Source organism: Streptomyces sp. NBC_00820, from assembly GCF_036347055.1.
Lineage (GTDB): Bacteria > Actinomycetota > Actinomycetes > Streptomycetales > Streptomycetaceae > Streptomyces.
In genome coordinates, this window is the sequence record NZ_CP108882.1 from 3251633 (window position 1) to 3306142 (window position 54510).

Consider the following 54510-nt stretch of genomic DNA (forward strand, 5'->3'; position numbering starts at 1 on the left):
CGGGGAAGTGGTACGCAAGCGATGCGGGGGTGGGTGACAAGGCTTCCAGAACAGGGGTCCAGAGGTTGGTGTTGAACCGCACGTCGGTAGCCTTGGCCGGATAGGCCGTGGGCTCTTGCCACTCGCCCGGAGAGCGCAGCTCGACCAGTCGTGCGTTGTACATCTTGTTCGGGCTGGTCGGCTTGAGCCACGGCAGGTGCTGAGAGACCAGCGGTGGCACCTGATCGGGAGTGACCTGGGGCTTGCCATCGATCATCGTCGCGTACTGCTTCAGTTCCGTGCGGAACGTCTCTTCATCCAGACAGATCGCCTCGAAACCGGCATACAGGTCGATCTCCTTGGCTCCCATCGTCTCGGCACGGCCGAGAAACAGGCGTACGAGGTCCCGGTAGCCCTCCCGGAAGCCGAACCAACGGCCCATCTGCATGAGCGTGGAGGCATTGCCCGCTCGACGACGGAAATACGAGACGGTCAGCCCTTCGACGGTGAAACCACGTGCAAGTTTCTGCCCGCCTATGAGGATCTTCCAGATGGAGCGCTTGTCGAAATCGGCTTCGCCCGTCTCGATGTCCTTGTCGCCGTTGACGACGATGATGGGGTTGTCGTCACCGCCGATACGGGTGACGGCAGGCCCCACGTATGGAGCGAGTTCGTCGTACGAAGGCGGCACGGCGTGGCCGTCGGCGCGGACGGCCGACACGGGGGCGAGGTCCTTTTCGAAGAGCTCGCGCAGGCGCTGATGCCCCGTCGGCCCCATGTATCCCGCGTTCCACCACATCCCGGTCACCTTGCTCAGGAGTTCCCGGTGCACCTCGGTGCGTACCGACTCGTGAATGAGCATGGTGTGATGCTGGAAATACCGATCCCCCAGACCTCCGCGGTCCTCTCGGTACAGCTTCATCGCCGCCGTGAGGACGAACATGTCCATGGCCTGCTGGAGGCAGAAGTCGTCGTCCCCGTTTTCGTCGTGCACGGTGATGTTGCGAACGTGAGCGAGTTCGTTGGAGTTGGCGACGGTACGCTCCTCCTCCGGGACGGCCGAGTCGAGGTCGTGGAAGTCGCGGGCTCCCATGTAGCCGTCGGGGCGGGGCAACGAGACGATGAAGTCTTTGGGGAAGATGTCCTCGGCGTTGCTGGGATCGACGAATACGTTGGCGTACGGAGTGGCCGTGTAACCGACGTACTGGGCACGCGGCAAGAGCTGGAGCAGCTCCGAGATCTTCAGGTTGATGGCGCTGCGCTCGGCGTCGGGCTTGGTGAGGTTGGACGTGTTGACCGATGCCTCGTCGGACTCGTCATCGATGATCAGGACGGGAATCTCGGAGAGCGGCGTCTTGATCTTCTTGAGATCCTTCACCAGCTTTCCCAGCACGGTCTTGTGCTTCTTGACCACCATGAGACGCGCCGACGAACGGTGCAGGTTGCGCATGTCGTAGAGCGGGAGTGCCGGCTCCTGCTTCTCGAATTCGAGCGCGGTGATGCCCTGGAGAAGGCTCTTGTAGTCGTCGTCACGGGTGGTGAGGCGCACGATGTCGAACGCGCCGCGGGCGGAGGGAAGGTCGCCGAAACTCGTGAACTTACCTTGGATCCAGGCCGGGTCGTTGGCGTAGTCGGATTCGTATTCGGGGGCACCACGCAGGATGTTCTCCCGGCCGACCAGCTCCATGTCGAGGCGTCGTTGGGTTTGCGCGCGCAGCATGTTGAGGGTGCCGCCAAGGACGATGACCAGTCGGTAACCGGCGTCGACCGCCTTGGCGATGACACCCGCGAAGTTGGCGGTCTTACCCGACTGCACGTAGCCGACGACCAGTCCCTTGGATTGATAGGCCGACGACTGGGTCGGATCCGCCAAGCGCTCGACGACCGCGTCGGTTGCGACGTCGACGCTGGCCACGGCTTCCGGTACCCACCCCTTTCCCTCCAGGTAGGAACGGTACGCGGGCCAGTACCAGGGGCGTCCCTGGAGAGACTGCGGGGTGTACCAGGGAACGAACTCGTCGCTGATGACCACGGGGGCCTCGACGTGCGAGACGGGCACGAGACTGTCCAGCAGCTTGCGCGTCTCCTCGGAGAGGCCGAGCAGGCCGTAGACGTCGTCACGACGCTCCTGGGTCCGCTCGGTGGTGTCCGACCAACCCGGCCCCGGCAGGAAGTCCCAATCCGTCAGCTTCCGGCGCCACACCTCGACCAGAGGATCGGTCGGATGAGAGCGCTCGAGCGCGGCTCGCAGAACGTCTTCACTCGCCAGTTCCTCGGCTTCCGGGGACAGGCTCTCCGCCTGGTACTCCAGCGCGCGCACCAACTTCTTGGGACGGCTGGTGTGCATGTCCGCCAGAGCCGCGTTGAGCAGTTGCAGAAGGATCTCGTCGTTGGGGCTGTTGGTCATGGTCTTCCTCGGGGTACCGGGGGGGGAATCGTCGATGAGTGGAAAGGCGAAATCCGGTCAGGGCAGCGGCAGGTCGGACAGGTCGACAGAAGCTGGTGGTTCGGTGACGGACGGAAGGTCGGTGACGTCAACGACGTAGGTGACCCTGTCTATCCTCCCGGCCGCGCCGGCGGGCAGATCGTCGGCGGTGAGACGTGGCACGTCGGTCGCTCGGAGCACCAGGGGGCTGTCACGTGGCGTCCAACGCTCGTCGTCCGGCTGGTCGGGGTCCCAACCCGCGGCGGTGAGGAGCCCGTCCAGACGCCTGCGCAGGGAAATACCCTCGGCGGCAGCCGCGTCGCGGGCAGCCGACACCGAGTCCGTCAGCGTTCGGCCCCCGGCGCCGCCACGGGTCAACCGGAACGAAGCGAGCCAAAGCGACCGCCCAGGCGTTTCCGTCAACTGTCCGAGACCGTGGATAGTGTGCCTGCGCCGCTCCGACGCGGTGGTCTTGACCTCCAGGTCGGCCGATTCGAAGGCGAAATCGTGCTCTTCGCCGTTCGGCCCCACCCAGGCATCGAGTGCGGACTGCCACCCGATGGCATCGGCCACTCTCACCAGTACGGCGAGTTCGCCGTGGAGGCCCAGGCGCTTGTCGGGCGACAGACCACGAGGTCGGCCGAGGAGCGCGCTCCAGCCGTGCACCGTGTCGTCGAAGGCACGCTTGAAGTCCTTGCCGTCGACGACGATGCGATCAGCCACGGCCAGCAGGAGGTCGTGGAAGTCCCGGAGCAATTCCGGGTCCCGAGTCGTGATACGAGCCATGCGTCGGCCCCCGTGGAGTATCCGGTCGACACGGACGGCTGCCGGCGGCGAGTGCGGCACACGGTGCTTGCCCGCCAGTTCGACATGCAGGGCTATGCCCTGGCCACCGTCCGATATCTCGTAGGACACCAGGGGTTGGTCGCGCGTCGAAAGCCGGTAACTCGCACCGAGTCCGCGTCCGAGGTAGTGCTCCACCGTGGTCCACGGCAATTCGATCGCCTGCGGTTCCGGCGAGGTGAGGTTCTCGTCCGAGGATCCCGTCGCCCCGTCCAGCGGTACGCCCATCAGTCGGCCATCCGATCGAGCTCGGAGCGTGCGGCGGCGACCAGGACGGACTGCCACAGCTCGATGTTGTCCTTGAGACGGCTTCCCATGCGTTCGCGCTGGAACGCATCCTGCATCAGCAGATACATCAGGGACTTCACCATCGGGGCGTCGTTCGGCCCGTCGTTACGGCCGCCGAGCAGGGCGGCACGATAGTGCTGATTGAGCAGGAGCACATGAGCTTCCTGGTCGACTTCGAAGAACCGGTCGTTGGGCAGTTTCTGCCACCGGAACTGCAACGGCTCCTCGTGGTCCAGCAACGGCAGTTCCTCCTCTACCACCTGGCGGACCTGCGGGTCCATGCCTCGCCCCGGAGGAACGACAGCCCTTCGCGTGACACCGGCGCGCTTCCTCGCCTCTCGATACACGCGCTCGGCGTCCGAGAGGTAACCGGCGAACGTGCGTCCCAGGTCGTCCTCGGCACCGTCGAGGACGGAGACGAACTCCGGGGAGGCCTGGACTCCCTCCTTCTTCACGGTGAGCCGGAATACGTTGCCTTCGGGATCATCCGGCAGATCGACGGCCACACGCGCCAGGGCAAGGTGCTGCTCCGGCTGACGGAAGTTGTTCCAGCCGCCTGCCTGCACCAGTCGATCATTGCGGTAGAAGTAGAACCCCTCCTTCTCGACGACCGCTCCGAAGGCTTTGTACTCGTCGAGCGACGAACGCGGAGGCCAGATGTGGGCGCGGAGGGACACCGGCCCCAACGCGGGGACGTCCGCGGTGAACGTGCTCGGATAGGTGGAGTCTCCCGGAACCGGGTATCCGAAGGGATCGAGCGCCTCCACACCGTAATTCGCGTACTCGACGCCGGTCCGGACGTCCTGGACCGAGATGGTGATGTGGAAGTCGTCTCGCGCTAGGAAACGGTGCAGGCACAGCCCCAGGTGAAGGCCCAACTTGTTGACGGTGCGGTGCAGATAGCGGTCGGTCTGGCCGCCGCCACCGTGCTTGGGGAAGTCCTTGACGCCGTCCCAGCGGACGACGGTGCCCTGAAACCCGATCGGACGCCCCTGATAGAAGTCGACGAAATCCTGGGCGAAATCGGGGTCGATGATGTCGCACTGGAAGCCCTGCTTGGCGTGTTCCATAAGCCAGCGCCGCCCGACGGGACGGGTCCGCTTGGTGCGGCTCACCACGGTCACGGAGTCGGCGTGACTGAGCGACGCGGACTTCAGACCGGTACCGAACATGCCCAGGGATCTCTTGTCGTAGCCGCGGCGGCCACCCACGGTCATCGCGATGTCGAGCTCCTCCTCGTCCATGCCTTTGCCGTCGTCGACGATCACCAGGCTGACGAGACGGTCGCCGTCCCGCAGGAAATGAATGACGACGTTCTCGGCGCCGGCATCGATGGAGTTGTCCACCAAGTCGGCTATGGCCGCGTCGAACCCGTACCCCTGGCTGCTGAGCGCTTCCATGTAGCGCCCGTCAGGAGGCAGGCGCTTGCTGCCGGCCGTGGGGACCTCGAACTGCCACTCGCTGACCATGAACTGCCTTTTCGGTTGAACGCCCACTCACAGGGAACTTCCGGACGTCGTCATCATGCGTCGAGGCAACGACCGTAGTCGACCGTGTGAACCAAGACGCCTCGGTTGGGTAACGTCCTACGTGGGCTTAGCTCGCCGTCGTCCTGGAGTCTCAGAACCAGACTTCGGAGACCTCTCCCACTGGGCTGCGCTATCAGCATCACGTTGCGGAAGGCAGCCATATGCTGCTCTGGTTCGCCGGTACAAGAGCACGGACACCGGCGGCGCGCAGCCTTGGATGCTGCTCGGGCCGGCCGAGTACGTGGATCACACCGGAAGCAAGCCGATGGCGATCAAATGGGAGCTGAAGCACGAGATCCCGGCGGACATCTGGACGTACTCGGCGGTCGTAGCTGGGTGACGCGTCACGGCGACTCGCCCACGTCATCTGCCTAGCTGGACAGCCTGGGAGTAGACGAAGCCGAGCGACGTGAGCCCTTCGGACCGGCACAGGCGGTCTGAAGGGCCGCCCACCTCAGTCTGAAGGAGCTGGTACGTCGCCCCGCTGGACTGCCCCCAGTGCATCGCGGCTCGCCAGAGCAGGCGCCCAAGGCCCAAGCCGCGGTGAGTGGGCAGAACACCGAAGTATTGCGGCATGAGCTGCGCCGCCCCGATGGCGTCGGGTCGGATCTCCATGGGGCCGATGGCGCCAGCCACCCTGTCACCCACCACTGCGGTCAGGACAGGCCCGACCTTCCCCGCCCGCATCTGCTCGTAGAGGAACGCGAAGCCGTCAGCGGCCATCTCGCGGGCAAAGTCGGCGAAAGTGTCCCGCACTCCTCGCGGCCACTCGCCGAAGGGGTGCACCGGCCCCTCAAGCGCCGGGCAGGGGGCCGCCCGGAAGTCCTTGAGCTGCACGCGGGCGCCTCGCCCGGCGGGCACCTCCGGGCCGAGGAAGCGGACGACGCGCCCCTTCCTCGCGTCCTGGACGGCGCAGAGCTTCTGCGCCAACTCGGAGGCTGCAAGGGCGGTTTCGTCAGTCACGCCGTAGGCGTGGACCTTGACCGTTCCGCCACCCCGTCGGGACAGGGTGGGGATCAGCGTCATGCGGGGCCGATGAACAATGTCCTCGACGAGGACCGCCTCGTCTTTGCTATCGGACCAGCGGATGTCCTTGTCATACCGGAGGAAGAGCCGGTCGGTCGAGGCGGCGGTGAGAGTGTCGGCGAATACGTCCTCCGTGAGCACGGAGGGGTGTACGGGTCCGATAGTTGGCACGAACGGCACCGGCACCACTGGACGAAGCCAGTCCCAGCGGAATCGCATGTCCGCACCCTACCCGCGACGGGCACACGGAACGGGCCCCGGCGCGAAGTGCACCAGGGCCCGACCGAAACTGATCAGTGCAGGTCAGTGGGGGTTGTCGTCGCTCCCGTTGCACGAGCAGGCGACGCCTTCGAGCAGGTCATCGACATCGTCGACCGGCACGACGGTCGCGGTCTCGACGATCGCGGCCGGAAGCTCAGGACGGATGGCCGGCGGCTTGCGGCCGATGGTCACAGGTACGGGGCTCATACGCTCGCCTTCTTCTTCGATTCGGCGTGCTGGCAGTAGTTACCGAGTGGTGCCTTCGCCTCCTGGAACTGCTTCGCGAGCGGGCGGCACACCCGGCAGGTGCCGGACAGCGCACACCCCTCACAGCCCCCGGTGCGAAGCATGAGCTTGTCCGAGATGCCGGGCAAGCGGCGCAGGCCCTCGACGCCCTCGGACATGAGGTCGATCTGATCGTCGCGACCGACCTTGCAGATGCTGACCCGGCCGTGCGGGTCAGCATGGAAGAACGTGACCCCGGCATTGCAGCCGGCGAACGGCCTGCGCTCGCGCAGGTGCTCGGTGGACTGGGCAAGAAGGCTCTCGGGGCCGCCATAGATGGTGGGCGTCATGTTCGTGTAGGCGTGGTGCGGGATGCCCCACTCCTCGGCCAGCGCCGCCATGCGGTCGGCCTCGTGAGCCGTCTCGTTCGTGACGATCAGGTTCAGGCGGAGGGGGAGCCCGGCGGCGCGGCCCGCGTCGATACCGCGCTTGAACGACTTCCACGCTCCCCGGCGCCGCGTGAACTGGTCGAAGGTCTCCTCGGTGGCGCCGTACATGCTGACGACGAGCCGGTACGGCGGGCAGTCGCGGAACAGGGCCAAGATGTCGCGATGCCACAGCCGGGACGCGTTCGTGGAGACGGTGAGCATCATGCCTTGGCTGTAGGCGTACCGGTAGGCGCCGGGGAAGTCGCGGTCGATGGTCGGCTCGCCGCCCGTGATCTGGAGCCACAGGACGCCCGCGTCCCGCATGATGTCGAGGAGCTGAACCTTCTGCTCCCACGACAGGCCGTCGAACTCCTTCGCCGCGAGGTAGCAGTGCGGGCAGTCGAAGTTGCAGCCGAGGTTGATCTCCCAACTAGCCCTGCTGAAGCCGTAGTCCGACGCCGCGCGGATGATGGCGGCCCCGGCGAGCGGGCCAGTCGGCATCTCCAGGCCCCAACGCTCACGGACGGCGGCCCGCAGCCAGGCCGGCGCCGGCTCCTGTGTCTCGGCGGCCGTGGCGAGCGCGGCATAGTGGTCGGTCGGGATGCGAAGCGCAACCTGGCTACCCGGCCGAACGACGACATAGCCGTCGAGGAAGGGGCTAACCACGAGGCTGCGCCAGTGTTGCGCACGCTCGACGGAGGCCGCCAGACGCGCGGCAGTATCGGCTTCTTCGGGCTGTAAGTAGCCCATTGCTGCTCTCCCTTGAGATGCTTCGAGTTGTTGGCCCCGTCCCCGCCGCAACCTGCCGAGTGGCTGGGGGAACCTGACGCGCGAAGGGCAAGGACGGGGGGCTAGTGGCCATGACAGCGGACGTCAGCAGAGCCCCACGAACCGGCCGTATGCGACGCCCACCGCCGAGGCGGCGCGGATCACGGGGCCGGCAAGGCCCACTGACGCCACCCGAGAAGGCAGCAGTGCTGGGGCGTCGGATCGTCGAGGATGCAGGCCGCCAGCGTGGCCATCAGGGAGGGAAACACCAAGACGTAAACAAGCTGCTGTGTTCTGGGGCGTATGGGGCATCGAGCCCGCTCCTTCGGGCGTAGAGCCACAGGAACCGGCGGGTGAGGCTGGCCACGTCGCGCATGTAGATGAACGCACCGAAGGTGGGCGTGCTCGCGGTGGGGCGGTTCTGCATGTCGAGGAGCTTGTATGCCTCCCTGAACTCGGCCCGGACGCAGTCGTCTTCGTCGGCCCCAAGTTCTCCTGCGAGCAGGCCATTCAGATGGTCGACCAGACGCGGAAGCAAGTCGTCGATCTGCTGGCGTGTGGTGGTCGACATCTGGTGACAGAGCGCCGCGTCTGTGGTCGCGGAGATCGTTTCTACGTCCAGAGGCACGTCGTCCAGGGGGTGCACAGTGCCCGTTCCCGCTCTCGCCAGTTGCGTCATCATGGACCCCTCTTGGCCGTGCCGGTAGCGGTCGGTGATACGCCAACAACGCTACGAAGGCGGGTCGTTCAGAGGCCACGATGTTGCACGCTTTTGCAGAATCTCACTCTGCGTGAGGAGCTGCGGAGAGGATCAGTTGCCGTGCGTTGGCGCCGTATACGGCCATGCTCGCGAGGCGCTCGAAGGCACGGAGGTAAGTCTTGATCTCGCTCGGGCGGGAGATAGCGATGTCCGCAGAGAGGGTCTCGACCTGCACCTCTTCGACGCCAAAGATCAGGAACCCTTCGAGCGTCCACATCCGGCGAGGGGTTCCGCGAGGGATGATCCCGATCGAGACGTTGGGCAGGGACATCGCGGCCAGGATCGCGCCGAGCTGTCCGGCCATGGTCTCGGCCCCGCCGAAGGGGAAGTGCAACACGTCCTCTTCGAGGATGAAGGCGAACCGCCGGCTTCCGTCGTACAGCACTTGGGAGCGCTGAACTCGGGCCGTCGCCGCCTCGGTGGCGTCGTTGTGCACCTCTTCGAAGTCCGCAATGGCCGACATCAGGGCCTCGGCGTACGGCTGCGTCTGGAGCAGGCCGGGGACGACGTTCGACACGTACACACGCGTGTGCCGGGTGCGCTGATAGAGCGGTACGTCGTCTGCCTGCCGGCGCTTGAGGCCGTCCTGGTGAACGCGCTTCCATTCCCGGTACATCGAATCCGCGGTGCGCGACGCGGCGATCAGGTCGACGGCCTGGTCGCTCGCGTTGCACGCTTGAGTCCAGGCTCGGAGATCCGCATCGGACGGGCGGGTGCGGTTGGCTTCGATCCGGGACACCTTGGATGGGCTCCAGCCACAGCGCCGCGCAAGGGCCGAACCCGTCAAGTTGGCGTCTCGGCGCAGCTCCCCGAGTCGGTCAGCTATGGCTTTGCGGGCATCCTGCTCGCTGGACAGCTGGGGCCTGGGCATGGATCTGCGTTCGCGAGGCGCTCAGTCAGACCTTGAACTCGTGGTGTTCGAGTGCTCGCTTCCACACGTCACCGAAGGCCGAAGCACACAGGGCCGCGATGGCGGGGTCTTCGCTCATCTCGGGTTCGGCCGCCTCGCCCTCGCCCGTGAAGTGGTTGAAACGCACGGTCCGACCGTCGATGAGCCAGAAGTCGTTCGCCGGCACCGCGATACCGAGGGCCTGGCGTCGAGGGAGCCAGCGCACGTCCTCACCGGCTTCGAGATTCAAGGGGGTGAGGGCGTGCTCGTACCGGATGTACTCGGTAACAGGTTCGGACACGATGCGTGCGCGGCGCACCACCACACCTCGGGCCACAGTGCGCTCGACGAGAGCGAGCCAGTCGGCGAGGGTGCGGCGGCCGTCCTCCAGGACCCATGCCCCAGACCGCCAGAGGGCCACATCCTCTGCCTCTTCAGTTACGGCGTAGGTGTCGCGCATCTCCAGGTGGAGAGCTGACACGCTGGCGGAGTCAAGTAGTTCCTCGAAGCTAGGAACCTTCAGCGGCGTCATCGAGTGCCTTCCTGATGATCTCGGCCATGCGGTACGGGAGCCGGACGATACCTTCCGTCTCGGGCAGGGGGCTGTCCTGAGCGCAGCGTTCTGCCGTCACTTCGTCCGGCTTCCAGCCCTGGAAGACGATCTCCTGCTTCTCGTCATCGACCCACACAGCCGGGCAGTTCCCGCCGCCCGTGTTGGGGTCGATACCGACGAACCGTAGAACCATGAGCGCTTCTCCTTCGAGTCGCTTGCACGGTTTTGCATGGAATCACCCGGGGAGAGCTTCCCACTACCGACAGCGCCCCTCAAGCGATCCACGGAAGAGGGGCACTAGCGGACACGTCAGGCAGCCAAGGTCAGGATGACCGGGAGGGGCCACTTACCTGGTCCCATTGGCTGCCAGCCTCGACCGCCGCAATGCCCGTGGCGAGCTGCGCGGAGAACCCGATCACGCGCTCGCGCAAAGCCGGCGAGGTTCGCACCCTCGCCGGCCTTGCGGTCCTCCTCGCCCCCGCGCAGTCTTCCACTCGAACAGCTGCCGGTGCAGGACTCCGCGATTGGCGGTCGGCCCGCAGCGGCTGTGGCGGTCACCGGGCGCGGGAACCATGTCCCTGCTGCGCCGGTGATCTCCAACCTGCTCCCGAGCATGACCTTTCCACTTCTACGCCGCATCCGCCTCGGCCTCATAGCGCATCTGGGCACGGTCAAGGATGTCGTCCGGGTCATGACCACGCGCGGTGGTCCAGTGAAGAAGGTCGGCGATCAGCTCGACCGCGGATTCTTCGAGAGCTGCCCCGCTGCTGGCGCCCGAGCGGCCGGCCACGTTGCCCTGATAACTCTCAAGCGCCTCCGCGGCGCGCTCAAGACGCCGGCACGCTCGTCCCGTTCCGAGCTCGAGCTCGCACCACACCGCTTTGCCGACCGCTGTCAGGGCCGTCCCCCAATCTGCCGCCAGCGCGGTAAGCAAGTGCAGGCCGCGCCCGCACTCTTCAGCGCACGTCACTGACTTGACTTCGGGGAGTCTCCGACTCTTGTCGTGTACCTCAAGCCGGAGCCGCTCGCCCCTCCACTCAAGGACCAGGGTCGCGGAAACGCCTTCGCCGACGTGCTTGACGACATTCGTCGCGAGCTCCGTGACCAGCAACGCGGCCTCATCAACATCAACAGGAAGGCCCCACCGGTTCAACTGCTTGGCTGCTGCCCTCCGCAGCAAACGGACTTCCGACGGCGCCGCCTCGAACGGCAGCACGCAGCGGAGTTGGGGTGAGGTGAGCTCGCAGCCGGACATGTACGTTCCTCCCTCGCAAGCCACGCACGCCTGCACCTGCCGTACTCGCACGGCTGCGCTGCGTAGCGATCTGCCAGAGAGCATGGCACAGAGAAATCTCTCCATGTAACTTCTCACGAGAATCCATCGGGTGAACCTGATGGTGGGCTCACGCCTCAACTGCATAGCCTGATGGGGATCTTCCGGGCTCCCGCCCGGCACACGGCGAAGGAGCCGCATGCCCGAACGGACCACCACACGTCGTCGCCAACTGGGCGCCATGATGCGCAAGTTGCGGGCCCGGCGAGGACTGACACTGGAGGAGGCGGGGCAGCTTGTCGGCGTCTCGAAGGCCACGGTCAGCCGGTACGAAACCCAGGCCGGACCGGTCAAGTGGATCGTCGTTGACGCACTGTGCCGCGAGTACGGAGCAACTGATGCTGAAAGAACCGCTGTTGTCGGACTCGCAAAGGACGCACGCCAACAGGGATGGTGGAGCACCTTCACTGACTCGATCCCAGAGAGCATGAACCTTCTGCTCACTCTCGAGAGCGAGGCGGCAGGCGAAAGTCACTTCTCCTGCGTCTATGTACCGGGACTCCTGCAGACCCGCGACTACAGCACCGCTCTCCAGAAGGCCAACGAAGTACCCCTTGAGGCAGCGGAGATCGAGCGGCTGGTCAACATCCGCATGAAGCGGCAGGAGATCCTGACCCGCCCAAAGCCGCTTCGGCTGTGGGCGATTCTCGACGAGTCCGTCATCCGTCGGCTCGTCGGGTCCCCTCAGATCATGAAGGAGCAGCTCGGTCGGCTGCTTGAGGCGAACGAGTCACCGCACATCACGTTGCAGGTGCTGCCCTTCACCAAAGGCGCTCACGCGGCAGCCCTGGGCAGCTTTGTCATCATCAGCGGCCCGGAACCCACCCTTGATGTGGTGTACGTCGACTTCCATACGGGGTCGCTCTTCCTTGAGAAGGAAGAGGAGCTCGCGCGATACAGACTTGCGTTCGAGTACCTGCGAGCACAAGCGTTGGACATGGAGGCTTCCTCCGACCTGATCCACCATGCCCGCAAGGAGCTGTGAATGACTGTCGGCCCTCAGCCCATGACCGGGCCCATCTGGTTCAAGTCGTCGTACAGCGGAGGCAACGCCACTGAGTGCGTGGAGGCAGCCTTGGTCCCGCACGGTGTCCTCATACGGGACTCGAAGCGGCCTGACGGTCTCCGCCTGACCGTTTCAGCCCCGGCGTGGACCAATTTTGTAGCCAATACCCTGTCGCGGCTTGGCAGGGCATCGACGTAGCCGAGCCCGTGGCATTCGGCAGTGCATGGACAGGGCATTGGTCATGCACACCTCGGGACACAAGGACCGGCTGATCAACGGAGTTAGGCGCTGCCCGGATCCTGATCGAATGAGCGAAACAGGGAGTCAGTAATGATCGCAACCGTCACTGCCGTCAGCAGCAACGACGAGTACTCCTTCACCAAGCCCAACCGCGACAGCATCACCCTCCTCTCCGGGCTCGGAGTCAAGGGGGACGTGCATGCCGGGGTGACCGTGAAGCACAGGTCTCGGGTGGCACAGGACCCCACTCAGCCCAACCTCCGGCAGGTGCACCTCATCCATGAGGAGCTGTTCGACGAGGTCGGCGGGAACGGGTTCCAAGTGGCGGCCGGGGAGCTCGGGGAGAACATCACCACTCGGGGGATCGACCTGCTGGGGCTGCCCACCGGGGCGTTGCTGCGGATCGGGGGTGAGGCCGTCGTCGAGGTGACCGGACTGCGCAATCCCTGTGCTCAGATCGACAACTTCCAGCGTGGGCTGTTGAAGCAGGTGGTGGGGCGCGGCGAGGACGGGCGGGTTGCGTACCGGGCCGGTGTCATGGGCGTGGTGAAGGCGGGAGGCGTGGTGCGGCCCGGGGACGGGATAGCGGTGGAGCTTCCCGCGGGGCCGCAGCGGCCGCTTGAGCGGGTCTGACCGAGCCGAACCGGAAACTTGACACCCTTCGACTCAAGTACGGCCCGCCCTCCAGTCCGCGCGTTAGCCTCAGCACAGCCCAAAAGGGCGGAGAAGGACAGATAAAGACATCCGAGGAGGCCCCCATGGCCAAGGTTCCCAGTGCGGTGGTCGCTGCCACCGGGCTCGTCGGCGGTTATGGCGTCGCTCGCTGGACCAAGAAGCGGCAGCTTGGCGGGGCCGTGCTGGCCGTCGCGGGGGCCGCTGCCGCGCAGCAGTGGCGCAGGCAGGCGGGCGGGAAGGCCGCCGGTGCGCTGACCGCCGCGTATGTCGCCGCGTTCGCCGGGTCCCACCCGCTGGCCAAGAAGGTCGGCGCCTGGCCGGCCGTCTTCGGTGTCGCGGGCGCCGTGGCCCTCGCCTCCTGGGTCGTCGCCGACCGCCGCGGCTGAAGCCGACGAGGCCGGGCGGCACACCTCCCCCGGCCACGGGGGAGGCATGCGGGGGCGGCGCCGTTCAGGTCGCCGCCCTCTCCCGTCCCGAACTCGCCGTCAGCGGAGGCGCGATGTCCTCCAGGGAGCGGCGTTCGGCGTGTACCGCCAGCAGCGCCGCCACCAGGCCCGCCGCGCACATCAGGGCCGCGCCGATCTGGAAGGCGAGGACCGTGTCGCCGACCTTGCCGGTGCTGGTGAGGTCGGCGAAGAGGAGGGGGCCGCTGATGCCGCCCGCTGCGGTGCCGAGGGCGTAGAAGAAGGCGATGGACATCGCCCGGGTCTCCATCGGGAAGATCTCCGAGACGGTGAGGTAGGCACTGGAAGCGCCCGCCGAGGCGAAGAACAGCACCACGCACCAGCAGGCTGTCAGCGTGGCCGCGTTCAGCGATCCCCGGCCGAACAGCCATGCGGTGCCGAAGAGGAGCAGCCCGGACAGCAGGTACGTCGAGGAGATCATGACCTTCCGGCCGACCGTGTCGAAGAGCTTGCCGAGCAGCAGTGGGCCGAAGAAGTTGCCGGCCGCGATGACGGCGAAGTAGTAGCCCGTGCGGTCGGCCGGTACGTCGAAGAACTTGGTCAGGATCGCGCCGAAGCCGAAGGTGATCGCGTTGTAGAGGAAGGCCTGGCCGACGAAGAGGGAGAAGCCCAGGACCGCGCGCTTGCGGTACTGACCGAAGACGGTACGCGCGATCTCCCTGAAGCTGATGCTCTTGCGCTGGTGGATCTCCAGCACGCCCGCCGGCTCGGCGAGCGGCTCCCCCTTCTCCTCCTCGATCCGGCGCTCGATCCCGTCGACGACCTCCCCCGCCTCCTCGTCCCTGCCGTGGATCAGCAGCCAGCGCGGACTTTCCGGCACATGACGTCGTACGAGCAGGATGACCAGGGCGAGTACGGCGCCGAGGGCGAAGGTCAGGCGCCAGCCGATGTTCGCGGGCAGCAGGGCGGTGTTCAGCGCCACGATCGACAGCAGCGAGCCGCCGACGGCGCCCAGCCAGAAGCTGCCGTTGATGATCAGGTCCACCCGGCCCCGGTAGGCGGACGGGATCAGCTCGTCGATCGCGGAGTTGATCGCCGCGTACTCCCCGCCGATGCCGAACCCGGTCAGGAACCGGAACAGGAAGAACCACCAGACCTCGGTGGACAGCGCGGTGAGAGCCGTCGCCGCGAGATAGACCACCAGGGTGATCATGAACAGTTTCTTCCGCCCGAAGCGGTCGGTCAGCCGGCCCCAGAACAGCGCACCGGAGCAGGCGCCCGCCACATACAGCGCGGCCGCGGTGCCGGTCACCTGCTGGGAGGAGATCGGCAGGCCGCTGCCCGGCTCGGACAGGCGGGAGGCGATGTTGCCGACGACCGTGACCTCCAGGCCGTCGAGGATCCACACGGTCCCCAGACCGATCACGATCGTCCAGTGCCACCGGGACCAGGGCAGGCGGTCGAGCCGGGCGGGGATGTCGGTGGTGATGGTGGCCATGGTGGTCCTGGTCCGGCCGGCCCCGCTCCGGGAGCTCCCGCCTCCCGGTGGCCCGCTTCCGGGGGTCCCGCCTCCGGGTGGCCCGCCTCCAGGGGTTCCTGCCCCCGTCGCCCCGCTCCCGGAGGCACCGCCTCGCGCGGTCCCACCCCCAACGGTCCCGCCGGTCTCCGGCCTCGGCTTCTCGGCTGCGCTCATTCGGGCTCCCTCCGCTCCGAAGGACGGATATCGGGTGCCCTCGTCCCGCCGGAACAGACCACGCGGCACGCCCTGACAGACCACTCGTAAGGGGTCCGATAACTGCTCGGAAGGGTGCGGAGAGCCGCGAGCACCGGGAGAGTCGCTGGTCGGACGCGGCAGCCGGTCGATGCCGGAATCCGGTAGCCGGAATCCGGAAGCTGGCAGCCGGGATCCGGTCAGGCCGCGGACGGCTGCGCGGACAGCTGCGCCGACGGATGCGCGGACGGATGCGCGGACGGATGCCAAGCCGGCCCGCTGCCGCCTCGAACCCCGCCCCCGGCCGGCCCCTCAAGCAGCCCCCGCGGGCGCGTCGGACGACCCCGGCCCCACAGCCCCCTCACGCCCCCACCCCCCGCGACACCGCGAAAATCACCAGCCCCGCCAACGACCCCACCACCGTGCCGTTGATCCGGATGAACTGCAGGTCGCGGCCGATGTGGGCCTCGATCTTGCGCGTGGTGTGCTCCGCGTCCCAGCCGGCCACGGTCTCCGTGATCAGAGACGTGATCTCCTTGCGGTAGGTCGTCACGACGTGGACGGCCGCGCCCTCCACCCAGCTGTCGACCTTCTCCTGCACCTTCGGATCGGTCGCCATCCGTGTGCCGAGCGAGAGCAGAGCGGCCCGCAGTCGCAGCCGCAGCTCGCTGCGCTCGTCCTCCGCCGCCGCCACGATCATCGACCGCACGGCCGTCCACGCGGACGCGATCAGATCCTGCACCTCGCCACGGCCCAGCACCTCGCTCTTCAGCCGCTCCACCCGCGCCCGCGTCTCCGCGTCGGACTGCAGGTCGACGGCGAAGTCGGTGAGGAAGCGGTCGAGGGCGCCGCGGGCCGGGTGCGAGGGCATGTCGCGGGTCTCCGCCACGAAGCGCAGCAGCTCCCGGTAGACACGCTCGCCGACCTTCCGGTCCACGAACCGTGGGGTCCAGCCCGGCGCACCGCCCTCCACGGCGTTCATCACGTCGTCCCGGTGCAGCTCCAGCCAGTCGTGGGCACGCGTCACCACCAGGTCCACGAACCGCCGGTGACCGCCGTCCGCGACGACCTTGTCCAGCATCTTGCCGAGTCCGGGTGCGATCTCCTGGGCGTCGGCCCGGCGCGTGATCGCCTCCCCGACCACCGCCTGTACGTCCGAGTCCCGCAGCACGGTCAGGGCGCCCCTGAGCGCGGTCGCCAGTTCGGCGGTCACCCGGTCGGCGTGCTCCGGCTCGGCCAGCCACGCGCCGAGCCTGCTGCCGATGCCGACCGAGCGCAGCCGCTGTCGTACGACGTCCGCGGAGAGGAAGTTCTCTCCGACGAACTCACCCAGCGAGACCCCCAGCTGGTCCTTCTTCGTGGGGATGATCGCGGTGTGCGGGATCGGCAGGCCGAGGGGGTGCCGGAAGAGCGCGGTCACCGCGAACCAGTCCGCGAGCGCGCCCACCATGCCGGCCTCGGCGGCCGCCGCCACGTACTCCGCCCAGGTGCCGGCGCCCTCGTGCGAGGCCCACTTCGCCAGGACGTACACCACCGCCACGAACAGCAGCAGCCCGGTCGCCGTCAGCTTCATGCGCCGGACCCCTCGCCGGCGCTCCTCGTCGGCAGGGGTGAAGGCGGTCATGGTCCGGTAGGACGCCGCGGCGCTCCCCGGGGCCCCGGAGCTGCCGGAGCTGCCTGGGCCACCGGAGCTACCTGGGCTGCCAGAGCTACCGGTGCCGCCGGGATCCCCCGGCGCTCCCTCTTCCTTCGTCTGCGCCTCGCCCGTCTCGCCCGTGTCGCCCGTCTCGTCCGTCGGTTCCATCTCGCTCCACCCGTTCGGTGATCCCGCACACACATTGTCCCTTCCAGACGACTCCCGGAACGGAACGCGAGTTCCCCGCGTCTGTCTGGACGAAGGATTCGGGCAGGGCCCTGTCAGCCCGCTCGCGGCTATGACGCATCATGGGTTCATCGGATCGGAGCCCCCACGCTCCCATCTCCCGAGGAGAACAACACAAGCGTGACCAAGCGCCATGGTTATGCCCTGCTGAGTACGCTCGCCGCACTCGTCGTGGCTCTTTCCGCCGTCATCTACGTCACCGTGGCAGCCGACGACGGCACCGCGCGGAGCACCCTCGCGGGTGACCGCCCCCACCGCGACGCCTCCGCCGCCCCCGCCTCCACCGGCACCTGGGTCGGGTCCTGGTCCACCGCCCCCGTCGGCGGCGAGCCGGGCACCGAGACCAACGGGCTGGCCGGGCACTCGGTGCGCAACGTCGTCCACGCGAGCACCGGCGGGACCGGCGCCCGCGTCACGCTGTCCAACCTCTACGGACAGTCCCCGCTGACCATCACCCACGCCTCCCTCGCGCTCGCCGCCGGCGCCGGCACCCCCGTCGCCACCGCGGAAACGATGCGGCGCCTCACCTTCAACGGCGGCACCGGCGTCGTCATACCGCCCGGCGGGCAGGTCCTCAGCGACGCCGTACGGCTGACGATCCCGCACGACACGGACGTGCTGATCACCACCTACTCCCCCACGCCCTCCGGCCCCGTCACCTATCACCCGCACGCGCGGCAGATCTCGTACGTCGCCGAGGGCGACGCCACCGAGGACGCGACCGGCAGCCCCTACACCCAGCAGACGCCCTACTGGCGCTACGTGAGCGCCCTCGACGTGCTGAGCAACGAGGCCGACGGCACGGTCGTCGTCTTCGGCGACTCCATAACCGACGGCATCACCTCCACCGTCGGCGCCGACCACCGCTGGACCGACGTCCTCGCGGGCCGCCTGCGCACCGCCGTCCAGGGCGGCGAGTCCCTGCCCCGCTACGGCATCGTCAACGAGGGCATCAGCGGCAACCAGGTCCTCGCCGACGGCCTCGGCCGGCCCGCCGAGAACCAGAGCGGCCTCGGCCGCTTCGGCCGCGACGCGCTCTCCCGTACGAACGTCAAGGTCGTCGTCATCGACCTCGGCATCAACGACATCCTGCGCAACCCGAAGCTCGCCGACCCCGACCGGATCACCGGCGGCCTGCGCACCCTGGTCCGCCAGGCGCACGCCCGCGGGCTGAAGGTCGTCGGCACCACGCTCATGCCCTTCCGGGGCCACCGCGGCTGGACCCCCGCCCGGGACGCGGTGCGCGAGCGGATCAACGCGGAGATCCGGGGCGGTGGCGTGTACGACGCCGTCGTCGACTTCGACCGGGCCCTGCGGGACCCCTACGACCCCCGGCAGCTGCGTCCGGACTACGACTCCGGCGACCACCTGCACCCCAGCGACCCGGGCTTCCGGAAGATGGGCGAGACCTTCGACCTGCGGATCCTGACGGGCGCGGGGCAGGCACAGCTGTAGCTGCAGGGCCGCCGCCTGACGGATCCTGCCCGGGGTCGCGGGGCGCGGCGTCCTGTCACGGGGCCGGGCGCCCACCGGTACCGTCACGAGGCCGGACGCCCGCCCCGGAGGCCGGGTCGGGACACGGAATACTGGCCCCCATGACCCGCTTGATCCTCGCCACCCGCAACGCCGGAAAGATCACCGAGCTGAGGGCCATCCTCGCCGAGGCCGGCCTGCCGCACGAACTGATCGGCGCCGACGCCTTCCCCGACGTCCCCGACGTCAAGGAAACCGGCGTCACCTTCGCCGAGAACGCCCTTCTCAAGGCCCACGCCCTGGCCCAGGCCACCGGCCTGCCCGCCGTCGCCGACGACTCCGGTCTCTGCGTCGACGTCCTCAACGGCTCCCCCGGCATCTTCTCCGCCCGCTGGGCCGGCCGCCACGGCGACGACAAGGCCAACCTCGACCTGCTCCTGGCCCAGCTCTCCGACATCGACGAGGAGCACCGGGGCGCGCACTTCGCCTGCGCGGCCGCGCTGGCCCTCCCGGACGGCACCGAGCGCGTGGTCGAGGGACAGCTGCGGGGCCTGCTGCGGCACGCCCCCGCCGGCACGAACGGCTTCGGCTACGACCCGGTCCTCCAGCCGGAGGGCGAGACCCGCACCTGCGCCGAGCTGAGCCCGGCGGAGAAGAACGCGATCAGCCACCGCGGCAAGGCGTTCCGGGCGCTGGTGCCGGTGGTGCGGGAGCTGCTGGGCTGAGCCCAAAGGAAAGGCTCCGCACCTTTGAATCCAAGGTGCGGAGCCTGTGCGGCCGGTGGGACTCGAACCCACACGGGATTTCTCCCACGGGCTCCTAAGGCCCGCGCGGCTGCCATTACGCCACGGCCGCTCCAAGTGGTCATCGTGCCCCACCGGAAGCGTTCAGTGTAAGGGAGCGCCCGTCGGGCGAGGAGGGGGATTTTCCCCTTCCTCGCCCGACGGGCGCACCAGGTCTCCGTCGACGAGTGGCAATGCCGTCAGGGCATCGGTCCTAGATCCCCAGGTCCTTGATGATCTTGGCCACGTGGCCCGTCGCCTTGACGTTGTACAGGGCGCGTTCGACCTTGCCGTCCTCGTCGACGACCACCGTGGAGCGGATGACGCCGACGACCGTCTTGCCGTAGAGCTTCTTCTCGCCGTAGGCGCCGTAGGCCTCCAGGACCTCCTTGGCGGGGTCGGCGAGGAGGGTGACCTGGAGGGATTCCTGGTCGCGGAACTTGGCCAGCTTCTCCGGCTTGTCGGGGGAGATGCCGATGACGTCGTAGCCGGCGCCGGCCAGGAGGGAGAGGTTGTCGGTGAAGTCGCAGGCCTGCTTGGTGCAGCCGGGCGTCAGGGCCGCGGGGTAGAAGTAGACGATGACCTTGCGGCCCTTGTGGTCCGCAAGGGACACCTCGTTGCCGTCGGCGTCGGGCAGGGTGAAGGCGGGGGCCGCATCCCCGGACTGGAGTCGCTCGCTCATCGCACCAGCCTAACCGGGGGCCCTTGCCGTGCGGTGGGGCCAGAAGCTGACAGACTGTTCAGAACAGCATCAGCAGACCACTTCGGAGGCCGTACGGTGGCGGAGACGTCGGACACCAGAACACCGGCGCAGATCGAGGCGGACATCAAGCGCCGTCGTGACGTGCTGGCCGAGACGCTCGACGAGATCGGGGTGCGGGTGCACCCGAAGACGATCGTCGGGGATGCCAAGGCGAAGGTCGTAGCCGACCTCGATCACACCTTCGGCCGAGCGTACGTCACGGTCAACGGAATGCTCAGCGAGGTGCGGGAGCAGTTCGTGGACGACGACGGCGAGCCCCGGCTGGAGCGGATCGTGCCCGCCGCGCTGGTCGTGGTGGGCGTGGTGGGGCTGATCGCCCTGGGAGCCAGACGGCGCAGGCGCTAGGTCCTGTCGTCAAACTCCTGTCGTCCGCCCGGAGGGCGGGTCTCGCGGCGTCAGGTGCGTTCTCTCGGCGTGCCGGGCCCCGGCCCTCGTACTGGACGTACGTGGGGCGGGGCCCGGTGCGGCGAGAGGGCGTGCATGGCGTCGCGAGGCAGGCAGGAGTTTGACGACAGGGCCTAGGACGACAGGGCCTAGATACGGCGCCCGTCGGGGCGGAAGCCGGACGCGCGGGCCGGGTGGCGGTGAGCCACCCGGGCGCGTACGGGCGCCTCGAAGGCAGGTAGGTTCAGGGGCGTGAGCGCCAACAGAAACCAGCAGGGCACCCCCCAGCACGACAAGCTGCCCATCCGGATGCTGCACGACCGGGTTCTCGTGCGGCAGGAGACCGGTGAGGGCGAGCGGCGGTCGGGCGGCGGCATCCTGATCCCCGCGACCGCGGCGGTCGGGCGCCGGCTGGCCTGGGCCTCGGTCGTGGCGGTCGGCCAGAACGTGCGGACCGTGGAGCCCGGCGACCGCGTCCTGTACGACCCGGAGGACCTGGCCCAGGTCGAGGTGCGGGGCGTGGCGTACGTGCTCATGCGTGAGCGTGATCTGCACGCGGTGGCAGCGGACCGGTTCGAGGGGTCGGAGGACTCCACCGGCCTGTACCTCTGAGCGCCGAGGACTCAGAAGCTCAGAAGCGCTGAAGCGGGCTTACGAGGGCTGAAGCGGGCCGAAGCGGGTCGCGGACGGCCGCGGAGCCGCAGAAGAGCCGCGTTTCAGTGGCCGCTGGTCGCCTTCAGGCCCACCACGGCGACCAGCAGCAGACACACGAAGAAAACCCGGGCCGCGGTGACCGGCTCGCCCAGCACCACCATGCCGAGCACCGCCGCTCCGGCCGCCCCGATCCCCACCCACACGCCGTAGGCCGTGCCGATGGGCAGCGAGCGGGCGGCGTACGAGAGCAGCACCATGCTGGCGACGATTCCGGCGCCGGTGAGCACGCTGGGCAGCGGCCGGGTGAACCCGTCGCTGTACTTCATTCCGATCGACCAGGCCACTTCGAGCAGGCCGGCGACGACAAGCAGAACCCAGGCCACGACAGGCACCTCCGAGACGAACGACGTTTCACCGGGGTGCGTCGTCTTTGCCTGCGTCCCGGTACGGCGCGTCTCGTCGGGCTTGTGCAACTCCTACGAATCTAGCAAAGACATGGCGAAGGGGCTGGTGACCGTGGTCACCAGCCCCTTCGCCGTCGATACAGATACCCGTACCGGTACCGATATCGCTACCGCTACCGGTGTCAGCCGATGAAGCCCTGGCCCACCGGGCCGGCGGTGGTCCCGCCGGCCGCTGTGCCGCCGGTCGCTCCGCCACCGCCGCCGGGTGCCCCGCCTCCGGCGGTGGTCCCGCCGGCCGCGGTGCCGCCGGTCGCGCCCCCTCCGGTGGTGGTGGCGCCGCCGGTCGCGGTGCCTCCGTCGGCCGCCGCTCCGCCGTCGGTGGTCGTGGTGGCGCCGCCGTCGGTGGTGCCGCCGGCCGGAGCGGCGGTGCCGCCGTTGTCCTGGCCGCCGTCACCCGGCGTGGTGCCGGTGGTCGGGGTGCTGGTGCTGCCGCCGTCGTCCTGGCCGGCGGTGGCGCCGGGGGTGGCATCGGGCAGGGTGGCGGGCGCCTCGACCTCGGCGCCCTTCTGGAGCTGGAGGTGGAAGCCGGCGGCCGGCTTGCCCTTCAGCGCGTCGTGCGTGTACTGGGCCCAGATCTTGGTCGGGGGGCCACCGCCGTTCATGCGGGCCTCGCCGAGGGCGTAGTACAGCGACTTGTGCCGGGCCGTGACCGGGTCCTGGCCCATGACGGAGACGACCGTGGCCAGGTCCGGGGTGTACCCGGCGAACCAGGCGGCCGTGTCCAGCTCGGCGGTGCCGGTCTTGCCGGCGGCGGGGCGGCCTGCGGCCTTGGCCGCGATGGCGGTGCCCTTGTCGACCACGCTCTGCAGGACGGAGGTGGTGGTGTCGGCGGCCTCGCGGCTGACGGCCTGCTTGACCCGCTGCTTGGGCAGGGGGACCTCTTCGGTGCCGTCCTTGGTGATCTTCTCGATCATCGTGTACGTGCCGTGCCTGCCGTGGTTGGCGAGCGTCGCGTATGCCTCGGTCATGTCCAGGACGCTGGCGGTGGAGCTGCCGAGGGCGATGGACGGGGTGGGGTAGAGGTCCGGGGTGTCGGCGGGGATGCCGAGGTCGACCGCGGTCTGCTTGACCTTGGCGCCGCCGACGTCGGCGGCCATCTGCGCGTAGACGGAGTTGATCGACAGGTCGGTGGCCATACGGACGTTGACGTTCTTGCCGTAGGACTTCTCGTCCTCGTTCTCCGGGCTGTACGTCTCGCCGTTCCAGCCCTGCACGACGTGCTTGTTGGTGCCGTCGTAGTAGGTGTTCGGCGTGATGGGCTTGCCGTCCTGCGTGGTCGAGCCGTTCTGGACCGCGGAGGTGAACACGAGGGGCTTGAAGGTCGAGCCGACCTGGAAGTCACCGCGGGTGGCGCCGTTGGTGTACTGCTTCACGTAGTCGACGCCGCCGTACATGGCGACGATCTTGCCCGTCCTGGGGTCGATGGAGACACCGCCGGCGCGGACGTAGTTGTCGGCCTTGCGGTTCTTCTTGTCCAGCTTGGACATCAGCTGGTCGTCGACGGCCTTGACGAAGGCGTCCTGCTTGGGCTTCTGGAAGGTGGTGGTGATGCGGTAACCACCTCCCAGCAGCTGCTCCTTGGTGAGGATGTCGTGCTCGGTGAGGTAGTCCTTGACCGCCACGACGAGGTAGCCGCGCTGGCCGGACAGGCCGGTGGAGGCGGTCTGTTCCTTGGGCATGGGGAACTTGATGCCGGCGCGGTCGCCCGCGCTGAGCCAGCCCTTCTTGACCATGCCGTCCAGGACGTAGTTCCAGCGGGCGAGGGCGGCGTGCTTGTTCTCGGGGTGGGCGACGACGTCGTACTCGCTGGGCGCGTTGACGAGCGCGGCGAGGTAGGCGGCACGGGCCGGGTCGAGGTCGACGGCGTCCACGCCGTAGTACGCCTGGGCGGCGGCCTGGATGCCGTAGGCGTTGCGGCCGAAGAAGCTGGTGTTGAGGTAGCCCTGGAGGATCTCGTCCTTGGACTTCTCGCGGTCCAGCTTGACCGAGATGAAGAACTCCTTGGCCTTGCGGGTGACCGTCTGTTCCTGGGCCAGGTAGTAGTTCTTCACGTACTGCTGGGTGATGGTGGAACCGGACTGCTTGCCCTTGCCGAGGGCCGTGTTCCAGCCGGCGCGGAGTATGGCCTTGGGGTCGATGGCGGACTCGGTGTAGAAGTCGCGGTCCTCGGCGGCCAGTACGGCGTGCTGGGCGTTCTTGGAGATCTGGGCGAGGGTGACGTTCTCGCGGTTGATCTGGCCGTCGCGGGCGAGCTGGGAGCCGTCGGCGTAGAGGTAGACGTTGCCCTGGAGGGTGGCGAGGGCGTTGGCCGGCGGGATCTTCACCATCGAGTAGCCGACGAAGAACAGGACGCCGACCGCCACGACACCGAGCACGAAGGTGGCGAGCACCATCCGCCAGGTGGGGATGAGCCGTCGCAGTCCGGTCCGCTTGGGGCGCTTGGGCTTCTTGCCCTTGCCGCCGCCGCTGCCCGTACCGCCGCCGCCCGTACCTCCGGCGGCGCCACCCGCGGCACCACCGGTGGCACCGGCCGCGACACTGGCCGCGGCACCGGGTGCGGTGCCCGCGGCGGCGGGAACGGCTGCCGCGGCTCCGGCGGCCGCGACCGCGCTCGCCATGGCGGCCTTGCGCGCGGCCTTGCTGCCGGCTCCGGCTCCGGCTCCAGTGCCGGCTCCGGTGCCGGTGCCCGTACCCGCAGCGGGGCCGGCGGCGCCCGCCGCGGCCGCGTTGCCGGCCTGACCCGGACGCGCCGGCTCGCCCTGGCGGGGTGCTTCACCCTTCCGGGGCGCGTTCACCCGCCGGAGGACCTGGGTGGTCTCCGGTGCCGGTGTCTCCTTCGCTCCACCCTGGCCGGTTCCGGTCCGGTCCGCCGGAGACGCCTGCGGCGCCTTGACGCGCCGGAGGATCTGGGTGCTCTCCGCCGACTGCGAGGCGTCGGGGGCCTGGGGGCTGCCGGAGCCGGCCGCGGAGGCCTGCCCCTGCCCGGCCGCCGGGCGTCCCGTTCCGGACTGGCCGGACTGGCCCGTCTGGCCCGTCTGGCCGGTCTGGCCGGTCTGGCCGGTCTGTGCCGGGCGGCTCGTCCGGTCCGGGCGCTCGGCGCGGGGACCCGGAACGCCGGGGTTCCGGGCGTCCTGCGACCGGGCGGCCTGGGCGGACCCGGACGACGGCGCCCGGTCGGCCGGCGATGCCCCGGCTTCACCCGGACGGCCTACGCCGCCTCGACCTGCTCCAGATGCTCCGGACACTCCGGACGCCGCGTTCGCCGCGTTCGCCCGGTCCGGCCCGGTTCCCCTGTTCTCGGTCCCGCGGTCCGCCCGGTCACCGGGGCGGGCGGCGGGCCCGCGCCCCTCACCGGAGGTCCCGCGACCCCGCTCGGCCGGGTCGGCACCGCTGCCGGTGCCCTCGCCGGTGCCGGTGTGCTCGTTGTTCCGGGCCCCCTTGCCGGCCTGCTCGGCCCCCTGGGATGTGGCCGGGGCCGCCGGGTCTTCCTGGCGGCCGGGCTCTCCGGGCCCTTCAGCCCGCAGCGGTTGTTTCGATGCCCCGCCCTGGTTCGGCTGCTGCGGCTGCGGCTCGTCGCTCATGTCGTGCACGGACTCCTGTTTCGTCGTACGTTCCCGTACGCCTCGTACGCCTTCTGCGCCCCCTGTTTGAAGACTCTCGCACCTGGCATTCCGTTCCCGGATTCCGGCACGCTTCTGGCACGAAAATGCGTGGCCGTCGGCCGGGCTCCGGACTAGGCTCCTGCGCTTCGGTTGCAAGCAGTCCGAGGAGGTGGACTGGCGTGGGCGCTGGACGGTTGTACACGGCCGTCGCGGCAGGGGGATTCAGACGGTACGCGACGTACCGGATCGCCACTGCGGCAGGGGTGTTCACCAACACCGTCTTCGGGCTGATCCTCGTCTACACATACCGCGCACTGTGGGACGAGAAGCCCCATCTGGGCGGGTACGACCAGGCGCAGGCCATCACCTATGTGTGGCTGGGCCAGGCACTGCTGTCGACGCTCGCGATCGGGGGCGGAGGCGTCGAGGACGAGTTGATGGAACGCATCCGTACGGGGGACGTGGCGATCGACCTGTACCGGCCCGTCGATCTCCAGCTGTGGTGGCTGGCGGCCGATCTCGGCCGCGCCTTCTTCCAGTTGGCGGGGCGTGGCGTGGTCCCGTTCGTCTTCGGCGCGCTGCTGTTCCCGGCGTATCTGCCGAGCAGCGTGGGCAGATGGGCGGCCTTCGCGGTGTCCGTGATGCTGGCGATGCTGGTCGGCTTCGGGATCAGGTTCCTGGTGGCGCTGAGCGCGTTCTGGCTGCTGGACGGTGCCGGGGTGTCCCAAATCGCCTGGCTCGCCGGGTACTTCTGCTCGGGGATGCTGCTGCCGCTGAACGTCTTCCCGGGTGCGCTCGGCGAGGTCGTACGGCTCCTGCCGTGGTCGTCGCTGCTCCAGGCCCCGGCGGATGTGCTGCTGGGGCGGGCGGACCCGCTGGGCACCTATCTGTTCCAGGGGGCGTGGGCGGTGGCGCTGCTGGGTGCGGGGCGGATGCTGCAGTCCGTGGCGACACGGCGGGTGGTGGTCCAGGGTGGGTGAGAGCGGGTGGCGGGCGCGGGTGGCGGCGGGGCTGCGGGCCTACCGGCTGGTCGCGGGGATGTGGATGCGGTCCACGATGGCCTACCGGGCCTCCTTCGCGATGACCGCGGTCGGCAACTTCACGGCGACCTTCTTCGACTTCGTCACGATCATGCTGATGTTCTCCCAGGTGAAGGCCCTGGGTGGCTACTCGTTGACGGAAGTGGCGTTCCTGTACGGGCTGTCGGGGGTGTCCTTCGGGCTGGCCGACCTGTCGATCGGGTCGATGGACCGGCTGGGGCGGCGGGTGCGGGACGGCACGCTGGACACGCTGCTGGTGCGGCCGGCGCCGGTGCTGGCCCAGGTGGCGGCGGACCGGTTCGCGCTGCGGCGGCTGGGCCGGGTGGTGCAGGGTTCACTGGTGCTGGGCTGGTCGCTGAGCCGGCTGGACGTCGACTGGACGGCGGCGAAGCTGCTGCTGGTGCCGGTGACGGTGGTGAGCGGATGCGGGATCTTCTGCGCGGTGTTCGTGGCAGGTGCGGCGTTCCAGTTCGTGGCGCAGGACGCCTCGGAGGTGCAGAACGCCTTCACCTACGGCGGTACGACGCTGCTGCAGTATCCGCCGACGGTGTTCGGGAGGGGGCTGGTGCGCGGGGTGACGTACGTGCTGCCGCTGGCCTTCGTCAACTGGCTGCCCGCCGCGTACGTGCTGGGGCGGCCGTATCCACTGGGGCTGCCGGAATGGGTGGCGTTCACGCCGCCGCTGGTGGCGGTGGGGTGCTGCGCGCTGGCGGGACTGGCCTGGCGGGCGGGACTTCGCACGTATCGGAGCACAGGGAGCTAGCGGATGCGGGACGGCGACATCATCGGTTTCGCGCTGGACGGGGACGTGCGCGCGGACGACGGCTTCATCGTGCTGGAGAAGGTCGAGAAGGTCTTCGAGGTGCGCAAGAAGACCGGGTTCCTCAAGCGGGAGCAGCGGCAGGTGCGGGCGGTGGACTCGATCTCGTTCACGGTGGCGCGCGGCGAGATGGTCGGGTACATCGGTCCGAACGGCGCCGGGAAGTCGACGACGATCAAGATGCTGACCGGCATCCTGACGCCGAGCGCGGGCCGGCTGCGGGTGGCGGGGATCGATCCGTCGCGGGAACGCGCGCGCCTCGCGCAGCGGATCGGGGTGGTGTTCGGGCAGCGGACGACGCTGTGGTGGGATCTGCCGCTGATCGACTCCTACCGGCTGGCACACCGCATGTACCGCATCCCGGACGCCCGTTACCGGGCGAACCTGGACCGCTGTGTGGAACTGCTGGAGCTGGGCGAGCTGTTGGACGTTCCGGTGCGGCAGCTGTCGCTGGGGCAGCGGATGCGCGGGGACATCGCGGCGGCGCTGCTGCACGATCCGGAGGTGCTGTACCTGGACGAGCCGACGATCGGACTGGACGTCGTCTCGAAGGCCAAGGTGCGGGGATTCCTGAAGGAGTTGAACACCGAGCGCGGCACGACGGTGCTGCTGACGACGCACGATCTCCAGGACATCGAGCAGCTCTGCTCGCGGGTGATGGTGATCGACCACGGGCGGCTGATGTACGACGGTCCGCTGGGCGGTCTGCACGAGGCGGGGGACGGCGAGCGGACGCTGGTGGTGGACCTGGAGCGGGAACTGCCGCCGATCGTGGTGCCGGCGGCTCGGGTGGTGCGGGTGGAGGGGCCTCGCCAGTGGCTGGCGTTCCCGGCCGGGCAGTCGGCGGCGCCGCTCGTGGCGCACATCGCGGCCCGGTATCCGCTGGTGGATCTGTCGGTGCGGGAGCCGGACATCGAGGCTGTCATCGCGAAGATGTACGCGGAGAAGGCGGTCTCGTAGGCTGCTGCCATGACCGACGACGCAGTCCCGGACCGCCGTGCCTCCGAAGTCGTTCCGGAGCGCCGCGCCTCCGACGCGGTACCGGTACCGGATCTCCGCGCCTCCGACGCCGATCGTGAGCGGGTCGCCGAGGTGCTGCGGGACGCCGTCGCCGAAGGGCGACTGGACATGGAGGAGTTCGAGGAGCGGCTGGAGGCGGCGTACAAGGCGCGCACCTACGGCGAGTTGGCACCGCTGACCCGTGACCTGCCGGCGGCCGGGGTCTCGGCACCTGCGGTGTCCTTCACCAAGCAGCCGGTGGAGAGCGGCGGTTGGTCGGGGCGGATCGTCGGTGGCGAGGGGTCCTCGACGGGGGCGTTCGCCGTGCTGTCGGGGTTCCAGCGCAAGGGGCGCTGGACGGTGCCGAAGCGGTTCACGTGCTTCGCGTTCTGGGGCGGCGGGGAGATCGATCTGCGGGACGCGGACTTCGCGGACCGCGAGGTCGAGATCAACTGTTTCGCGGTCATGGGCGGTGTGCAGGTGACGGTGCCGCCGGGTGTCGAGGTCGTGGTGCGCGGCATCGGCGTCATGGGCGGTTTCGAGCATCCCCGGTGGGACGAGCGCGGCGAGCCGGGCGCCCCCCGGGTGGTCATCGGCGGCTTCGCCTTCTGGGGCGGCGTGGGCGTGGAGCGCAAACTCCCCCGCGCCGAGCGGCAGCGCCTGAGGGAGCTGCGCCGCCGGGAGCGTCTGGAACGCGGGCGCGGGGAGGTCTGAGCGGGGGCGCCGGCGGGAGAGCCGGGCCCCTTTCACGCATCAGCGGCCGACGGCCGTCCGCGGCCCGGGGTCCGCAGTCCGCAGTCCGCAGTCCGCAGTCCGCAGCCTGCGCCCGTGGCCCCGGTTTCCGGCCCTCCATGCCTGCGCGGTCAACGGCCCCTCACAGCCAGCGGTCCACGTCCCCGCGTCGCTCTACGGCGTGCACACCTTCGTCAGTTCGCCCGCCGCGTCGGTGACGGGGCCGAGGTCGGGGGTGGTGTCGCCCTTGCGGATGGCGGTGCGGACGTCGGTGACGGCCGTGGTCAGGTGGTCGACCGCCTGGTTGATGTCGGTGTCGTCGGTCTTGTCGCCGATCTTCTCGAGGTTCTTCTCGATGGAATCGAGGGCGGCGTCGGCCTGGGTCGGGTCGTTCGCCGCGTTCTCCACGGCCTGCTGGAGGCTGGTGACGCTGTCGGCGATGGAGTCGGCGGTGTGCACGCAGTCCAGGGCCTTGCCCACGGCGTCGCAGCCGGTGGTGAGGCCGGCGGTGAGCGCGACGGCCGCCAGGGTGGTGGCGATGGCGGTGGTGCGGCCTCGGCGTCGGCTGGCGGCCATGGTGGTGTTCCCTCTCCGGTTCGGCTGGCCGGGCGCGCGGTGGTGGGCCGGGCGCCCGTACGGAGAGGGACGCCGGGGAGGGTGCGGAGGTTGCCGTCGACCCCTCCCCGTCTTTGGTGGTCCCTTTACTTCTCCAGGGTGGCCGCCAGGGCCGCCCGCTGGATGGCGGTCAGTTCGGCGCAGCCGGTGACGGCGAGGTCGAGCAGCGCGTTCAGCTCGGCGCGGTCGAAGGGCTCGGCCTCCGCGGTGCCCTGGACCTCGACGAAGCGGCCGTCGCCGGTGCAGACGACGTTCATGTCGGTCTCGGCGCGCACGTCCTCCTCGTAGCAGAGGTCGAGCAGCGGGATGCCGCCGACGATGCCGACGGAGACGGCCGAGACCGTGCCGGTGAGCGGCTGCCGGCCGGCCTTGATCAGCTTCTTGCCCTGGGCCCAGGCGACGGCGTCGGCGAGGGCCACGTAGGCGCCGGTGATGGCCGCCGTGCGCGTGCCGCCGTCGGCCTGGAGGACGTCGCAGTCGAGGACGATGGTGTTCTCGCCGAGCGCCTTGTAGTCGATGACGGCGCGCAGGGAGCGGCCGATGAGGCGGGAGATCTCGTGGGTGCGGCCACCGATCTTGCCCCGGACGGACTCACGGTCGCCGCGGGTGTTGGTGGAGCGGGGCAGCATGGAGTACTCGGCGGTGACCCAGCCCTCGCCGCTGCCCTTGCGCCAGCGCGGGACCCCTTCGGTGACGGAGGCGGTGCAGAAGACCTTGGTGTCGCCGAAGGAGACGAGGACGGAGCCCTCGGCGTGCTTGCTCCAGCCACGTTCGATGGTGACCGGGCGGAGCTGTTCGGGAGTGCGGCCGTCGATTCGAGGCATTGAGGACATGGCGCCGAGCCTATCCGGAGTGACGGAGGGGACTCCTCCCCCGGTGGGAAGAGCCCCTTGACCGGTGAACTCGGCCGGTGAATCCGACTGGTGAACCTGGCCGATGAACCCGACTGGCGGACCCGGCCACTGAACCCGGCGGGTGAACCCGGCCACCGGGCCCCCGGGGCTCACATCATGTCCTCGATCTCCCCCGCGATGGGGTCGGCGTCGGTGCCGATGACGACCTGGACCGCGGTGCCCATCCTGACGACGCCGTGGGCGCCGGCGGCCTTCAGGGCGGCCTCGTCGACCAGCGCGGGATCGGAGACCTCGGTGCGCAGGCGGGTGACGCAGCCCTCGATCTCCTCGATGTTGTCGATGCCGCCGAGGCCCGCGACGATCTTCTCAGCCTTGCTGGCCATGCTGCCGCTCCCTGATCCGTTCCGGTTTGTCGCAGTAACCCACAATCGGCCCAACTTCGCGAGCATTTGCGCCGTACGTGCCGCATGATGGCGATCCCGCCGGCGCAGCCGTCCGCCGGCTGTTCCCGGGCGGCGCGCTGCCCTCCCCCGGCTTCCGGCCGGGGGGACCCCCAGGAGGAAGTTGTGACCACGGCCACCGCCGTCCCCCCGGCAGCGAAGAAGAAGGGCGCCGGGGTGATGCCGGTGCTCCAGCGCATCGGCCGCAGCCTGATGCTGCCGGTCGCGGTGCTGCCCGCCGCCGCCCTCCTGGTGCGCCTCGGTCACCAGGACATGCTGGGCCGCTCCTCCTTCCCGGCGCCCGTGACGAGGGCCGCGTCCTTCATGGCGGCCGGCGGCAACGCGATCCTGGACAACATGGCGCTGTTGTTCGCCGTCGGTGTCGCGGTCGGATTCGCGAAGAAGTCGGACGGTTCGACGGCGCTCGCCGCGGTCGTGGGCTACCTGGTCTTCAGGAACGTGCTCGGCACGTTCACGGACGGGAACCTGCCGAAGGTGGCCACCGCCGTCGACGGCAAGGTGGTGATGACGGCCGCCCCGGTGGACGCCAAGGTGCTCGGCGGTGTGGTGATGGGCCTGGTGGTGGCCCTGTTGTACCAGCGCTACCACCGCACCGTGCTGCCCGACTGGGCGGGCTTCTTCGGCGGCCGCCGGCTGGTGCCGATCCTGGCCGCCTTCGCGGGCCTCGTCATCGGTGTCGTCTTCGGCTGCGTCTGGCCGGTCCTCGGCACCGGGCTGCACGGCCTCGGAGAGTGGCTGGTGCGTTCGGGCGCGATCGGCGCGGGTGTCTTCGGCGTCGCCAACCGCGCGCTGCTCCCCGTAGGCATGCACCACCTGCTGAACTCGTTCCCCTGGTTCCAGGCGGGCGAGTTCCACGGCAAGAGCGGGGACATCCAGCGCTTCCTGGCCGGTGACCCGCACGCGGGCCAGTTCATGACCGGCTTCTTCCCGATCATGATGTTCGCGCTGCCGGCCGCCTGCCTCGCCATCACGCACTGCGCCCGTCCGGAGCGCCGCAGGGCCGTCGGCGGCATGATGTTCTCCCTCGCGCTGACGTCCTTCGTCACGGGCGTCACCGAGCCGATCGAGTTCACCTTCATGTTCATCGCGCCGGTGCTGTACGCCGTCCACGCGCTGCTCACCGGTGTCTCGATGACGTTGACCTGGGCGCTGGGCATGCGGGACGGCTTCGGCTTCTCGGCGGGCGCGGTGGACTTCGGCCTGAACCTGGGCATCGCCTCGGACCCGTGGGGTCTGGTCCTGGTCGGCCTGTGCTTCGCGGTCGTCTACTACGGCGTCTTCCGCTTCACCATCACCCGGTTCGACCTGCCCACCCCGGGCCGCGAGCCCGACGCGGAACCCGCGGACTCGGCGGGCTCGGCGGAAGGGCGCGGGGCCGAGGCGGCCGGGTAGCCTCCCGTTCCGCCACGACGGCCCGGTCCACCGGACCGGGCCGTCGGCGTCGCGCGGGGGCGGTGCTCAGATCTCGTAGACCGTCCGCGGCACCGCCAGCTCCACCGGTCCCCCGAACACCTCGCGCGCGTCCGCCAGGTTGACCAGCGGGTCGGTCCACGGGGGGATGTGGGTGAGGACCAGGAGGCCGGCGCCGGCGCGGGCCGCCGTCTGGCCCGCCTCACGGCCGTTGAGGTGGAGGTCGGGGATGTTCTCCTTGCCGTGCGTGAAGGCCGCCTCGCACAGGAACAGGTCGGTGTCCCGGGCCAGTTCCTCCAGCACCGCGCTGACCCCGGTGTCGCCCGAGTACGTCAGGGCCTTGCCGCCGTGCTCGACGCGGATGGCGTACGCCTCCACGGGGTGCGGGACACGCTCGGTGTGCACCGTGAACGGGCCGATCTCGAACGTGGACGGCTTGACCGTGTGGAAGTCGAAGACCTCGCTCATGGAGGAGGCGGAGGGCGTGTCGGCGTAGGCGGTGGTCAGCCGGTTCTCGGTGCCCTCGGGTCCGTAGACCGGGATGGGGGCGCAGCGGCCGCCGTCGTGGCGGTAGTAGCGCGCGACGAAGTAGGCCAGCATGTCGATGCAGTGGTCGGCGTGCAGGTGGCTGAGGAAGATCGCGTCGAGGTCGTAGAGACCGCAGTGGCGCTGCAGCTCGCCCAGGGCGCCATTGCCCATGTCGAGGAGCAGCCGGAAGCCGTCGGCCTCGACGAGGTAGCTCGAGCAGGCCGATTCCGCGGACGGAAACGACCCCGAGCAGCCGACGACGGTGAGCTTCATGAAGCAGAAACCTCCGTTGGCGGAAACCGATGGACGGAGAGCGGGAGGGTGGAATGAAGCGGGGACGAGCCGGGAAAAGCGGGGTCGGAGACAGGCTGTGACGGGGAGAGTGCGGTTTGTCGAGCCTACGGCGCCGGAGGGCGGGTCGCTCCTCCGCCAGGGGCCGTTGTGGGCGAACTCACCTGTGGTGTCACCGGTTCGGCTGGACCAGGGGCGCATGGGTATCCGCAGAGGGCGCGCATGGCAGGGCGCGCGCCGGTAACGTCGTCCCCATGGACACGTCCTGGTGGCTGGCGCTCGCGGCGGTGGTACTGCTCGCACTGGTCGCCACGCTCGTCGACGGCTGGGGTCGCGGCCGCAGGCCCGGCGGACGGCGGTTGCGGCCGCCGGGGCGCCCCGAGGCACGGGGCCGGGCGGCGGCGCGTCCGCATCCGGGCGACATCTGGTGGGCGAACGTGCCCTACGAGGACCGCCCCGACGTCAAGGACCGCCCCTGCCTGGTGCTGGCCGTGCGCGGCGACCGGGCGACGGTCGCGAAGATCACCAGCAAGTACCACGACGAGCGCGCCGGGGTGATCCCGTTGCCGCCGGGCGCGGTCGGCGACTCCCACGGCCGGCCCAGCTTCCTGCAGACCGACGAGCTGCGCGAGGTGCCGGTGGGCGACTTCCGGCGCCGGGTGGGCGTGGTCGACCCGGTCCTGTGGGACCAGGTACGGCACCTCGCGGGGTAGCCGCCGTCAGCGCACGCGCACGGTGACCGCCCAGTCCTGGATGCCCTTGCAGGAGACCTGGCCGGGGGCGGTGGGCTGGGCGCACAGCGGGCGGCTGGAGGTCAGGTGCGCGGTGCCGGATGCCGCCGCCTGGTAGGCCGCGGTCGCGTCGCCCGGCAGCAGGACGATGCCCCCGTTGATCGCGCGCAGCGCGCCTCCGCTCGCCGCGACCGGCTTCCAGGGGCGGCCCTTGGTCCCGTCGAGGGTGAGCCGCAGCTCCCCGCCCTTGGTCAGGCAGACGGTACGGCCGTTGTCGGCGGCCGTCAGCTCGGCGTGGCCGGAGCACCCGCCGCCGGTGGACGGGGGCGTGGCGGAGGAGGACGGCGCCGCGGGCGAGGCCGGGGAGGAAGAAGAGGAGGAGGAGGGCGAAGGCGCGGGTGAGGTGGCGGAGGGGGATGGGGACGGGGTGGGTGCCGACGGGGACACCGTGCCGCCGCCTCCCCTGGCGTCGGCGCCGCCCGTGGAGCCGCAGCCGGCGAGGAGCAGTGCCGCCGCCGCGAGGGCGGTGGCGGTGGGTGTCGTACGGCGCATGGTGTCCGCCTCTCTGCCGTGGCCGGCCGACCGGCCCCCTGGTACGGATGTGACGTGCCGGGTGCGGAAATGGATCCCTAGGGGGTGTCTCCCCGATCTTCGCGGGTCCGCGACGATCGGGGAGACACCCCCTAGAACGCGCGAGGTCCCGCACACGGACGGCTGTCCGTGTGCGGGACCCGGTGTCGTGCGGGTCAGCTGGTCGCGACGGAGGTGTCGTCGACGACGAAGCTGGTCTGGAGGGAGGTGTCCTCCACGCCACTGAACTTCAGGGTGACCGTCTGGCCCGCGAAGGCGGACAGGTCGAAGGTCTTCAGGGCGTACCCGGTGGCGGCGTTGACGTTCGAGTACGTCGCCAGGGTGGTGGTGTTGGCGGTCACCGTCAGCTTGTCGAAGGCGGTGGTGCCGGTCTCGGCGGTGTCGACGTGCAGGTAGAAGGAGAAGCTGGCGTGGCAGCCGGCCGGGATGGTCACCGACTGGGACACGGTGTCGGTGTGGCTGGAGCCGTACCCGTCGAGCCAGGCCTTGTACGAGCCGCCGTGCGCGGCCTCACCGGTGTCGTTGGTGATGGCGCCGGAGCTGGCGGTCCAGACGGTGTTGCCGGACTCGAAGCCGGCGTTGCCGAGCAGCTGGGCCGGGGTGCAGGTGCCGCCGCCGCCGGTGCCGGCGGTGAAGGCCGCGGTGCCGTTCGGGGTGCCCCAGCCGGTCGGGCCGTCGTAGCCGGCGCGGGCGGTGCAGAAGTACGAGGTGGAGCACGAGCCGTTGTTGCCCGTGGTCACGTCGTTCAGGTTGGCGGTGTGGCTGTAGGGGTACTTCGCCGGGTAGTCGGTCGCGCCCGGGGTGCCCGCGAGGGCGTAGACGCCGGCGATGATCGGGGCGGAGGCGCTGGTGCCGCCGTAGACCGCCCAGCCGGAGCCGCCGAAGGTGTCGTAGACCGCGACGCCGGTGGCCGGGTCGGCGACGGCGGAGACGTCGGACTCCATGCGCTTGGCGCAGCCGGTGTCGGTCTGCCAGGTGGGCTTCGGGTCGTAGGCGGAGCAGCCGGAGCCGGTGCCCTCGGTGGCGCTGGTGTGCCACACCGACTCGCTCCAGCCGCGGGAGTTGGCGGCGGTGGTGAGCGCGGTGCCGCCGACGGCGGTCACGTACTGGGAGGTCGCCGGGTACTCGGCGCCGTAGGCCTCGTCACCGGCGGAGACGGTGATGGCCACACCGGGGTGCTTGAAGTACTGGGTGTCCTCGGTGGTCTGGGAGGACGCCTCGCCACCACCCCAGCTGTTGGAGACGAACTTGGCGCCGAGGGAGACGGCCTCGTTCTCGGCTATGCCGAGGTCGGTGTCGTTCGCGGAGTTGGCCTCGACCAGGGTGATGCTGCAGTTCGGGCAGACCGCGCTGACCATGTCGATGTCCAGCGCCTCTTCACCGGCCCAGCCGGCGTCGTTGGCGGGCAGCGAGGTGGTGGAGCCGGTCTGGCTGACCTGCTTGAAGCAGCCGTTGGCCTTGGTGCAGGCGGACAGGCCGAACGTGGAGCGGTAAGTGGCCAGGTCCGCTTCGGCGTTGGGGTTGTTGTAGGCGTCGACGACGGCGACCGTCATGCCCGAACCGCCGGTGGAGGGCAGGGCGTAGGCGCTGTGCAGGTTGGCCGGGGAGAGGCCGGAGGGGGCCGCGGCGGCGAGCGCCGAGGCGAGCCGCTGCTTGATGTCGGTGCGGCGCTGGGCGAAGCAGGACGCGTGGCCCGGCTTGGCGGTGGCGCACAGGTGCGCCGTGGGGACCTTCTGGCCGGCCTTGCCGGTGGAGTGGAAGGTCTGCCGGTCGGGAGCGGTCAGGGCCTTGGCGTTCTGCGTGGCCCGGGAGACGTGGGGCGCGGCGGCGCCGGGCTGGGCCCCGGCGGTCGGCGCCGCGGCGAGGCCGGCGACGGAGATGGCGAGGGCGGGGAGGGCGACGGACAGAAGTCTTCGAAGACTCCGGTTCCGGCTCGGGCGTGACTCACGCATGGGGTACTGCCTCCGTGGGGAAGGTGGGGGTTCTCGTACGGGGTGGGGAAGGCCCGTGACGCGCGTAGCGGCGGCGATCGCGCGGTCATGGGCATGACACTCAGACACTGCTGAAACGTCGCTGTTGGTGACATGACACTGTGCGCGAGGAACGTACGGCCGGCGGGCGGATCCACGGCAGTACCGGAGGGAATTCTTTGCCCCTCCATAGAATGCGGTTGGCCCCCTCATGAGAGGGGGCTGACGCGTTTTTGATCAAGGAACAGGCATGAAACGGCCTGCCCAGGCGCCCCTAGGGGGCACCCCCTAGGCCCAGAGCTGGCCGTGCAGGGTCTCGATGGCTTCTTCGGTGGTGGCGGCGGTGTAGACGCCGGTCGAGAGGTACTTCCAGCCGCCGTCGGCCACGATGAAGACGATGTCGGCGCTCTCGCCCGCCTTGACCGCCTTCTTCCCGACACCGATCGCCGCGTGCAGGGCCGCGCCGGTGGAGACGCCCGCGAAGATGCCCTCCTGCTGGAGGAGTTCACGGGTGCGGGCGACGGCGTCCGCCGAGCCGACCGAGAAGCGGGTGGTGAGAACGGAGGCGTCGTACAGCTCCGGTACGAAGCCCTCGTCGAGGTTGCGCAGGCCGTACACGACGTCGTCGTAGCGCGGTTCGGCGGCGACGATCTTCACGTCCGGCTTGTTCTCGCGCAGGTAGCGGCCGACGCCCATCAGGGTGCCGGTGGTACCGAGGCCCGCGACGAAGTGGGTGACGGAGGGCAGGTCCGCGAGGATCTCCGGGCCGGTCGTGGCGTAGTGGGCGCCGGCGTTGTCCGGGTTGCCGTACTGGTAGAGCATCACCCAGTCGGGATGCCCGGCAGCCAGTTCCTTGGCCATCCGCACGGCGGTGTTGGAGCCGCCCGCGGCCGGGGAGGGGATGATCTCGGCGCCCCACATGGCCAGCAGGTCCCGGCGCTCCTGCGAGGTGTTCTCGGGCATCACGCACACCATGCGGTAGCCCTTGAGCTTGGCGGCCATGGCCAGCGAGATGCCGGTGTTGCCGGAGGTGGGCTCCAGGATCGTGCAGCCGGGGGTGAGCCGGCCGTCCTTCTCCGCCTGCTCGACCATGTGCAGCGCGGGGCGGTCCTTGACCGAGCCGGTCGGGTTGCGGTCCTCCAGCTTGGCCCAGATACGGACGTCGGGGGACGGCGAGAGCCGCGGCAGGCGCACCAACGGGGTGTTGCCCACCGCGGCCAGCGGGGAGTCGTAGCGCATCGGAGTGCGGTGGCCGCTCAGGCCATGCCGCCGGCCACGGCCGGCAGGATCGTCACGGTGTCGCCGTCGGACAGCTTGGTGTCGATGCCGTCGACGAAGCGGACGTCCTCGTCGTTCAGGTACACGTTGACGAAGCGGCGCAGCTTGCCGTCCTCCACGATGCGCTCCCGGATGCCCGTGTGCCGGGTCTCGAGGTCGGCGAAGAGCTCGGCGAGGGTGTCCCCGGTGCCGTCGACGGCCTTCTCGCCGCCGGTGTACGTGCGCAGGATGGTGGGGATGCGGACCTCGATGGCCATGTTGCGGGCTCCTGTCGGAATGGGGTCGTCGAATTCGTCGATGCGGGACGCACGCGGCGGACCGCGCCGCGGCTCACGGCCGTACGGCGGCGGGGGAGGTCAACAGATGGCGCTGTTCAGCCTGCACAGATCGACGTGCAGCCGCGCCACGAGCAGCATGCCCGGGGTCTCGTCGCTCACGCCGTTCAGAACCATGGGCTCATCGTATCGATTCCCGGTCCGGGTCCTGGAAGGCGATCTCGCATACCGGATGAACCCTGACCGAACTGTGGTCAGCGCCGCTCGGTGCCGGGTAGCGCCCGTCAGTGCCTGCCGGCGCCCGCCGGAGCCCGTCGGCGCCGGTCAGTGCCCGTCCTCGGTCAGTACGCGTCCACGATCCCGACCTCCTCCTCCGTGACCTCGCCGTCGACGATCCGGAAGGAGCGGAACTGGAAGTCGCCGAGGCCGTCGGTGTCCGCGGTGGAGACGAGGACGTAGTGGGCGCCGGGCTCACCCGCGTAGCCGATGTCGGTGCGCGAGGGGTAGGCCTCGGTCGCGGTGTGGGAGTGGTAGACGATCACCGGCTCCTCGTCGCGGTCGTCCATCTCGCGGTAGAGCTTGAGCAGGTCACCGGAGTCGAACTCGTAGAACGTCGGAGACATCGCCGCGTTGAGCATCGGGATGAAGCGCTCGGGGCGGTCCGAACCGGCGGGGCCGGCGACGACGCCGCACGCCTCGTCGGGGTGGTCCTTGCGCGCGTGGGCGACGATCTGGTCGTACAGGGCCTGGGTGAGGGTCAGCATGGGGGCCAGGATAAGCAGTGGGGCCGTCCCGTACCGAGGTGTGGTACGGAACGGCCCACATGCTGGACGCCCTGAGCGGCTGCCGCCGGGAGTGCCACGAGTACTCCCGACGGCAGGACGTCCTGAGGATGGTCTCGCCGGTGGTCAGCCCACCTTCTCCAGGGCCGGCTCGCTGCGGTCGGCGATCTCCGGAGTGCGGGACTTCAGGACCAGCCAGCCGATGCCGAGCACGGCCGCCCACACACCCATCACGTAGAGGGAGATGCGCGACTCGGAATCGTACGCGATCAAGCCGGTGACGAACAGGAGGAAGGCGATCGCGATGTACGAGCACACCGAGCCGCCCGGCGCCGGGAAGGGGGAGGCGGGCAGCTTGCCCGCGGCGACCTTGCGGCGGTAGAGGACGTGGCTGACCAGGATCATCAGCCAGGTCCAGATGCCGGCGCCGGTGGCGACGGAGGTGACGTACTCGAAGGCCTTGGCCGGGGCGACGTAGTTCAGGACCACGCCGATGCCCATGAACAGCACCGAGACGGTGATGCCGAGCGCCGGGGTCTTGGTGGAGGACAGCTTCGCGAAGACGCGCGGGGCCTCGCCACTGTCCGCCAGCGTGCGCAGCATGCGGCCGGTGGAGTACATGCCGGAGTTGCAGGAGGACAGGGCCGCGGTGAGCACCACGAAGTTGACGATGGCGGCGCCGGCCGGGATGCCGATCATCGCGAAGGCCTTCACGAACGGGCTGACACCCGCGTGGAACTCGGTCCACTTCACCACGCACAGGATGACGGTGAGGGCGCCCACGTAGAACAGGCCGATCCGCCAGGGCAGGGTGTTGATCGCCTTCGGGAGGGTCTTCTCCGGGTTCTCCGACTCACCCGCGGTGACGCCGACCAGCTCGACGGCGAGGTAGGCGAACATCACGCCCTGGAGGGTCATCAGCGAGGAGCCGATGCCCTTGGGGAAGAAGCCGTCGAAGGCCCACAGGTTGGAGACGCTCGCGGTGTCACCGGCGGCGCTGAAGCCGAAGGTGAGCACGCCGACACCGATCACGATCATGCCCATCAGGGCGGTGACCTTGACCATCGAGAACCAGAACTCCAGCTCGCCGAAGAGCTTGACGGAGATCAGGTTGACCCCGAAGAGGACCACCAGGAAGACGAGCGCCGTCACCCATTGCGGGACGGAGGGGAACCAGTAGTTGATGTAGATCGCGGCGGCCGTCAGTTCGGCCATACCGGTGACGACCCACATCAGCCAGTACGTCCAGGCGGTGAAATAGCCGAAGAACGGGCCGATGAACTCGCGGGAGTAGTCGGCGAAGGAGCCGGAGACCGGGCGGTAGAGCAGCAGCTCGCCCAGGGCCCGCATGATGAAGAAAATGATCACGCCCGCGAGGGCGTACATGAGGATGAGGCTGGGGCCCGCCTTCTCGATGTTCGCGCCGGCTTTGAGGAACAGGCCGACGCCGATGGCGCCGCCGATCGCGATCATCTGGACCTGGCGGCTGCCGAGCCCGCGCTCGTACCCCTCCTCAGGGGCTGCGGTGGCCTTCTCAGAAGCCATGAGTGGTGCGCCTTTCTCCATGCCGACCCGGGCCTTCGTCGGCCTCGGACCGGGTTTCGATCCCCCCGGATTGATGGAGCTGGACGGGTTTCGCGAGCCCGTCCAATGCCTGGCCGGCGGTCGCCGGCTCGGTGGCGCACCCGGCGGACAAGGGTGGTGTTCGCCGGGCGGTCGTGAAGATGTATCACGGCCGCAACAATGAACGCAGAGAACGGATGTGGCGCATCACACAGGAAGAACCGGACAAAGAACGCCCAAATGCGGCAAACCAGGCCGCAACGGTGACGCGATCGTTATCCGGATTTGAGCGTCCGCTGAGCGAACGCAAAATGGCCCCGAATCAGGGCATAAGGGTCGAGACGAGCGTCTCCTGGAGACCACCCAGCCACAGGTACGCGAGCACCATCGGCTTGCGCGGGTCCTCCTCCGGGAGGTGGAAGAGCAGGTCGGTGTCGTCCTCGTCGGTGATCTCCAGCCGGGCGCCGATCGCCAGCCGGAGGTCGTTGAGGGAGCCGAGCCACTGCCGGGACTCGTCCGGGGAGAGCTTCAGCACCGCCCCTCCGCCGTCACCGGCCACCGAGGTCAGCGCGTCCAGGGTGCGGATCACCGCGAGGGCGTTCTCCCGCTTGCCGGCCCTGAGGTCGTTCTCGGTGTAGCGGCGGAACTCGGAGGAGTGCGCCCGCCGCTCCTCGGCGTCGAACGGGGAGTCCGGCGCCTTCTCCGGGTCGCTGTAGGCGTCCGGGAAGAGCCTTCGGAGCACCGGGTCGGCGGGCGGTTCGCTGGGGCCCTCGGCGAACAGCTCGGCGAGCGGGTCGGACGGGGCGTCCTCGCCCGGACCGGGGCCGATCAGCTCCAGCAGCTGGACCGCCAGCGAGCGGATGATGGAGATCTCGACGTCGTCGAGCGCGACGGCCGCGCCGCCGCCGGGGAGCGGTTCGAAGTGTCCTGGCATCTGACTGCGCGCTACTTCCGGTCCTGCTGGAGGGTGGCCCACAGACCGTAGCCGTGCATCGCCTGCACGTCGCGTTCCATCTCCTCGCGGCTACCGCTGGAGACGACCGCCCGGCCCTTGTGGTGGACATCGAGCATGAGCTTGTTGGCCTTGTCCTTGGAATAGCCGAAGTACGACTGGAAGACGTACGCCACATAGCTCATGAGGTTGACCGGGTCGTTGTGCACGATGGTGACCCAGGGGACGTCGGGTTCGGGTACGGCGAAGACCTCCTCCGCCGACTCGGTGCGTTCGATCTCTACGGGCGCGGGTGACGTCACAGTGACCATGCTGCCACGCCCCCCACAAATCGTCACACTGACGAGATGGGAGTACGATCCATCGTCATGAGCACAGCGGACCTTGGGCTGCCGGAAGAAGAAGGGCGCGAAGCGCTTCCCTGGAAGGGCGGTGGTGGGCGACGGGTGGGCGTTCCCTCGACGGCTCTCTTCACGGACCAGTACGAGCTGACCATGCTGCAGGCCGCGCTGAAGGCCGGTACGGCCGGGCGGCGCAGCGTGTTCGAGGTCTTCACCCGAAGGCTGCCGAACGGGCGCCGTTACGGCGTGGTGGCGGGCACCGGGCGCGTCCTGGACGCGGTGGAGAACTTCCGCTTCGACGAGCGCCAGCTCGACTTCCTGCGCGAGCGGGGGATCGTCGACGAGGAGACCCTCCGGTGGCTGGCCGACTACCGCTTCAGCGGTGACATCTGGGGCTACCCCGAGGGCGAGGTGTACTTCCCCGGCTCGCCGATCCTGCGGGTCGAGGGCAGCTTCGCGGAGTGCGTGCTGCTGGAGACCGTGGTCCTCTCCATCCTCAACCACGACTCGGCGATCGCGGCCGCCGCCTCCCGCATGGCCTCCGCCGCGGGTGAGCGGCCGCTGATCGAGATGGGCGCCCGCCGCACCCACGAGCTGGCCGCCGTGGCCGCCGCGCGCGCCGCGTACGTCGGCGGTTTCGCGACCACCTCCGACCTGGCGGCCGGCTTCCGTTACGGCATCCCGACCGTCGGCACCTCCGCGCACGCCTTCACCCTCCTGCACGACCGTGAGCGCGACGCCTTCCGCGCCCAGGTGGCCTCCCTCGGCCGCAACACCACCCTGCTGGTCGACACCTACGACGTCGCGGAGGCCGTCCGTGCGGCGGTGGAGGTGGCCGGACCCGAGCTGGGCGCGGTGCGCATCGACTCCGGTGACCTGCTGCTGGTCGCGCACCGGGTGCGCCAGCAGCTGGACGAGCTGGGCGCGCGGGACACGAAGATCGTCGTGACCTCGGACCTGGACGAGTACGCGATCGCCTCGCTGGCGGCGGCGCCCGTGGACGCGTACGGCGTCGGCACCCAGCTGGTGACCGGCTCCGGGCACCCGACCTGCTCCATGGTCTACAAGCTGGTCGCCCGTGCCGAGTCCGCGGACCCGGAGGCCCCGCTGGTGCCGGTGGCGAAGAAGTCGACCGGGGGCAAGACCTCCGTCGGGGGCCGCAAGTGGGCGGCGCGCCGGGTGGACGAGTACGGCGTGGCCGAGGCCGAGGTGGTGGGCGCCGGGCCGGTCCCCGAGGAGCTGGCGGGCCGGCAGTTGCTGGTGCGGCTGGTCAAGGGCGGCGAGGTGGTCGCGCGCGAGCCGCTCGATGTCTCCCGCGACCGGCACATCGCCGCGCGGGCGAATCTCCCGCTGTCCGCCACCCAGCTGTCCCGCGGGGAACCCGTCATTCCGACGGAGTACGTACACCTGCGCTCGGGTAGCTAGAGCGGGACCGCCGTTCGCACCGTGAAGACCCCCTCCCGCACAGGCCGCGAAGTCTCTAGGCTCAGTTACTTGAACCTCCCCCGAGTTCTTCGAGCGAGGGGGACCCCCACCGAAGGACACCCGCCATGCGCCGCGCCTTGATCGTCGTAGATGTGCAGAACGACTTCTGCGAGGGGGGCAGCCTCGCGGTGGCCGGTGGTGCGGATGTCGCCGCCGCGATCACCGAGCTGATCGGCCAGGCGGCGGGTACCGGGTACCGCCACGTGGTCGCGACCCGTGACCACCACATCGCGCCGGGCGGGCACTTCGCGGACAACCCCGACTACGCCCGCTCCTGGCCGGCGCACTGCGTCGCCGGCACCGAGGGCGTCGGCTTCCACCCGAACTTCGCCCCCGCCGTCGCCTCCGGCGCGGTGGACGCCGTCTTCGACAAGGGGGCCTACGCGGCCGCGTACAGCGGCTTCGAGGGGGCCGACGAGAACGGCGTGAAGCTCGGCGACTGGCTGCGCGCCCGCCAGATCGACGAGGTCGACGTGGTCGGCATCGCCACGGACCACTGCGTACGCGCCACCGCGCTGGACGCCGCCCGGGAGGGTTTCCGCACCCAGGTCCTGCTGGACCTGACGGCCGCGGTCGCCCCGGAAACGACCGAGCGCGCCCTGGAAGAACTGAGAAAAGCCGGCGTCGACCTCACAGGCAAACCAGTAGCCAACCCCTGACCCACCAGCCCACCCAGGGGCACGGGGAACTGCGCGACCAGCCACAACGCCCCCGCACCCGCCCACAGGCTCACGCCCCCAGGGCCACGGCACAGCACCGCCCACACCAGCCAACCCAAGGGGCGCGGAGAACTGCGCGACCAGCCACAGCGGACCCGCACCCACCCACAGGCTCACGCCCCCAGGGCCACGACGCAGCACCGCCCACACCAGCCAACCCAAGGGGCGCGGAGAACTGCGCGACCAGCCACAGCGGACCCGCACCCACCCACACGCTCACACCCCCCAGGGCCACAACGCAGCACCGCCCACACCAGCCCACCCAGGGGCGCGGGGAACTGCGCGACCAGCCGCAGCGGACCCGCACCCGCTCACGCACCGCCCCGCACACCCCGCCTCACACCTGCCGCGCGACCGCCACCCGCCCCCGCAGCAACGCCCGAATGGGATGCCACAGCTCGGTCGAAGTGACACCGTTGTCCAGCGCCGTGCGCCATATCAGCCCGTCCGGATGGTGCAGGACCGCCGTGATCTCGTCCGGCGAAGGCGGCGCGGCGTTGCCCCGCAGGTACACCGCACGCAGCCCCAGATTGCGCAGGCGCGTCAGGGCCCGGGCGCGGTTCTGGGCGTGCACCAGCACCCGTACCCCGGGCGAGCCGTCGGCGACATGCGGCAGGTTGAGTGCCACCACCACGGTGCCGTTCGGCAGCTTGCTGAAGCCTCCAGCAGCCATGCGGTCACATCCCCGTTCCGGTCGGTGTCAATAAGCGCGTCACAGGACGCACCTAAACACGATCGGCGGCAACCCGCCAGAGGGTTGCCGCCGATACGCTTCTGACCTGCGAAGTTACCGCTTACTTCACCGCAGGGCCGACTTCCAGCTCGATCGTGGAGCCATCCTTGGCCTGCTTGGCGATCTTGATCTTCGTGTTGGTGTCAGTGATCTTGACGCCACCGGTCGGGTTCGACGAGTCGTAGTAGGTGTTGGTGTGGTCGTTGAAGACCGGCACCCCCTTCTGCGACTTGATCTTCAGCGCGACGTCCGCCTTGTGCAGCGTGATGCCGTCCGTGGCGTCCAGGCCGAAGGGCGAGTCGTAGGCCTGGATGCGGTTGCGCAGCAGCGTGCCGTCGGCCCACTTCAGGGCGGTCGGGTGCGCGTCGACCGGCAGGATCAGACCGGTGCCCGGGTGCGCCTGGAGGTTGGTGTTGTTGTCCGCCTGGGAGGTGTCCCACTTCCAGATCAACAGGCCGTTCTGGTACGGGTAGTGCTCCACCCAGTCCGCCCGCGACGCGAAGCCGAAGTTGTACGGGCCGACCTTGAGGGTCTTGTCGTACGACTGGTACTGGCGGTTCTCGGCGATGTAGTACTGCTTGTATTCCTTGCTGAAGGACGCGCCGATGCGGGAGAAGCCCGAAGCGGTCCAACCGGCGTCCGCCGACTCGGCGTTGTCGGAGAACAGCGTCGTGCCGTCCGCGGTGACCGCGATCTCGTCGGCCGCGAAGCCCTTCTGCGCCACACCGCCGTCGGTCTGGTAGCGGAAGCGGAGCTGGACCTTCTGGCCCGCGTAGGCGTCGAGCGAGTACGCCAGCTTCTTGTAGCCGTCGACCGTGCCGGTCAGCGCCGGCTTGCCGGAGCCGTCACGCGGGACGGCCTGGCCGTCCACCGTGCCGTCCAGGGCGGTCCAGTTGGCGCCACCGTCGGTGGAGACCTCGGCGTAGAGGTAGTCGTAGCCGTTCTCGATGTCGTACCAGCCGTCCAGGCCCAGCGAGGCCGAGGACTTGCCGGTGAGGTCCACCGAACGGGTCAGCGTGTTCTTGAGGTTGTCACCGCTGCCGCTCCACCACTGCGTGGCGCCCTGGGCCGGGGTGACGACCTCGGTCGTGACCGCCTTGTCCGGCAGCGAGACGACCAGCCCCTGGCGGTACTTGGTGTTGTACTCGGCGAGGCCCAGCTTGTGCCAGGAGGAGGTGCCGGCCTTGGCGGTGTCGTAAGTCAGCCAGCCCAACTGCAGCTTGTCCCAGGCGTTCATGTCGCCGGGCAGGTCGCCGATGGCTTCCTTGCCGGTGCCGAGCCAGGAACCGGAGGACATCAGGGTCCAGAAACCGGTGGAGTTGTCGCCGCCGGCGGTGTCGTACTCGTCCGGCAGACCGAGGTCGTGGCCGTACTCGTGGGCGAAGACGCCGAGTCCGCCGTTCTCCGGCTGGATGGTGTAGTCGCCGACCCAGACACCGGTGTCGCCGACCTGCGCGCCGCCGAGCTTGTTGTTCCCCGGGCCGGTCGCGCCGGCGTCCGTGCCGAAGGCGTACCAGCGGTGGGCCCAGATCGCGTCCTCGCCCTGGGCGCCGCCACCGGCGGACTCGTCCTCACCGGCGTGCACGATCTGGAAGTGGTCGACGTAGCCGTCCGGCTCGTTGAAGTTGCCGTCGCCGTCGTAGTCGTAGCGGTCCCACTGGTCGTACTTGGCCAGGTCCGCCTTGATGTCGGTATCGGACTTGCCGGCCGCCTTCTGCTGGGCGACCCAGGCGTTCAGACCGTCACTGACGACGTTCCACACGCTGGTGCAGTTGGTCTGGCCACAGGCGTTGTTGCCGTAACGGGCCTCGTTGTAGGGGACCTTGACCCAGTCCGAGACCTCACCGTCGACCGAGTAGCGGCCCGAGGACTGCGTCTCGTAGTACTTCTTCAGCGACTCGGCCTTCGCGCCGGTGCCGAAGTAGAGGTCCTGGAAGTGCTTCTGGTTGTAGTCCGCCTGCCAGGCCGTGCTGTTGTCCTTCTTGCGGTCCGGCGCGGCGATCTGGTTGTGCAGCGGTCCCGCGGTGCCGCCGTACTGGGGGTCCGTCTGGTCCCCGAACTGCACCAGGATCGTGAAGATCTTGTCGGTCTTCTCGCGGCTCAGCTCGACGTACTTGCTGTCGCCCTTGCGGCTCTTGAGCTGGACGACCTTCGAGCCGTTGCGGTTCTCGGCCTTGGCCTTGCCGGCGATGAGCTGGTTCAGGGCCTCCTGACGCTGGGCCTCCTGGGTCTTGCTCATGGGACCGTCGAGGTCGTGCTCCCGCTGAGCCACCGGGGCCGGGTCGTGCCGGTTCGCCGCGGCGTCCCGGGCCGGGGTGCTCGCCTCCGCGACGGCGAACGTCGCGAAGGTGGCGGAGGCCGACGCAAGCGCCACACCTATCGCGGCCGCTCTGAACGTCCAGGGTCTGCTGGTCACTTGAGATCCTCCCCCGCGCCGCGCCCACGGACAGGGAGATCCGGGTCATGGAAAGATCCGTGCGCGCACGATCAACGCGTGTAATCAAGTGACGACATTTGACTAGAGGTTTAGAAGAAAAGACAGACCTTGACTTGCACAGGACAACTGCACTATGCGGAGCGGGAGTTCGCTTTGCGAACAGGCCGCACACTCCCAACAGGCGCATGATCAGGGCCACTTGATGGAGCCATGACTCCGTGCGCCCCCTTGTGCACCGGCACCGTGGGTAAGGTCATGCTTACCAGGTGTCCCGCTCGGGCATGCAGGCCCATGGAGTCGAACGGCACCCCCCATCTTCATCTTCCGAGGACACGATTGCCATGCCTCGTCCGACCGCCGCACAGCTCGCCTACGGTTCGTCCACCGTGATCCTCTCGACGCTCGCCATGCTGCTGCTGTCACAGACGAGTTCGGGTCTCGGGATCACCGTCATCGCCCTGTCCGCCCTGGCGCTCGGGCTGCTCGTCGCCATGACGGTGCCCTTGCCCGCGGCGCGTACGGCACCGCGGCAGGCGGACGGGCCGGCGCAGGTGACGCCCGTGGCCGGCGAGGCGCGGGTGCGGATGGCCGCGCGACGGGAGCCCGTGGCCGCCGGTGCCGAACCGGCGCGCGAACGCACGGCCTCCTGAGGAACACACGGAAAAGCGGCGAGCCCGGGCGTTGTGCCGGACCCGCCGCTTCCGTATGAGCGCCGTCGTCGCCGTCGTCGCCTGACCCGTCAACGGGTGCTGACCACCACCGTCTTGGCCGCCTTGTCGTCGAGGCCCTGCTTGTACGGCCGGTCGAAATAGCTCCAGCCGCCGCAGATCGCGGTCCAGATGCAGGCGCAGCAGAAGGCGAACGGGATCCACAGCACCAGGGCGCGGATCAGCGAGGTCTGGAAGGACGGCGTGGCGCCGTTGTCCAGGTTCGCCACCCTCATGTGGAACCACTTCTTGCCCAGGGTCTGCCCGTGCCTGGCGGTGAGGATCGTGTCGTAGGCGACGTAGAGGACGGCGGCGATGATCGACTGGCCGAGGGACTTGCCGGCGTCGATGGTGTCCCCGTTCACGTCGTACTCGCGGACCCCGAAGGCCCAGGTGAGCAGGTAGACGGCGATGCCGACGATGATCATGTCGATGATGCGCGCGACGGTGCGCTTGCCGCTGTCGGCGAGCGGGGGCATGCCGGCCAGCGGGTCGGTGGGGTAGCCGCCGCTGTCGTAGGGACCGCCACCGCCGTACGGGTTGCCGCCGCTTCCACCGCCGTAGGGACCGCCGCTACCGCTTCCACCGCCGTACGGGCTGCCACCGCTCCCACCGCCGTAGGGGCCGCTGCCACCGCCGTAGGGCCCGCCGCCGTGGGAGCCGCCGTCGTTCGGGGGTGGCTGCGGGCCGCCGCCGGGCGGCGGGTGCTGTTCGCCGCCGCCCGAGGACGGGGGCCGGCCGCCGGACGGGGGGTCGTACGGCGAGCCCGACCCCTGGTCCGACGGTGGCCGCTTCCTCAGCGGGTCGTCGTCCGGGGGTTGCGGTCCGGAGCCGGGGGGCGGTTCGCTGCTCATGGCCCGAGTGGACCGCGAACATCCCGGTGCCGCATCCGGCGAGCGGCCGTACGGGCGACGGGCGTGCGGGCGACGGGCGGGCGTGCCCCTCGCTCAGTCCGCGACGAACGTGTGCGCCGCCTTGTCGTGCCAGCACTGGTGCCAGGGGCGGTCGAACAGGCACCACAGCACGCCGACGACGCCGATGCCGAGCAGACCGGGAACGCTGTAGACCAGCCAGCGGCGCAGGGCCGCGCCGAACCCCGGGGGCTCGTGTCCCTCGATGTCCCGCACCTGGAGACCGCACACCTTCTTGCCCAGGGTGCGGCCCCACTTGGCGGTGGGCAGCACCTCGTACACCACGCCGAAGAGGAGGAGGACGGCGAGGACGATGCCGAGGGAGGTGCCCGTCGTGCCGTCGAGCAGCCAGACCGTGACGGTGCGGCCGGACAGCTTGGCCTGGTCGATCTTGTGCTGGACGTGGTCCATCGCCCGGATGCCGAGCGGCACCGCGGCGACGGCCGTCACGGTACCGATGACGAGGTTGTCGATCAGGCGGGCGGCGAAGCGCTTGCCGAGTCCCGCGGGGCGGGCCGCCGCCTGCCGGCGCGCGGCCGCCTGGAACACGTCCTCCACCGGCGGCTTCCACGGAGCGACCGGCTGCTCCTCCGCCCCTCCGGCCAGATGGTGCACCTGCTGCGCCCAGGACGCCTGCCCACCGCCGATGCCCGACGCCATCGGAGGAGGGCCGGACCCCTGGTGCGGCACCGGGGGAACCACGGCGGCGGGAGCCTGCGGGGCCTGGGCGGAGACGTGCGGGGCCTGCTGCGCTTGTTGGGCCTGCTGCGCCTGCTGCGCTTGTTGGGCCTGCTGGGCCTGTGCGGCAGCTCGGGCGGCGGCGTCCTTGCCGACCGCGAATCCGGGCCCTGCGTGCGCGGCGGGCTGGGAAGTGGCGGGCGGCTGGACGTGGGGGCCCTGGTGGGCCTGCGGTGGCTGGTGCGCCTGCGCGGGGGGCGCCCCCGCACCGGAGCCGGGCGCCCCGAAACCGGGCCGGCCCACGCCCTCGTTGCCCGGCACCGGGCGGAAGGTCATGGTGCCGTCGTCCTGGCGCGGCGCCGCCGCCGGGCCCGGGGTGGGACGGCGGAAGAGGAAGGTCCCGCCGGATTCGGGCGTGGTGCCCTCCCCCGGTACCGGCGCCGAGCCGTCGGCGTGCGGGGCCTGCCGGGGCGGGATGTCCGCCGGAATCCTCGGGTCGGCGCCCCGGGGGGTGTGGCCCACCGCGTCGCCGCCGGGCCGCGCGCCGGCGTCGGTCCCCCACTCGGGTGAGAGGGGCGGCGGGTCCTCGTCGAAGAAGTGCGGGCCCGTCTCCTCCACCGAGGGGGCCGCGGAGCGGGCACCCGGGGGTGGAGTGAGCGGTTCGCCGTCCCTCGGCGCCGGCCGGCTGGTGCCGGGCACCCACGAGGCGCCGTTCCAGTACCGGACGTAGCCGGGGATGGACGGGTCCGGGTAGTAGCCCTCGCGGGGCCTGTCGTCACCGGGGGCCGGGGTTGGGGCGCTCATGTCCGTCGTCCCGTATCTGCTCGGGGGTGGGATAGGGGGCTCCACATCTATCAGACCCGGGCACCCCCCACGGCCACTCCCGCCGGACCCACCCCTTTCCGGGCGACCCCGTGCACGCCTCCCCCACCTCCGAACGCCCTGGCGTCCTGGCGCCGCACAGGCCACACACATCACACGCCTCACACGCGCCACACCCGTCCCGTCCGTCCCCCACGGCCACCGACGGCGCGCCCGCCCCGCACGCTCACGCCCCCGAGAGCCGCACGCTCGCGCCCCCGAGAACCCGCCCGTTCCCGCCCGCTTCCGCCCCCGAAAAAAAATCCGCGGAACCCGCGTAATGCCGCGCCCCCACCCCCCTCTCATCCCGTGCGGGCCCATTCAGCGCGGCCCCGGCCAGAGAGGAAACGCAGGTCATGGAGCACACGGTGGTAGAGCGGGAGCTGGAGCTGAAGCTGATCCTGTCGCCCGAGCGGAGCGTTCCCGTCCCGGCCAGGCTCATGTACCGCTCGGACGACCCCTACGCGATCCACGTCACGTTCCACATCAACTCCGAGTCCCCGGTCAACTGGACCTTCGCCCGTGAGCTGCTGGTGGAGGGCGTGTTCCGGCCGTGCGGGCACGGGGACGTACGGGTGTGGCCGACCAAGTCCGAGGGGCGCAGTGTCGTCCTGATGGCGCTGAGTTCGCCGGACGGCGACGCCCTGCTGGAGGCGCCGACCCCACAGGTCTCGGCGTGGCTGGAGCGCACGCTGCGGATGGTCCCCCCGGGGACGGAGGGCGAGCAACTGGGCATCGACGACGCGCTCGACCAGTTGCTCGCCCGGTGAACCCGGTGAGCCAGGTGAACGCGGTGAACCCCGTGAGCCGGGTCAGCCCGGTGAGCCCGGTGGTCGGCCGGGCCTCAGAACAGCTTGCCGGGGTTGAGGATGCCGAGCGGGTCGAAGACGTGCTTCACGCCTCGCTGCATCTCCACCCCGACCGGCCCGATCTCCCTGGCCAGCCACTCCTTCTTCAGCACACCCACGCCGTGCTCGCCGGTGATGGTGCCGCCGAGTTCGAGCCCGAGGGCCATGATCTCGTCGAAGGACTCCCGGGCCCGCCGGGACTCGTCGGGGTCGAGGGCGTCGAAGCAGACGGTGGGGTGCGTGTTGCCGTCGCCGGCGTGCGCGCACACCCCGATGGTGAGGCCGTACTTCGCGCCGATCCGCTCGACCCCGTCGAGCATCGCGCCGAGCTTCGACCGGGGCACGCACACGTCGTCGATCATCGTCGTGCCCTTGACCGCCTCCAGCGCGGTCAGCGACATCCGCCGCGCCTGGAGGAGGAGCTCGGACTCGGCGGCGTCCTCGGCGGGCACCACCTGGGTGGCGCCGGCCGCCTCGCACAGGGCGCCGACGGCGGCGAGGTCGGCCGCGGGGTCCGGGGTGTCGAAGGCCGCCAGCAGCAGCGCCTCGGTGGTCTCCGGCAGGCCCATCCGGGCGAGGTCGTTGACCGCCTTGACGGTCGTACGGTCCATCAGTTCGAGGAGGGACGGCACGTGACCGCCTTCCATGATCCGGCACACGGCGTCACAGGCGGCGGCCGCGGAGGCGAACTCGGCGGCGAGGACCAGCTGCTGCGGCGGCTTGGGCTTCAGCGCGAGCACGGCCCGGACGACGATGCCGAGCGAGCCCTCGGAGCCGACGAAGAGCCGGGTGAGGTCGTAGCCCGCCACGCCCTTCGCCGTACGGCGGCCGGTGGACATCAGGCGGCCGTCGGCGAGGACGACGTCCAGGCCGAGGACGTACTCGGCGGTCACGCCGTACTTCACGCAGCACAGGCCGCCGGACGCGGTGCCGATGTTGCCGCCGATGGTGCACGTCTCCCAGCTGGACGGGTCGGGCGGGTAGTACAGGCCGTGCTCCCCGACCGCGCGGGAGAGCGCGGCGTTGACGACGCCCGGTTCGACGACGGCGATGCGGTCGACGGGGCTGATCTCCAGGATGCGGTCCATCTTGGTCAGGGACAGCACGACGCAGCCGTCGGTGGCGTTGGCGCCCCCGGACAGGCCGGTGCGGGCGCCCTGCGGGACGACGGGCACGCGCAGCTCGGTGGCGGTGCGCATGACGTGCTGGACCTGTTCCACCGTGCGCGGCAGCACGACCACGGCCGGGGCGCCGGCCGGACAGAAGCTCGCCATGTCGTTGGCGTAGGAGGCGGTGACGTCGGGGTCGGTCAGGACGGCCTCGGCGGGCAGACCCGCCAGGAGCCGGTCGGTGAGGTTGCCGGTCACTTCGTCGCGGGGCGCTTCGATGCGGCTCATGATCACAGCGTCGCACTCGGGGCCATCGGTGTGAACCCCGTCCGCGCCTTCCCTGGGCCACCCGGATGTGTTCGTCGTGCTGCAGCACAGTGAGCGGTATGGAAAACCGACAGTACGGCCATTCCGCCCCCGGTACGTCCCTGGTGGCCGAGCCGCCGCCGGGCCGCCCCCTGCGGTGGGCGCGGATCGTGCTGGTCTCGGCGCTGGTGACGGGGGCCGCGGCGGGCGCGATGCTGGTACTGCTGCCGTCTGAGCGGCCCGCCGAGCAGCCGCCCGCGCTCCCGCGCGGAGCGGGGGCCGGCGTCAGACCGCCTGTGCCGGCGGCGGGCCCCCCGGCACAGGTGCTGACGGCGGTCGTCTCGGGGGTGCCGGCCGCACTGCCCGATCTGGTCTCGCTCATCGGGCGCGAGGAGAGCGCGGTGCGGGCGCGGCCGCGGGACGCGCGGGCCTGGGCCGTGCTGGGGACGGCGTACGTGCGGCAGGGGCGGCTGACCGCCGACGCGGCGAACTACCCGAAGGCCGAGCGGGCGTTGCGCACCTCGTTGGAGGTGCGCGGCACGGGCAACGCGGAGGCGCTGGGCGGGATGACCGCGCTGGCGAACGCGCGCCGGGACTTCCCCGCGGCCAAGCGGTACGGCGAGCAGGCGCTGAAGCTGACGCCGAAGCAGTGGACGGTGTATCCGCCGCTGATCGACGCCTACACCGGGCTCGGCGACTACACGGCGGCCCGCAGCACCCTGGACAAGCTGATGGGACTGCGGACCGGGGCGGCCGCGCGTCCGGCGGTGATGGCGCGTGCCTCGGCGGTGTACCGGGACCGGGGCTGGCGCGAGGACGCGGTGGCCCAGCTGACGGACGCGGCGGCCGCCGCCGGCACCCCCGCCGAGCAGGCCGCCTATCTGACCGCTCTCGGGGAGCTGGCCTGGGAGCGCGGCGACCTGGAGGACGCGCTGCGGCACTTCGAGGGCGCCGTACGGCTCGATCCGGGCCGGCGGGAGGCGCTGGCCGGCAAGGGCCGGACGCTGGCGGCACTGGGCCGTACCGCGCAGGCGCTGACCGCGTACCAGGCGGCCCTCGCCGGGCAGCCGGACCCGCGGAACACGCTGGAGCTGGGCGAGCTGTACGAGTCGATGGGGCTGACGCGGGACGCCCAGGCGCAGTACGACCTGCTCCAGACACGGATGCGGCAGGCCGCGGCGGGCGGGGTCGACGAGGAACTGGTGGCCGGGCGGTTCGAGGCGGACCACGGGGACCCGGGGGAGGCGGTGACGCGCCTGGAGGAGGAGTACCAACGCCAGCCCGGGATCGAGGTGGCCGACGCGCTCGGCTGGGCGCTGCACCGCGCCGGCGACGACCAGGAGGCGCTGACCTACGCCGTGACCGCGACCGACAAGGCGAAGGGCGGCGGGGTGCGCAGCGCGCTGTACGCCTTCCACCGGGGCGTCATCGAGCACGAGCTGGGGCAGGACGCGCCGGCCCGGCGGCACCTTCAGGAGGCGCTGCGCGTCAATCCCTACTTCTCGCCGCTGTACGCACCCGCGGCGCGGGCGGCGCTGCGGGACCTCGGCGAGGTCCCGGAGGAGCCGCTGCCCCCCGCCTAGGGCCCCCGCCTGGGTCCTGTCGCCTGGGCGGGGGCACGGGAGTACCGGGCGCGATGGCACCGGCGAGGTACCGGAGGGACCGCTCCGCCCTCCGGTACCTGTCACTGGGCCGGAGGGATCAGAGGTTGCCCCGCTTCTCCTGCTCCCGCTCGATCGCCTCGAACAGCGCCTTGAAGTTGCCCTTGCCGAAGCCCATCGAGCCGTGGCGCTCGATGAGTTCGAAGAACACGGTCGGGCGGTCCTGGACCGGCTTGGTGAAGATCTGCAGCAGGTAGCCGTCCTCGTCGCGGTCGGCCAGGATCTTCAGCTCGCGCAGGGTGTCGACGGGCACGCGGGTGTCGCCGACCCACTCGCCGAGGGTGTCGTAGTAGGAGTCCGGGGTGTCGAGGAACTGGACGCCGGCGGCGCGCATGGTGCGGACGGTCTGCACGATGTCGTTGGTGTTCAGCGCGATGTGCTGGACGCCGGCGCCGCCGTAGAACTCCAGGTACTCGTCGATCTGGGACTTCTTCTTGGCGATCGCGGGCTCGTTGATCGGGAACTTGACCTTGAG

Annotated in this window: 54 protein-coding genes, 1 tRNA gene, 1 pseudogene and 1 riboswitch (2 of these 57 only partly in view); of the genes and pseudogenes, 20 read left to right on the forward strand and 36 right to left on the reverse strand. The window is 69.9% G+C overall.

The window, feature by feature from the left end:
* The 3 genes in view from OIB37_RS14755 to OIB37_RS14765 are tightly spaced (at most 57 nt apart) and all read right to left on the reverse strand, a layout consistent with a single transcriptional unit that may run on beyond the window.
* On the reverse strand, nucleotides 1-2386 hold the 5' portion of the coding sequence (locus OIB37_RS14755; protein ID WP_330458051.1) for a Z1 domain-containing protein. 593 nt of this gene lie to the left of the window's left edge; the window shows 2386 of its 2979 coding nt (coding positions 1-2386); the start codon lies at nucleotides 2384-2386; the stop codon falls past the left edge of the window.
* A 57-nt stretch (nucleotides 2387-2443) separates the two neighbouring features.
* Nucleotides 2444-3475 carry a PD-(D/E)XK motif protein gene (locus OIB37_RS14760; RefSeq protein WP_330458052.1) on the reverse strand — a complete coding sequence of 344 codons (1032 nt, stop codon included), beginning with the start codon at nucleotides 3473-3475 and terminating at the stop codon, nucleotides 2444-2446.
* The gene (locus tag OIB37_RS14765) at nucleotides 3475-5004 is read right to left on the reverse strand and encodes an ATP-binding protein (RefSeq protein ID WP_330458053.1); all 1530 of its coding nucleotides are present in this window, start codon (nucleotides 5002-5004) and stop codon (nucleotides 3475-3477) included. The genes OIB37_RS14760 and OIB37_RS14765 overlap by 1 nt, the downstream gene beginning before the upstream one ends.
* A 146-nt stretch (nucleotides 5005-5150) precedes the next feature.
* On the opposite strand from OIB37_RS14765, the pseudogene OIB37_RS14770 reads away from it, so the two are divergent.
* A pseudogene (locus OIB37_RS14770) lies at nucleotides 5151-5404 on the forward strand (DUF3427 domain-containing protein); the annotation flags it as partial.
* 23 nt (nucleotides 5405-5427) lie between these two features.
* Here the strand turns inward: OIB37_RS14770 and OIB37_RS14775 are convergent.
* The 8 genes from OIB37_RS14775 to OIB37_RS14810 all read right to left on the reverse strand — a co-directional run bounded on the left by OIB37_RS14775 (nucleotide 5428) and on the right by OIB37_RS14810 (nucleotide 11229).
* On the reverse strand, nucleotides 5428-6309 hold the full coding sequence (locus OIB37_RS14775) for a GNAT family N-acetyltransferase (RefSeq protein WP_330458054.1): 882 nt from the start codon (nucleotides 6307-6309) through the stop codon (nucleotides 5428-5430).
* 84 nt (nucleotides 6310-6393) lie between these two features.
* Nucleotides 6394-6558, reverse strand: a complete 165-nt coding sequence (locus OIB37_RS14780; protein WP_330458055.1) for a hypothetical protein — start codon at nucleotides 6556-6558, stop codon at nucleotides 6394-6396.
* The gene (locus OIB37_RS14785) at nucleotides 6555-7754 is read right to left on the reverse strand and encodes a radical SAM protein (RefSeq protein WP_330458056.1); all 1200 of its coding nucleotides are present in this window, start codon (nucleotides 7752-7754) and stop codon (nucleotides 6555-6557) included. The genes OIB37_RS14780 and OIB37_RS14785 overlap by 4 nt, the downstream gene beginning before the upstream one ends.
* A gap of 271 nt (nucleotides 7755-8025) precedes the next feature.
* Nucleotides 8026-8454, reverse strand: coding sequence for a hypothetical protein (locus OIB37_RS14790; protein ID WP_330458057.1), 429 nt, complete (start codon nucleotides 8452-8454; stop codon nucleotides 8026-8028).
* Nucleotides 8455-8554: 100 nt separating this feature from the next.
* Entirely contained in the window at nucleotides 8555-9403 is an 849-nt protein-coding gene (locus OIB37_RS14795) for a helix-turn-helix domain-containing protein (protein WP_330458058.1), read from the reverse strand.
* A 25-nt stretch (nucleotides 9404-9428) separates the two neighbouring features.
* Entirely contained in the window at nucleotides 9429-9953 is a 525-nt protein-coding gene (locus tag OIB37_RS14800; protein WP_330458059.1) for a DUF6879 family protein, read from the reverse strand.
* Nucleotides 9931-10167, reverse strand: a complete 237-nt coding sequence (locus tag OIB37_RS14805) for a hypothetical protein (RefSeq protein WP_330458060.1) — start codon at nucleotides 10165-10167, stop codon at nucleotides 9931-9933. The genes OIB37_RS14800 and OIB37_RS14805 overlap by 23 nt, the downstream gene beginning before the upstream one ends.
* 435 nt (nucleotides 10168-10602) lie before the next feature.
* Nucleotides 10603-11229, reverse strand: coding sequence for an ATP-binding protein (locus OIB37_RS14810; RefSeq protein WP_330458061.1), 627 nt, complete (start codon nucleotides 11227-11229; stop codon nucleotides 10603-10605).
* A 217-nt stretch (nucleotides 11230-11446) separates the two neighbouring features.
* On the opposite strand from OIB37_RS14810, the gene OIB37_RS14815 reads away from it, so the two are divergent.
* The 4 genes from OIB37_RS14815 (at nucleotide 11447) to OIB37_RS14830 (ending at nucleotide 13614) form a co-directional block, all read left to right on the forward strand.
* Complete coding sequence (locus OIB37_RS14815; protein ID WP_330458062.1) at nucleotides 11447-12292, forward strand: helix-turn-helix domain-containing protein; 846 nt, start codon at nucleotides 11447-11449, stop codon at nucleotides 12290-12292.
* A gap of 21 nt (nucleotides 12293-12313) precedes the next feature.
* A complete protein-coding gene (locus tag OIB37_RS14820) occupies nucleotides 12314-12511 on the forward strand; it encodes a DUF397 domain-containing protein (protein WP_443058270.1) in 198 nt (65 codons plus the stop codon).
* 132 nt (nucleotides 12512-12643) lie between these two features.
* Nucleotides 12644-13186, forward strand: a complete 543-nt coding sequence (locus OIB37_RS14825) for an MOSC domain-containing protein (protein WP_330458064.1) — start codon at nucleotides 12644-12646, stop codon at nucleotides 13184-13186.
* A gap of 125 nt (nucleotides 13187-13311) precedes the next feature.
* Nucleotides 13312-13614: a hypothetical protein gene (locus tag OIB37_RS14830; RefSeq protein WP_330458065.1), complete on the forward strand. Its 303-nt coding sequence runs from the start codon at nucleotides 13312-13314 to the stop codon at nucleotides 13612-13614.
* A 64-nt stretch (nucleotides 13615-13678) separates the two neighbouring features.
* On the opposite strand, the gene OIB37_RS14835 is transcribed toward OIB37_RS14830, so the two are convergent.
* The gene (locus OIB37_RS14835; protein WP_330458066.1) at nucleotides 13679-15130 is read right to left on the reverse strand and encodes an MFS transporter; all 1452 of its coding nucleotides are present in this window, start codon (nucleotides 15128-15130) and stop codon (nucleotides 13679-13681) included.
* A gap of 574 nt (nucleotides 15131-15704) precedes the next feature.
* On the reverse strand, nucleotides 15705-17147 hold the full coding sequence (locus tag OIB37_RS14840) for a DUF445 domain-containing protein (protein ID WP_443058152.1): 1443 nt from the start codon (nucleotides 17145-17147) through the stop codon (nucleotides 15705-15707).
* A gap of 198 nt (nucleotides 17148-17345) precedes the next feature.
* On the opposite strand from OIB37_RS14840, the gene OIB37_RS14845 reads away from it, so the two are divergent.
* Entirely contained in the window at nucleotides 17346-18680 is a 1335-nt protein-coding gene (locus OIB37_RS14845) for an SGNH/GDSL hydrolase family protein (RefSeq protein WP_330458068.1), read from the forward strand.
* 140 nt (nucleotides 18681-18820) lie between these two features.
* The gene (gene rdgB / locus OIB37_RS14850; protein ID WP_330458069.1) at nucleotides 18821-19423 is read left to right on the forward strand and encodes an RdgB/HAM1 family non-canonical purine NTP pyrophosphatase; all 603 of its coding nucleotides are present in this window, start codon (nucleotides 18821-18823) and stop codon (nucleotides 19421-19423) included.
* Between the two features lie 47 nt (nucleotides 19424-19470).
* Here rdgB and OIB37_RS14855 read toward each other — a convergent pair.
* Together OIB37_RS14855 and bcp are read right to left on the reverse strand one after the other, a co-directional pair.
* A tRNA-Leu gene (locus OIB37_RS14855) sits at nucleotides 19471-19553 on the reverse strand.
* A 141-nt stretch (nucleotides 19554-19694) separates the two neighbouring features.
* Complete coding sequence (bcp, locus tag OIB37_RS14860) at nucleotides 19695-20162, reverse strand: thioredoxin-dependent thiol peroxidase (RefSeq protein WP_330458070.1); 468 nt, start codon at nucleotides 20160-20162, stop codon at nucleotides 19695-19697.
* A gap of 96 nt (nucleotides 20163-20258) precedes the next feature.
* On the opposite strand from bcp, the gene OIB37_RS14865 reads away from it, so the two are divergent.
* Nucleotides 20259-20588, forward strand: a complete 330-nt coding sequence (locus OIB37_RS14865; protein ID WP_330458071.1) for a DUF3618 domain-containing protein — start codon at nucleotides 20259-20261, stop codon at nucleotides 20586-20588.
* A gap of 348 nt (nucleotides 20589-20936) precedes the next feature.
* Nucleotides 20937-21239, forward strand: a complete 303-nt coding sequence (locus OIB37_RS14870) for a co-chaperone GroES (RefSeq protein ID WP_443058271.1) — start codon at nucleotides 20937-20939, stop codon at nucleotides 21237-21239.
* A 104-nt stretch (nucleotides 21240-21343) separates the two neighbouring features.
* On the opposite strand, the gene OIB37_RS14875 is transcribed toward OIB37_RS14870, so the two are convergent.
* Both OIB37_RS14875 and OIB37_RS14880 read right to left on the reverse strand, forming a co-directional pair.
* Nucleotides 21344-21664 carry a DMT family transporter gene (locus tag OIB37_RS14875; RefSeq protein ID WP_330458073.1) on the reverse strand — a complete coding sequence of 107 codons (321 nt, stop codon included), beginning with the start codon at nucleotides 21662-21664 and terminating at the stop codon, nucleotides 21344-21346.
* 35 nt (nucleotides 21665-21699) lie between these two features.
* Nucleotides 21700-21760, reverse strand: a riboswitch (guanidine-III (ykkC-III) riboswitch).
* Between the two features lie 107 nt (nucleotides 21761-21867).
* Nucleotides 21868-24138 (reverse strand): transglycosylase domain-containing protein, encoded by a 2271-nt coding sequence (locus tag OIB37_RS14880; RefSeq protein ID WP_443058272.1) that lies wholly within the window; start codon nucleotides 24136-24138, stop codon nucleotides 21868-21870.
* A 1388-nt stretch (nucleotides 24139-25526) separates the two neighbouring features.
* On the opposite strand from OIB37_RS14880, the gene OIB37_RS14885 reads away from it, so the two are divergent.
* From OIB37_RS14885 to OIB37_RS14900, 4 genes are read left to right on the forward strand one after another with little or no spacing between them, the layout of a single operon-like run.
* Nucleotides 25527-26327: an ABC transporter permease gene (locus OIB37_RS14885; protein WP_330458074.1), complete on the forward strand. Its 801-nt coding sequence runs from the start codon at nucleotides 25527-25529 to the stop codon at nucleotides 26325-26327.
* Nucleotides 26320-27150 (forward strand): ABC transporter permease, encoded by an 831-nt coding sequence (locus OIB37_RS14890; protein WP_330458075.1) that lies wholly within the window; start codon nucleotides 26320-26322, stop codon nucleotides 27148-27150. Before OIB37_RS14885 ends, OIB37_RS14890 begins: the two co-directional genes overlap by 8 nt.
* A 3-nt stretch (nucleotides 27151-27153) precedes the next feature.
* Nucleotides 27154-28167, forward strand: coding sequence for an ABC transporter ATP-binding protein (locus tag OIB37_RS14895; RefSeq protein ID WP_330458076.1), 1014 nt, complete (start codon nucleotides 27154-27156; stop codon nucleotides 28165-28167).
* Nucleotides 28168-28176: 9 nt separating this feature from the next.
* Nucleotides 28177-28920 (forward strand): DUF1707 SHOCT-like domain-containing protein, encoded by a 744-nt coding sequence (locus OIB37_RS14900; RefSeq protein WP_330458077.1) that lies wholly within the window; start codon nucleotides 28177-28179, stop codon nucleotides 28918-28920.
* A 192-nt stretch (nucleotides 28921-29112) separates the two neighbouring features.
* Here OIB37_RS14900 and OIB37_RS14905 read toward each other — a convergent pair whose 3' ends face one another.
* From OIB37_RS14905 to OIB37_RS14915, 3 genes are all read right to left on the reverse strand, one after another.
* Nucleotides 29113-29514, reverse strand: a complete 402-nt coding sequence (locus tag OIB37_RS14905; protein ID WP_330458078.1) for a hypothetical protein — start codon at nucleotides 29512-29514, stop codon at nucleotides 29113-29115.
* Between the two features lie 125 nt (nucleotides 29515-29639).
* On the reverse strand, nucleotides 29640-30377 hold the full coding sequence (rph, locus tag OIB37_RS14910) for a ribonuclease PH (RefSeq protein ID WP_330461854.1): 738 nt from the start codon (nucleotides 30375-30377) through the stop codon (nucleotides 29640-29642).
* A gap of 179 nt (nucleotides 30378-30556) precedes the next feature.
* Entirely contained in the window at nucleotides 30557-30790 is a 234-nt protein-coding gene (locus OIB37_RS14915; protein WP_330458079.1) for a PTS glucose/sucrose transporter subunit IIB, read from the reverse strand.
* Nucleotides 30791-30973: 183 nt separating this feature from the next.
* Here OIB37_RS14915 and OIB37_RS14920 point away from each other — a divergent pair, with 183 nt between their 5' ends.
* The gene (locus OIB37_RS14920) at nucleotides 30974-32260 is read left to right on the forward strand and encodes a PTS transporter subunit EIIC (protein WP_330458080.1); all 1287 of its coding nucleotides are present in this window, start codon (nucleotides 30974-30976) and stop codon (nucleotides 32258-32260) included.
* Between the two features lie 66 nt (nucleotides 32261-32326).
* Here the strand turns inward: OIB37_RS14920 and OIB37_RS14925 are convergent, their stop codons facing one another.
* Nucleotides 32327-33079 carry an MBL fold metallo-hydrolase gene (locus tag OIB37_RS14925; protein ID WP_330458081.1) on the reverse strand — a complete coding sequence of 251 codons (753 nt, stop codon included), beginning with the start codon at nucleotides 33077-33079 and terminating at the stop codon, nucleotides 32327-32329.
* Nucleotides 33080-33351: 272 nt separating this feature from the next.
* Between OIB37_RS14925 and OIB37_RS14930 the strand changes: the two genes are divergently transcribed.
* Complete coding sequence (locus OIB37_RS14930) at nucleotides 33352-33810, forward strand: type II toxin-antitoxin system PemK/MazF family toxin (RefSeq protein WP_330458082.1); 459 nt, start codon at nucleotides 33352-33354, stop codon at nucleotides 33808-33810.
* A 6-nt stretch (nucleotides 33811-33816) separates the two neighbouring features.
* On the opposite strand, the gene OIB37_RS14935 is transcribed toward OIB37_RS14930, so the two are convergent.
* From OIB37_RS14935 to clpS, 9 genes are all read right to left on the reverse strand, one after another.
* Complete coding sequence (locus OIB37_RS14935; RefSeq protein ID WP_330458083.1) at nucleotides 33817-34380, reverse strand: hypothetical protein; 564 nt, start codon at nucleotides 34378-34380, stop codon at nucleotides 33817-33819.
* Nucleotides 34381-34574: 194 nt separating this feature from the next.
* Nucleotides 34575-36371, reverse strand: coding sequence for a hypothetical protein (locus OIB37_RS14940; RefSeq protein ID WP_330458084.1), 1797 nt, complete (start codon nucleotides 36369-36371; stop codon nucleotides 34575-34577).
* A gap of 306 nt (nucleotides 36372-36677) precedes the next feature.
* A complete protein-coding gene (locus tag OIB37_RS14945) occupies nucleotides 36678-37628 on the reverse strand; it encodes a PLP-dependent cysteine synthase family protein (protein ID WP_330458085.1) in 951 nt (316 codons plus the stop codon).
* 17 nt (nucleotides 37629-37645) lie between these two features.
* The gene (locus OIB37_RS14950) at nucleotides 37646-37924 is read right to left on the reverse strand and encodes a MoaD/ThiS family protein (RefSeq protein ID WP_330458086.1); all 279 of its coding nucleotides are present in this window, start codon (nucleotides 37922-37924) and stop codon (nucleotides 37646-37648) included.
* A gap of 99 nt (nucleotides 37925-38023) precedes the next feature.
* Entirely contained in the window at nucleotides 38024-38119 is a 96-nt protein-coding gene (locus OIB37_RS14955; RefSeq protein ID WP_330458087.1) for a putative leader peptide, read from the reverse strand.
* 164 nt (nucleotides 38120-38283) lie between these two features.
* Nucleotides 38284-38706: a M67 family metallopeptidase gene (locus OIB37_RS14960; RefSeq protein ID WP_330458088.1), complete on the reverse strand. Its 423-nt coding sequence runs from the start codon at nucleotides 38704-38706 to the stop codon at nucleotides 38284-38286.
* A 144-nt stretch (nucleotides 38707-38850) separates the two neighbouring features.
* Complete coding sequence (locus OIB37_RS14965) at nucleotides 38851-40269, reverse strand: amino acid permease (protein WP_330458089.1); 1419 nt, start codon at nucleotides 40267-40269, stop codon at nucleotides 38851-38853.
* A 340-nt stretch (nucleotides 40270-40609) separates the two neighbouring features.
* The gene (locus OIB37_RS14970; RefSeq protein ID WP_330458090.1) at nucleotides 40610-41221 is read right to left on the reverse strand and encodes a DUF2017 domain-containing protein; all 612 of its coding nucleotides are present in this window, start codon (nucleotides 41219-41221) and stop codon (nucleotides 40610-40612) included.
* Between the two features lie 11 nt (nucleotides 41222-41232).
* A complete protein-coding gene (gene clpS, locus OIB37_RS14975) occupies nucleotides 41233-41550 on the reverse strand; it encodes an ATP-dependent Clp protease adapter ClpS (protein ID WP_330458091.1) in 318 nt (105 codons plus the stop codon).
* Between the two features lie 57 nt (nucleotides 41551-41607).
* Between clpS and OIB37_RS14980 the strand changes: the two genes are divergently transcribed.
* Both OIB37_RS14980 and OIB37_RS14985 read left to right on the forward strand, forming a co-directional pair.
* A complete protein-coding gene (locus OIB37_RS14980) occupies nucleotides 41608-43005 on the forward strand; it encodes a nicotinate phosphoribosyltransferase (RefSeq protein ID WP_330458092.1) in 1398 nt (465 codons plus the stop codon).
* Nucleotides 43006-43130: 125 nt separating this feature from the next.
* The gene (locus OIB37_RS14985) at nucleotides 43131-43724 is read left to right on the forward strand and encodes an isochorismatase family protein (protein ID WP_330458093.1); all 594 of its coding nucleotides are present in this window, start codon (nucleotides 43131-43133) and stop codon (nucleotides 43722-43724) included.
* Between the two features lie 397 nt (nucleotides 43725-44121).
* On the opposite strand, the gene OIB37_RS14990 is transcribed toward OIB37_RS14985, so the two are convergent.
* Nucleotides 44122-44457, reverse strand: a complete 336-nt coding sequence (locus OIB37_RS14990; protein WP_330458094.1) for a hypothetical protein — start codon at nucleotides 44455-44457, stop codon at nucleotides 44122-44124.
* A gap of 121 nt (nucleotides 44458-44578) precedes the next feature.
* On the reverse strand, nucleotides 44579-46933 hold the full coding sequence (locus tag OIB37_RS14995) for an immune inhibitor A domain-containing protein (protein WP_330458095.1): 2355 nt from the start codon (nucleotides 46931-46933) through the stop codon (nucleotides 44579-44581).
* A 362-nt stretch (nucleotides 46934-47295) separates the two neighbouring features.
* Here OIB37_RS14995 and OIB37_RS15000 point away from each other — a divergent pair, with 362 nt between their 5' ends.
* Nucleotides 47296-47604, forward strand: a complete 309-nt coding sequence (locus OIB37_RS15000) for a hypothetical protein (protein WP_330458096.1) — start codon at nucleotides 47296-47298, stop codon at nucleotides 47602-47604.
* 89 nt (nucleotides 47605-47693) lie between these two features.
* Here OIB37_RS15000 and OIB37_RS15005 read toward each other — a convergent pair whose 3' ends face one another.
* Together OIB37_RS15005 and OIB37_RS15010 are read right to left on the reverse strand one after the other, a co-directional pair.
* Nucleotides 47694-48515: an RDD family protein gene (locus tag OIB37_RS15005; protein WP_330458097.1), complete on the reverse strand. Its 822-nt coding sequence runs from the start codon at nucleotides 48513-48515 to the stop codon at nucleotides 47694-47696.
* A gap of 93 nt (nucleotides 48516-48608) precedes the next feature.
* A complete protein-coding gene (locus OIB37_RS15010) occupies nucleotides 48609-50054 on the reverse strand; it encodes an RDD family protein (protein ID WP_330458098.1) in 1446 nt (481 codons plus the stop codon).
* Between the two features lie 413 nt (nucleotides 50055-50467).
* Between OIB37_RS15010 and OIB37_RS15015 the strand changes: the two genes are divergently transcribed.
* A complete protein-coding gene (locus OIB37_RS15015; RefSeq protein ID WP_330458099.1) occupies nucleotides 50468-50881 on the forward strand; it encodes an SsgA family sporulation/cell division regulator in 414 nt (137 codons plus the stop codon).
* 74 nt (nucleotides 50882-50955) lie between these two features.
* Here OIB37_RS15015 and OIB37_RS15020 read toward each other — a convergent pair whose 3' ends face one another.
* The gene (locus OIB37_RS15020) at nucleotides 50956-52362 is read right to left on the reverse strand and encodes an FAD-binding oxidoreductase (protein WP_330458100.1); all 1407 of its coding nucleotides are present in this window, start codon (nucleotides 52360-52362) and stop codon (nucleotides 50956-50958) included.
* Between the two features lie 92 nt (nucleotides 52363-52454).
* Here OIB37_RS15020 and OIB37_RS15025 point away from each other — a divergent pair, with 92 nt between their 5' ends.
* Nucleotides 52455-53957 (forward strand): tetratricopeptide repeat protein, encoded by a 1503-nt coding sequence (locus OIB37_RS15025; RefSeq protein WP_330458101.1) that lies wholly within the window; start codon nucleotides 52455-52457, stop codon nucleotides 53955-53957.
* Nucleotides 53958-54075: 118 nt separating this feature from the next.
* On the opposite strand, the gene hppD is transcribed toward OIB37_RS15025, so the two are convergent.
* A protein-coding gene (gene hppD, locus OIB37_RS15030) for a 4-hydroxyphenylpyruvate dioxygenase (protein WP_330458102.1) crosses the window boundary here: on the reverse strand, nucleotides 54076-54510 show its final stretch. It continues 714 nt past the right edge of the window; the window shows 435 of its 1149 coding nt (coding positions 715-1149); its start codon lies off the right edge, out of view; the stop codon is at nucleotides 54076-54078.

Excerpts from the sequence above, each read along its gene's own strand:
- OIB37_RS14760 (WP_330458052.1), bottom strand. The coding sequence starts at position 3,475 with ATGGGCGTACCGCTGGACGGGGCGACGGGATCCTCGGACGAGAACCTC.
- OIB37_RS14765 (WP_330458053.1), bottom strand. The coding sequence starts at position 5,004 with ATGGTCAGCGAGTGGCAGTTCGAGGTCCCCACGGCCGGCAGCAAGCGC.
- OIB37_RS14775 (WP_330458054.1), bottom strand. The coding sequence starts at position 6,309 with ATGCGATTCCGCTGGGACTGGCTTCGTCCAGTGGTGCCGGTGCCGTTC.
- OIB37_RS14780 (WP_330458055.1), bottom strand. The coding sequence starts at position 6,558 with ATGAGCCCCGTACCTGTGACCATCGGCCGCAAGCCGCCGGCCATCCGT.
- OIB37_RS14785 (WP_330458056.1), bottom strand. The coding sequence starts at position 7,754 with ATGGGCTACTTACAGCCCGAAGAAGCCGATACTGCCGCGCGTCTGGCG.
- OIB37_RS14790 (WP_330458057.1), bottom strand. The coding sequence starts at position 8,454 with ATGATGACGCAACTGGCGAGAGCGGGAACGGGCACTGTGCACCCCCTG.
- OIB37_RS14795 (WP_330458058.1), bottom strand. The coding sequence starts at position 9,403 with ATGCCCAGGCCCCAGCTGTCCAGCGAGCAGGATGCCCGCAAAGCCATA.
- OIB37_RS14800 (WP_330458059.1), bottom strand. The coding sequence starts at position 9,953 with ATGACGCCGCTGAAGGTTCCTAGCTTCGAGGAACTACTTGACTCCGCC.
- OIB37_RS14805 (WP_330458060.1), bottom strand. The coding sequence starts at position 10,167 with ATGGTTCTACGGTTCGTCGGTATCGACCCCAACACGGGCGGCGGGAAC.
- OIB37_RS14810 (WP_330458061.1), bottom strand. The coding sequence starts at position 11,229 with ATGTCCGGCTGCGAGCTCACCTCACCCCAACTCCGCTGCGTGCTGCCG.
- OIB37_RS14815 (WP_330458062.1), top strand. The coding sequence starts at position 11,447 with ATGCCCGAACGGACCACCACACGTCGTCGCCAACTGGGCGCCATGATG.
- OIB37_RS14820 (WP_443058270.1), top strand. The coding sequence starts at position 12,314 with ATGACCGGGCCCATCTGGTTCAAGTCGTCGTACAGCGGAGGCAACGCC.
- OIB37_RS14825 (WP_330458064.1), top strand. The coding sequence starts at position 12,644 with ATGATCGCAACCGTCACTGCCGTCAGCAGCAACGACGAGTACTCCTTC.
- OIB37_RS14830 (WP_330458065.1), top strand. The coding sequence starts at position 13,312 with ATGGCCAAGGTTCCCAGTGCGGTGGTCGCTGCCACCGGGCTCGTCGGC.
- OIB37_RS14835 (WP_330458066.1), bottom strand. The coding sequence starts at position 15,130 with ATGGCCACCATCACCACCGACATCCCCGCCCGGCTCGACCGCCTGCCC.
- OIB37_RS14840 (WP_443058152.1), bottom strand. The coding sequence starts at position 17,147 with ATGGAACCGACGGACGAGACGGGCGACACGGGCGAGACGGGCGAGGCG.
- rdgB (WP_330458069.1), top strand. The coding sequence starts at position 18,821 with ATGACCCGCTTGATCCTCGCCACCCGCAACGCCGGAAAGATCACCGAG.
- bcp (WP_330458070.1), bottom strand. The coding sequence starts at position 20,162 with ATGAGCGAGCGACTCCAGTCCGGGGATGCGGCCCCCGCCTTCACCCTG.
- OIB37_RS14870 (WP_443058271.1), top strand. The coding sequence starts at position 20,937 with ATGCTGCACGACCGGGTTCTCGTGCGGCAGGAGACCGGTGAGGGCGAG.
- OIB37_RS14880 (WP_443058272.1), bottom strand. The coding sequence starts at position 24,138 with ATGGTGCTCGCCACCTTCGTGCTCGGTGTCGTGGCGGTCGGCGTCCTG.
- OIB37_RS14895 (WP_330458076.1), top strand. The coding sequence starts at position 27,154 with ATGCGGGACGGCGACATCATCGGTTTCGCGCTGGACGGGGACGTGCGC.
- OIB37_RS14900 (WP_330458077.1), top strand. The coding sequence starts at position 28,177 with ATGACCGACGACGCAGTCCCGGACCGCCGTGCCTCCGAAGTCGTTCCG.
- OIB37_RS14905 (WP_330458078.1), bottom strand. The coding sequence starts at position 29,514 with ATGGCCGCCAGCCGACGCCGAGGCCGCACCACCGCCATCGCCACCACC.
- rph (WP_330461854.1), bottom strand. The coding sequence starts at position 30,377 with ATGCCTCGAATCGACGGCCGCACTCCCGAACAGCTCCGCCCGGTCACC.
- OIB37_RS14915 (WP_330458079.1), bottom strand. The coding sequence starts at position 30,790 with ATGGCCAGCAAGGCTGAGAAGATCGTCGCGGGCCTCGGCGGCATCGAC.
- OIB37_RS14925 (WP_330458081.1), bottom strand. The coding sequence starts at position 33,079 with ATGAAGCTCACCGTCGTCGGCTGCTCGGGGTCGTTTCCGTCCGCGGAA.
- OIB37_RS14930 (WP_330458082.1), top strand. The coding sequence starts at position 33,352 with ATGGACACGTCCTGGTGGCTGGCGCTCGCGGCGGTGGTACTGCTCGCA.
- OIB37_RS14935 (WP_330458083.1), bottom strand. The coding sequence starts at position 34,380 with ATGCGCCGTACGACACCCACCGCCACCGCCCTCGCGGCGGCGGCACTG.
- OIB37_RS14940 (WP_330458084.1), bottom strand. The coding sequence starts at position 36,371 with ATGCGTGAGTCACGCCCGAGCCGGAACCGGAGTCTTCGAAGACTTCTG.
- OIB37_RS14945 (WP_330458085.1), bottom strand. The coding sequence starts at position 37,628 with ATGCGCTACGACTCCCCGCTGGCCGCGGTGGGCAACACCCCGTTGGTG.
- OIB37_RS14950 (WP_330458086.1), bottom strand. The coding sequence starts at position 37,924 with ATGGCCATCGAGGTCCGCATCCCCACCATCCTGCGCACGTACACCGGC.
- OIB37_RS14955 (WP_330458087.1), bottom strand. The coding sequence starts at position 38,119 with ATGGTTCTGAACGGCGTGAGCGACGAGACCCCGGGCATGCTGCTCGTG.
- OIB37_RS14960 (WP_330458088.1), bottom strand. The coding sequence starts at position 38,706 with ATGCTGACCCTCACCCAGGCCCTGTACGACCAGATCGTCGCCCACGCG.
- OIB37_RS14965 (WP_330458089.1), bottom strand. The coding sequence starts at position 40,269 with ATGGCTTCTGAGAAGGCCACCGCAGCCCCTGAGGAGGGGTACGAGCGC.
- OIB37_RS14970 (WP_330458090.1), bottom strand. The coding sequence starts at position 41,221 with ATGCCAGGACACTTCGAACCGCTCCCCGGCGGCGGCGCGGCCGTCGCG.
- clpS (WP_330458091.1), bottom strand. The coding sequence starts at position 41,550 with ATGGTCACTGTGACGTCACCCGCGCCCGTAGAGATCGAACGCACCGAG.
- OIB37_RS14980 (WP_330458092.1), top strand. The coding sequence starts at position 41,608 with ATGAGCACAGCGGACCTTGGGCTGCCGGAAGAAGAAGGGCGCGAAGCG.
- OIB37_RS14985 (WP_330458093.1), top strand. The coding sequence starts at position 43,131 with ATGCGCCGCGCCTTGATCGTCGTAGATGTGCAGAACGACTTCTGCGAG.
- OIB37_RS14990 (WP_330458094.1), bottom strand. The coding sequence starts at position 44,457 with ATGGCTGCTGGAGGCTTCAGCAAGCTGCCGAACGGCACCGTGGTGGTG.
- OIB37_RS15000 (WP_330458096.1), top strand. The coding sequence starts at position 47,296 with ATGCCTCGTCCGACCGCCGCACAGCTCGCCTACGGTTCGTCCACCGTG.
- OIB37_RS15005 (WP_330458097.1), bottom strand. The coding sequence starts at position 48,515 with ATGAGCAGCGAACCGCCCCCCGGCTCCGGACCGCAACCCCCGGACGAC.
- OIB37_RS15010 (WP_330458098.1), bottom strand. The coding sequence starts at position 50,054 with ATGAGCGCCCCAACCCCGGCCCCCGGTGACGACAGGCCCCGCGAGGGC.
- OIB37_RS15015 (WP_330458099.1), top strand. The coding sequence starts at position 50,468 with ATGGAGCACACGGTGGTAGAGCGGGAGCTGGAGCTGAAGCTGATCCTG.
- OIB37_RS15025 (WP_330458101.1), top strand. The coding sequence starts at position 52,455 with ATGGAAAACCGACAGTACGGCCATTCCGCCCCCGGTACGTCCCTGGTG.